Origin of the sequence: Gallibacterium trehalosifermentans (assembly GCF_042433055.1) — a bacterium.
Taxonomy (GTDB): Bacteria; Pseudomonadota; Gammaproteobacteria; order Enterobacterales; family Pasteurellaceae; genus Gallibacterium; species Gallibacterium trehalosifermentans.
The window spans coordinates 1-57,671 of record NZ_JBHLWB010000005.1; the positions used below are offsets into that span (position 1 = coordinate 1).

Genomic DNA, 57,671 nt, shown 5'->3' on the forward strand with positions numbered 1-57,671 from the left:
TTCCCATGTGAGAGTAGGACACTGCCAGGTTTTTGAATTAAAGAGAGCCTCCGTAGCGATACGGAGGTTTTTTTATTTTAGAAAGAACGCTACAAGAGGTTAGCGTTTTTTTGCATCAACTATATCAACTATCAACGCTAGACGTTATATTACTCAACTTTAGACCTACAGTGATTTGGTAGGGTTATTCCTCGTCGTCTCTCCCTCTTCTTCCTATACAATCAACCTAAAAAAAGCAAGCGAAAACCCACGAAAAAGCTGGAGAAACGTTCAAACGTCCTAAAGTGATAATGGAGCTATACCGATTTTTTATCATCATTGACAGGTAGAAGAGCGAGAAGCTGAGGACAGAAGAGCGGAAAGTAATGTTGTTTGAGATGGATTAGTCTATTCCTATATCCTTAAGCATGGTTATTAATTCGGATAGATGCTTAGATTTGAATAATTTACTCTAAAAAAAGAATTTTTTGTTTAGAAAAATAACAGTGAAATTAAGAAGATGGGTAAAAAAGAATAGGCAAAAAATAGACAGACAAGAAAAAACACTAGCTGAATGGTTAGCATTTTTTTATGTTTATTTTTTGAGTATAGTAGATAAAATAGTTGCTATAAACTTACTTAAATTCTTTTGTTATAAGGTTTTAAGTGAAAATTTGCCAAAAAACGATAAAGAATTTATTCTAAATGCACTTCTAGTTTAACTAAAAAGAATCCTGATTTAGTTTCACTTTGACATGATTATACGGTTGGTAAAACGACTACTAAATTAGTAGGTGAGCTTCTAATAGATTGTGGAAAAAATTTAAAACTTTTGCATGGTTTCTAATTAGAAGTTGGTATCTAGCAAGTAAAGTAATTGAGATTAATCAGTTAAAGTTAGCTAGTTTAGTTAATGATTGGATAATCTATAAGAAATATATTATTGGGAAAATATGTACCGAGTAATATAAAATGATTATTTTTTATAAAATATAAAACTTATATTCTCTAAAAGAAGGAAAGTATAGTGAATTTAACTAATTAAATGTTCTTTAATAAGGAGAGTAAAAAAAGTATATTCTAGATTAGATAATGCTATAGGTTTCTATTATGCTTTAAATTATGCCGATTTAGATATAGTAGAAAGAGATGAATTTTCTGTATTAGATTGATAATCTAAATATGGAAATTATTTCTAAATTAAGAACAGATAATCTAGTAGCAGTTTATAATGACGATAAATTATTTGAAAAAGATTTTATGAATTTTGATAACATAGGTGTAAGAGATGCGGTCAACTACGTTGGAGGAGATTATAGTTTAGTCGATTTAATTAAAGAAGTTGTTACTGATAGACCACGTGGTTGTTTTATCATTTTAGAGTATAACGATGAACTAGTATTACTTTGTTATAATAAAGCAGCCTATATGATTAATGCTATAGATATTTTTCATTTGAACTAGGAGAATAAAAAATGAGTATTGATTTTCAATATAGTCACTTAATGGAAGCTTTAATTGTAGAAGGGGCAATAGGGGAAGCCTATTTAGCAATCGATGAAGTAAATAATAACCTGGTAACTTTAAACGATTTAGATTTTGATATTATAAACAATTTAGAAACTAATGACTTAACGGCAATTTATAATGATGATCGAATATATAAAGACGGGTACAAAAAATTAACTGAAGTAAAATTTAATGATGACGCAGTTAATTATTTTAAAAATGATACTTCTTTATCTTCTATAATACAAGAAATAGTACTCGATAGACCTAAAGGGTGTTTTATTATATTAGAATATACTAGAGGTCTAACTGCATTAGTTTATAATAAAAATTGTTATTTCTTTGATGCTATTAAAATACATAAATAAAAAGAACGGATTTCCTGTTCTTTTTATTTTCTACATTTTTCTTCTTTAATAGTTTTAATAAAACCTTCATCGTAAGATTTCTTTGTCTTAACAAATCTAATAATTAACTTAGATTCTAAAATTATGTTTACTATAGATGATAGGAAAATTTTTATTATAGTCTAATGAAAAACGATGAGGTAGTGTTTATAAAAAATATTTTAAATGAAAAAGTTGATGGGAATTATAAAAAATGATAATTATCAACTTTTTTATCCTATCTATTTAAAAAGAGTTGCTCAATAATTTTAATATCACAACTCTTTTGTGTAACTATGCTAAATTAAATTATTTCTTTGTTACTTTTAATGCAGAAAAACTCTGAGCAACAGGCATTATTTCAATAGAATTGATATTAACGTGTGCTGGTTGTTGATAAATCCATAAAATGGTATTCGCTATATCTTCTGGTTGAATATAATCAATACCTTCATAGAGTTTAGCCGCACGTTCATCATCACCTTTGAAACGAACATTAGAAAACTCTGTTCCGCCACATAAGCCAGGTTCAATATTGGAAACGCGGATTGCTGTACCAGATAGATCGGCGCGTAAGTTTAAGCTAAATTGTTTAACAAAGGCTTTCGTTGCACCATAAATATTTCCACCTGGATAAGGGTAAGTGCCTGCGATAGAGCCAAGATTAATAATCGTACCTTTATTACGCTCAACCATTTGTGGCAACACTTGATGAGTCAAATAAGCTAAACCTAGTACATTAGTATCGATCATTGTTTTCCAATCAGTGAAGTTAGCTTGATGAGCAGGCTCTAGCCCTAATGCTAGCCCAGCATTATTTACTAAAAGATCGATATTTTTCCATTCTGCTGGTAATGATGATAACCCAGTGTCGATAGAGTTTTGATCTGAAATATCCATGATAAGTGGATAAAATTTATCACCCAATTCTTGTTGTAATTGTTGTAGTTTTTCTAAACGACGCGCTGCACCAATCACAGAATAACCTGCGTTCACAAACGCTCGACAAGTTGCTGCACCAAAGCCAGCTGATGCACCTGTAACTAAAATACTCATTATTTTCCTCCTGTAGATCATTTATTTAGTTTATTTAGATAGTTATTTCCGAGTAATTGCATTTGTTTTAAAATCCAGTTTTGTCGGGATTGAATATAAACTGATGGTTGATTTACTCGGTACAGTATCGGGTTGGGTAAAACTGCAGCAAGTAATGCAGCTTGATAGCGAGTTAATTTTACTGCACTTTTTTTAAAATAGTACTGACTTGCAGCTTCTACACCAAAAATTCCAGGACCAAATTCGGCAATATTTAAATAGACTTCAAGAATACGTTGTTTAGACCATAAAAGTTCTAAACTTAATGTAATAGGAATTTCTAGTCCTTTACGAATCCAACTGCGATCAGACCATAAGAATAAGTTTTTGGCAGTTTGTTGAGAAATAGTCGATGCTCCGCGAGTTCGCTTTGAGGATTGATTATGTTTCAACGCTTTTTCGATAGCATCAAGATCAAATCCCCAATGCTCAGGAAAACGTTGATCTTCTGCAGCAATCACGGCTAATTGCATTGCGGGAGCAATATTTTCTAGACTAACCCATTTATGTTGTGTGTGATAATGCTCATTAAAAAAGTTTTCCGCCGTTTTTTGCAGCATATAGCTTGAATAGGGAATAGGAAAAAAACGGAAAATAATGACACAACCAAAAAAGGCTACAATTAGCGAAATAATCATTTTCGCTAAACGTAATCGACAGCGTGGTGAAATTAGCGATTTAATCTTCAACATTCAGCTGTGTTTTAACCCATTGTAAAAATTCAGGTTCAATGCTTTTAATTAAATTGGAACCTCGAGTAATTGTGGCAACGCTCGTATTGAGATTTTGTTGAATTTCTCGTTGTGAGAGTTTTTTATCAAGCAGCTGTTTGACAATTTGTAATCGTAAGCCAAGAGAATCGCGCTCATCAGGTGTGAGTAACATCATTAATATTTCTTGTTCTTTGCCTGCTGCAAACCCATTTCTTAAAAAATCTAAGACTTGCTGCCATTGTTCTAAATCTCGACTAATATACATAGTTTGCTCCTTTCATCTACTATTAAACTAGTATAATCGATCGGTTTCTGCTTTGCTGAATTTTTTTGCGATCTGTTTATTCAAAAGTTGATAGTAATAGTCGTAACTGACAACATTTTGTACATAGTTTCGTGTTTCGTAAAATGGAATAGAAGCGATAAATTCTGCCATTGATAATTTGCCATTATTTTCTGTTAACCAACGATCGACATTTTTTGCACCAGCGTTATAAGCCGCAGCAATTAATAATCGATTATCACCATATTTTTCTGCTAATTGTGCTAAATGAGCCGTACCTAACAAAATATTTGTTAATGGATCGGTGAGTTTATTCGCTTGTTGAGTATTATATTGTGCCTGTTGAGCAGTGCTTTTTGCCGTACTTGGTAAGAGCTGCATTAAACCAATCGCATTGGCGGAAGATCGTACATTTGGACGCCAAGCACTCTCTTGTCGTGCTATTGCCATCGCAAATGAGGGAGATATGCCTTTATTGGTTACATTGATTGTGAACCATTGTTGATAAGCTAATGGCAAACGTAAACGAATATAATCCCATGCTTTTGCTTTGATTGTTGCTGCGACAGCGAGATCGAACCATTGTTGCTGTAAGGCATATTCACTTAGTAGTAATGCTTGCTGTGTAGAAATGTTTTTTAATAAAAAAGCCCATTCGGAATAAGCATCATCAAGATAGCGAAAATGGCGTAATTCTGTAATACGAGCGATAGCTTGTGCAATATTAGGGGATTGCCATAATGGATCGAAAGTAATCGGTTGCGGTAAGTCTTGCATTGTTGGTTGGTAGTCAATGCCTAAGGTTTCAGCGGCTAATAAAGCATAGAAACCACGTTGTTGGCTTAATTGTTGTAATGCTGTTTGTGCTTCTGTTTTTTTACCTTGTTGTTGCCATTGCCAAGCTTGCCAATAACGCCATTCATCTTTATTGGCGGTATTCGTTGAAAGTAAAGCTAACCATTCTGATAAAGGTTGTTGTTGACGAATAGCAACTCTTAAACGGCGTTCAGTTAGCGCATCATTTTTTAATTGACGAATTTGTTGATCTCGCCAAGTTAACCACTGTGGTTGCGTATTATCAAAGAAGCGTTGCAGTATCACTCGTTTAAGGAGCGCTAATTCATCATTCGAGAATTGCCATTTCTGTTGCCACTGTGTTAATTGCAGCTGTAATTTAATAAAGTCTAAATTTTGTTCAGGAATTGTTTTAAAATAACGCGGTAAATTGGTTAATAGAATTTGTTTATTTTGCTTCGTAATTGACCAATTTTCGCTAACTTTATCAATATGTTGTGGTTGATTTAATAAAGTTAGCCATTCTTGTAACTGTTGTTTTATTGCTTTATTTTGAGTTAGTCCTTGCAAATAATTAAGTAAACTGCGATTTTGTGCTGCCATCGCTAGTTCAGCACGTTGTTGAATTAAGTCCTCTGTTAAATTTCCTGCTTGTTGCCAAGCTTGAAATAAAGGAACACACTGTTTTGCTAAATTATCACCAGAGAGCCAAAGCTTTTTTGTTGCTTGCCAAATTTGATTTAGTTCAGCGGTATTGTTAGCAGAGAGTTGCTGTTTTGCAACTAATTGAATACATTGTTGGGCGCTATTTTGTGCCGTGATTGTCGTTTTGCTCTTTGCCAATAATGCCCAATCCTTCTGTTGAAAGCTTTTTTGATAAAACTGGTCAATTAAGGCATTGTTGAGCGGAAAGTCAGTATTTTTAGCGAGGAATTGTTGTAATTGTTCGGGGGTAATAATCGTTTGTTTGATTAATGTGCGATACCAAGCATACGGATATAACGGATAATCTTGTAAGCTAGGTAATAATTGAACAGCAAGGGCAACACTATTATCATTCACCTCACCACTAAGAAATTGCATGAATTCTTGATATTGTTGGCGTTGTAAAGCGTATTTATCGGTAAATAGATTTGCTGGAATAGTGGGGTGTGGTTGGGTATTTGTCGCATAAACCTGCCCACCAACAATCAAACTTAAAAAGAAGACTAATTTTTGCCAAGCGTTCATTTCATTCCCTTTGTTAATACTGATGTTTTATACAGTCTAGCACGCTTGATTGTTGGTGAAAAAGGTTAGAATAACATTTTTAAGCGACTTTTTTGGCTAACATCGTTACAAATTTCATTTTGATTCGATTGCCATGAATATCCGTTTTATGTAGCTCGCCCATTTCTTCTTGATATTTAATTAACTCCCAATCTTGATAGTATTGGCGTAATTCTCCTTCTTTAAAGGTAAAGGAAAATGGCATTGGACAAGGTACATCAACAGTATCCATTGCGGCAACAATTAAGTTATACCCTCCGATATTAGTATGTTGTTGCATATTATTAATAATGTTTGGCACGGCTTGAGCATTGAGAAACATAAAGACTACAGTAGAAACAATAAAGTCATAATGTTCTTGAATATTAGCGCTATTAATATCGTATATTGCAGTTTTTACGGGTAATTGTTCTTTTTCAGCCATCTCATTTAAAAATTGAATGCTATTTTGATTATGATCCCATGAAGTAACATCATAACCTAACATACTGAGATATAAGCTATTTCTTCCTTGCCCACACCCTAAATCAAGCACTTTGCAAGGCGTTAATAATTCGCTGGCTGCTTTAACTTCAGAATGGGTTGCCGTGAGATTGTATTTTTTACTGAAATAATCTGATTGGCGACATAGGAATGAAAGTTGACATTCTAAATCATCTGAACAGGCTTCTACTCGGTGCCAAACTTGCGGTTCAACTAAGGGAATTTCACTTTCTGGCGTAAATAAGTGTTCAGAAAGTACGTCTCCTTCTTCATTTAAATAATAGAATTTTAATTTTCCTTTTAATACTTTAAGTTGTCCCCAAGTGCCAACCTTAGTATTGTGCTTTTCTTGAAACATTGCAGGTAAGGTTTTTGTATTCCAAACAGGCATCGTTTTATAAGCAATGAGTTTTTCTTGCATAATTTTTCCCCTAAAAATGATAGTTAAGTATTCATTATATAGCGCTTTATCAGTGCTTTATGTAACCCCTTTTTATTAATTTTCGCAAACGTTTGCTTATCTTGGCAGACAAGCATATAATCGCACACCATTTTTATTAAAATAACTGTGATTAGGGAACATATGAATAATAAATTACTTTTTACTGTTGAGGATAAGCCGCCGTTTAGCCTAGGTTTACTGTTAGCGGCACAACATCTATTAGCCGCATTGGGTGGTATTATTGCGGTACCATTAGTTATCGGTAATGTATTGCATTTGCCAACATCAGATACGATTGTGTTGGTCAATGCTGCATTATTGATTTCTGGTGTAGTAACTATTGTACAGTGTCTTGGTGTTGGTCCGATTGGTATCCGTTTGCCAAGTGTAATGGGAACAAGTTTTACCTTTGTTGCTGCAGCATTAGCGATTGGCTTTAGCCAAGATGGCGTAGCTGGCATTTTAGGGGCATCACTGGTTGGCTCCTTAGTGATGATTATTGGTAGTTTCTTTATGCCATCTATTCGGAAATTATTCCCACCAGTAGTAACAGGAACAGTGGTAACGATGATTGGTTTAAGTCTCATTCCTGTTGCAGTAGATTGGTTTGCAGGCGGGCAGCGTGGCGAACCGCAGTATGCGACACCAGAAAACTTGACGATGGCGTTATTTGTTTTAGCGTTGGTGGTGATTTTAGTGCAATGGGGAAAAGGCATTTTTTCTGCAGCAGCGATTGTTATTGGAATGTTAGCGGGATATTGCGTAGCGTTAGCTTTAGGCTGGGTTAGCTTTGAGGGGGTAAAACAAGCTCAAGTTTTTGCGTTGCCACAACCACTACACTTTGGTTTAGCATTCCCTATTTCAGGGATTATTGGTATGAGTATTGCTTATTTAGTTACCATTGTTGAATCAAGTGGAAATTTTTTAGCATTAGGTAATGCAACAAAAACAGAAATTACAGGCGATCATTTACGCCGTGGCGTGTTATGTGATGGTGTTGGTTCTGCATTAGCGGCAATTATGTCAACAACGCCTTTTTCCTCTTTCTCACAAAATATTGGCGTGATCTCATTAACAGGCGTCGCGAGTCGTTATGTGGTTGCCTTGACGGGAGGATTATTAGTTCTCGCAGGATTATTCCCTGTATTTGGTGCATTGATTGTTTCGATTCCATTACCTGTATTAGGTGGAGCGGGATTAATGATGTTTGCCATGATTATTGCAGCTGGTATACAGATGTTAGATAAAGTAGAACGTACTAAACGTAATGGCTTAATTATCGCTATTTCTATTGGCTGTGGGTTAGCAGTTACTACTCGTCCAGAAATTTTAGATAAATTACCGAGCTTTTTTAAAGAAATCTTCGGTTCAGGTATTACCGTAGGTTCATTGTTGGCATTAATCTTAAATTTAGTGCTACCGCAAGAGAATGTAGATAAATAATATAAATAAAGCACATTTCCTATACAAATTGAAATGTGCTTTTTATTTTTAAGGTAACTCAGGTGAAAGTGAAGCATTGATTGCTGCTGGTGAGAAAATCCATAATAATTTTACTGAGGTATTTTTGTTTGGATCTTCTTGGCAAGGTGCAAGGCGGAAATCGCTATAACTATTTCCCGCACTTAAACACATTTCACTGCGTAAGGATTTTATTTGTACCCCACCTTTAACCGTAGGGATAATTTTCCATAAAGATCCACTATCAAAGGAGTCGCAATTAGCCGTAATAATTCTATTTTGAATTGTGTATAAACAACGTTCTAAATTAGGGACTTTAAATTGCGTTAATCCAGAGGAAGTATGAAACAAGGTAGATTTTGGCAATACTTCACGAATAATCCAAGTTAAGTTACGTTCATCTGGAAATTGTCCATTTGTTAATGGGGAACCTGTAGCAAGGCTTCTTAACGTAATAAGAGGATCTACTTGGATTGTATCATCAATTAAATCACTTTTAGATATATCTTCTTCTTCAGCAAAACTTGATTGACTTGCTAATATCAATATTAAACCAGTGAATATATATTTAATATTTTTCCATATGATAAATTTATTCATTTTACATATCCTTTATGTTAACGAGGAACAAAAAAGCCTACTGGACGGTGATCAGAAAGTAATTGGCTACGAATTTGTCCAAATAAAATAGAGGCAATTAAAGCAGTACCACTAAATGAAAGTGAATTACCTACAATTCCATAATCTAGGGTACCACCACTTTGTTGCGTTGGGGTTGTTGGTGCGATGATGTTTACATGGCGCGCAACACCTGGTTCAGAGGATTCTAATGAACTTTGTAAGTTTGCAGGGGTACGGTTGAAATCTCCAACGATCAGCCAATTTACACCTCTTTGCTCAGGACGATTATTAAAATAATCAAAAACAGCTCTTACGATTGCAGTTGAATCTACACCTCGATTCGCTAAAGCATGAACAGAGAAAAAGGCATCATTGCCAATTCTAATGCCAATAATCGGTCGAGAAACAACCGTTGGTGGTGGAATGATGATTACTTCATCGGCACGTTGGCGACTGACTATGGCTAAATTAACGCGATTGGCACCAACATCTACACGAGAATAATAAATAAACACATTATCTGGGCGAGATGTAGTACCTAAATTCCAAGTGTACTCATGAATTGGAATGCCGATTGTAGCAGGTTGAACCGTACGTTCGGTAATCATCGCCGTACTAGGTAATACACCCGCTTCTTGAACTGCTAATATATCTGCTGCACCAGGACCTGTAATTAATTGTCTCACACTTACATTCCATTTGTTTTCATTGGCAGCAGATGAGCCTTGTAAATTCCAAGTGGCGACTTTATAGTCTTCTAAGTTTGCCCAAGCAGTTGTAGCCATAAATATTGAGTAGCACAGTAAAATTTTTTTCCACATAGTTATACTCCTTGTGCTGGAATCGGTAGAGAATCCTCTACTGGAGGGGTAATAAACCATTGTTGGTCAATCGTATTTTGTTTTACTTTTACACAGTTTGCAAAAGTCAATGACATATATGTTGTTGAACGAAATGCGGGTGTTCTTAAGCAGAGTTGATTTGCTGCATTTTTAATTGCTACGGCACCATTAGTGAGTGATAGAAAATCAAACTGTTGTTCAAGGCTGTTTCGATTACAAGTTGTGTGGATAATGCCATTTTTATAAGCTGCAATACAGGTACCAATTTCTGCATTACGAAAAGAAACGGAACCATTGGCATTTTTTAAAATATACCAATGCCGTAAGTTTCCAAAACTCTGGCTATCAAATGGAGAGTATCCCCATAACCAGTTATTTGGCGCGACTGCCCAGATAGTAATTAATCCAGAAGAATAATTCATAATTCCAATTTTAGGTTCGTTAATGGCTCGACCTAATGCCACTGCATTAGACGCTGGTGATTTTCCTACTATTTTACCAATTTCACCTTTTGGTGGGGTTGGCGTATTGCCTAAATTATTAGAATGACCACAAGCGACTAAAGTGAAAAGAGAAAGGAGAAATAATATTGTTTTATAAATATTTTTTTGCATAAAAAACACTCTTTTTGTAACCTATAGTTACAAATAAAAATATAATTTATATTTATTTTTGTCAAATTTTATTTCATAAAAAATGAATATTTTTATTGTTCTTTATTATTTTTATAAAGAGTATTTTTAGATAAGGGGAGAAAATATCTTTATGATAAAAGAAAGTGTTATATTAATTCTGTTTTTGACTAATTCACTACGTTAAAGCATAACTAATTGTATAATAAAGAAAAACGGCATAAATAGACAATTTCTATTTATGCCGTTGAAGCGTTTGAAAGTGAGTAATTTAGCGTCTAAACATTCCGCCTAGACCACCTAAGCCACCCATTAATCCTTGCATACCGCGCATCATTTTTGCCATTCCACCTTTACGCATTTTTTTCATCATACGTTGCATTTCTTCAAATTGTTTCAACATACGATTAAGATCTTGCACTTGTGTACCAGAACCCGCTGCAATACGGCGTTTGCGGGAACCTTTAATAATTGCTGGATTTTGGCGTTCTTTGAACGTCATAGAATTGATCATAGCTTCCATACGGTGGAACATTTTATCATCGACTTGATTCTTTACATGATCAGGTAAATTTTGCACACCTGGTAATTTATCTAGCATGGACATCATGCCGCCCATTTTTTTCATTTCTAACAGCTGCTCATGGAAATCTTCTAAGGTAAAATCATCACCTTTCTTAAATTTCTGTGCCATGCGTTCCGCTTTTTCTTGGTCAACATTGCGTTGTAGATCTTCAATTAATGAGAGGACATCACCCATACCAAGAATACGAGAGGCAATACGATCTGGGTAGAATGGTTCTAGAGCATCTGTTTTTTCTCCCATTCCTAAAAATTTGATCGGTTTACCAGTAATTTGGCGAATAGATAGCGCAGCCCCACCACGAGCATCACCATCAACTTTGGTTAAGATCACCCCTGTAAGTGGTAAGGCTTCATTAAAGGCTTTTGCCGTATTTGCGGCATCTTGCCCTGTCATCGCATCAACAGTGAATAGTGTTTCGATTGGGTTTAATACTTGATGAATTTGTTTGATTTCATTCATCATTTCTTCGTCAACGTGTAAGCGACCAGCTGTATCAACAATTAATACATCAAAGAATTTTAATTTTGCTTCCGCTAAAGCGGCTTTCGCAATTTCAATCGGGCTTTGTGAAACATCTGATGGAAAGAATGTTGCATTCACGGTTTGCGCCAAAGTTTCTAGTTGTTTAATTGCTGCAGGACGATAAATGTCAGCAGAAACAACCATCACTTTTTTCTTATGGCGTTGTTGTAAGAATTTCGCGAGTTTTCCTACACTAGTAGTTTTACCTGCCCCTTGTAAACCAGCCATCAAAATGATTGCTGGGGGCTGAATCGCGAGGTTTAGCGTTTCATTTGCCTCTCCCATAGCCTTTTCTAATTCGGTTTGAACAATTTTGATAAATTCTTGTCCAGGGGTGAGGCTTTTGTTGACTTCTACACCTAATGCACGTTCTTTTACTTGATTAATAAATTCACGCACAACAGGTAAAGCAACATCAGCTTCTAGTAAAGCCATACGCACTTCGCGCAGGGTTTCTTTAATATTATCTTCGGTTAAACGACCTTTCCCGCTAATATTTCGTAATGTACGGGACAGGCGATCGGATAAATTTTCAAACATAGGGATTCCTGAATATTGATGATGATATAGTGTAATGAATTGATTAAATACCATCGCAAAAGATAAACAAAAAACAGAGGGCATTATACCGAAAAATTGTTTCTTTTCATCATTCCAGCATAATCCTATGGAAAATTTAATTAAAAACTGCTAACTTTCTTTTGCTGATAAGTTTATGAAGAGAGCAAAATAATGTTGTGGATTGGAGTATTAGCGATTGTTGCTTATTTAAGTAGTATTTTATTGATTACCCCAGTATTAATGAAAGTGCAGCAAGGTGGAACAACAACCATTACTCAGTCGGGCAAGCAATGGCTTTTTCATAGTGCGCTTTTGGCAATTATTTTACATATCGCCAGTTTAGCAAATGCTTTTTTTGTGGCAGGTGGGCAAAACTTTACCTTATTTAATGTTGCTTCTTTGATTTCTGTGTTAGTGAGTATTTTTGTTACTCTTGCAATTTTGCGGACTAATACCCTCTGGTTTGTTTTACCAATCGTGTATTGTTTTGCCGTGATTAACTTGGTAGGAACAACTTTTTTTCCAGGCAATTTTATTAAACATTTGAGCGAAAATGGTGGTTTATTATTCCATATTACATTGGCATTATTCAGTTATGCCGTCTTTTTAATTTGTACGCTCTATGCTATACAGTTAGGTTGGTTAGATCGTAATTTAAAACAGAAAAAAATGACTTTTTCTCCAATGATTCCGCCTCTAATGAAAGTAGAAAAGCAGCTTTTTCAATTACTTAGCTTAGGTGAAATGTTATTAAGTATCACGTTAATTAGTGGCAGTATTTATCTACCAAACTTTTTCTCTGCGGATCAAATTCAAAAAGCGATTTTTTCTTTTATTGCTTGGATTGTCTTTGGTATTTTGCTTTTTGGACATTACAAGCTGTATTGGCGTGGAAAAAGAGTGATAATTTACACAATTTCAGGTATGATTTTGCTCACTTTTGCCTATTTCGGTAGCCGTTTAGTTATCGTGTAGTGCAGGATTGGTGGTACAACAGCATAAATTAGGAACATTGTTGTATCTGATGATGAATTTTGTATAGGATTTTATTTTGGACAGTATCCCCATAAGTACACTCTTTCTGTTATTAGTGTTGTTACTTATTCTTTCTGCTTATTTCTCCAGTTCTGAAACAGGACTACTTTCACTCAACCGTTATCGTGTACGTTATTTAGCTGAAAAAGGCAATCGAGGTGCACAGAAAGCGGAAAAATTATTGAAAAAAACGGACATTCTGCTCAGCTTTATTCTTATCTTCAATAACTTAGTTAATATTATGGCATCGGCGATTGCAACGATGATTGGGTTGCGCCTAGGTGGTGATGCAGGTGTTGCAATAGCGACAGGAGCATTAACATTTGTGATGCTAGTGTTTTCTGAAATTTTCCCGAAAACTGCAGCAGCGGTTTATCCTGAAAAAGTGAGTTTTTTTAGTAGTCATATTCTTACTGTTTTAATTAAAATTTTTATTCCGTTAGTCTATTTTGTGAATTTCTTTACTAATGGATTGATGCGATCAGTTGGGTTAAAACCAGATATTAAATCACATTCGATCAGTGCTGAAGAGTTGCGCTCTATTGTGAATGAATCAGGTAAATTTATTCCACAAGATCACCAACAAATGCTGTTGTCGATTTTAGATATGGAAAAAGTTACTGTTGAAGATATTATGGTACCTCGTAATGAAATCGGTGGAATTGATATTGATGACGATTGGAAATCCATTATGCGCCAATTAAATCACGCCGCACATAGCCGAGTGGTATTATATAAAGAGAATATGGACGAAAACGCATTAGGGATTTTACGGGTGCGAGAGGCTTACCGCTTAATGTTAAATACAAATGAGTTTACTAAAGAAACATTAATGCGTGCTGCCGATGAAATCTACTTTATTCCTGAGGGGACAACATTAAACGCCCAATTACTGAATTTCCGCAATAATAAAGAACGGATTGGCTTAGTGGTAGATGAATATGGTGATATTAAAGGTTTGGTAACACTTGAAGATATTTTAGAAGAGATTGTTGGAGAATTTACAACCTCCAATATTCCATCAATTGAAGATGAAGTACAACAACAATCAGATGGCACTGTATTAATTGATGGTTCAGCAAATATCCGCGATTTAAACAAACTGTTTAACTGGAAATTAGATACTGATGAAGCGAGAACATTTAATGGTTTTATTCTGGAGCATTTAGAAGATATTCCAGAGGAAGGATCAGAATGGAAAATCGGTAATCTCAAAATTAAAATTCTTGAAGTTAGCGATAATATGATTAAACAAGCCAAAGTGAAGCGTTTGAGTTAATTTAGGAAGCCGCCATGTTGGAGATGATAATCTGACATGGCGTATTTTTATGCTTTAGGCGCATTGCATTTGCAATGATTATTTTATCAAATTGCCTTTCCAGCTAATAAGTTCTTTACTACTTCAACAACGCCTTGTGTGGCTTTTTGAGCGACAACGGTAACAGGACGTTGAATAAAGCCTGTATTGGGACGCGGATCAATCAGATAAATTTGGGTTGTTGGTTTGACCTGGTGTACTAAGCTATTAGCTGGATAAACCTGTAATGAAGTACCAATGACCATTACAATATCTGCCGTTTTGACTAATGCAATCGCCGTATCGAGCATTGGTACATTTTCACCGAAGAACACAATATGTGGACGCATTGGGTGCCCATTTGGATCACGATCAGTTAATTGTTGATCTTGATAACAAGGTATAATGTAATCAGGGTCAAAGCTGCTTCGGGCTTTATTTAATTCACCATGTAGATGTAATACTTCATGGCTACCAGCACGTTCGTGCAAATCATCAACATTTTGTGTGATAATTTTCACTTGATATGCTTTTTCAAGTTCTACTAAAGCAAGATGAGCTGCGTTAGGTTGGGCTTCTGCTGCATTACGTCTTCGCATATTATAAAAATCCAGCACTTTTTGTGGATTGCGTTGTAGTGCTTCAGGCGTACAAACCTCTTCAATTTTATGTCCCGCCCAAAGTCCATCTTCAGCACGGAAAGTAGGTAAACCACTCTCGGCACTAATCCCTGCTCCGCTAAGCACAACACAAATTGGTTTTTTCATATTATTGCTTTACTCTTGGTAAAGAATGAATTTTTCAATGACTTCTGCGACACCTGAATTCAGGTTATCGGCAGTAATATAATTAGCAATGGCTTTCACTTCATCAGTAGCATTGCCCATAGCAACACCCAAACCAGCGTATTCAATCATATGTAAATCATTACCAGCATCGCCAATACAGATAATTTCTTCAGGGCGCAGATTTAAATGTTGGGCTAATTTATCAATACCACTTCCTTTATTGGCTGCTGGTGGTAAAAATTCAAGGAAAAATGGTGTGCTACGTACAACGGTATATTGTTCTGTAATGTGTGTTGGGAGTTTTGCTAGTGCAGCATCTAATTTTTCAGGTTGATCAACCCACATTGTTTTAATCACTGGCTCATCATCTGCTAAGATGGAGAAATTAATGATGTTCAAATTAATACGATTAATATCGGCATCATGCTGGCTATATTGATTAGCATGTGGGGCAATCAATCCGCGAGTTTCTGAGAAAGCATGACTAAAAACGCCAAATTGTTCTGCATAGTCCACCAACATTTTACAATCTTTCCCTGTCATTTTTTGACGAGTAATGATAGTACCATCGCTACGTTGTACTAATGCACCATTAAAGCATAGGACATAATCATCTTCACCAAGGAGATCAAGTTGTTGCAGATAGGATTGTAATCCTTCTAATGGGCGACCAGAAGCTAAAACAATTTTTACACCTGCTTGTTTAGCAGCGTGGATTGCCTGTTGATTACGGATACTGATATTTTTTTGCTTATCAAGCAGCGTACCGTCCATATCCGTTGCTAATAATTTATATTTCAACATAAGGTTTTCCTTGATAATGAATCATTTATTTTAATTGATGAATTTTATTTATTCTGAAATGCCTTGGGCATAAAATCAATAGCCAATGAAAGATGTTGAACAAGATGATCAGGGTTTCTTGTTGTATCAGATTGAGCTACAAAAATAGTAAGCATTAAGTTGAATGAAAAATGGCATAGTTAATTAGCTATGCCATTGATTTTAATTGAAAAAGAATTATATAGTATGACAATTATTTATCTTTTTCTGCACAGTTTTTAATATCAGAACATTTACCATAGAGATAAAGACTATGGCTCGCAAGTTTAATCCCGTGTTGTTCGCTGATCTCTTTTTGACGGTTTTCAATCACATCATCATTAAATTCAAAAACTTTGCCACAATCTAAACAAATAATGTGATCATGATGTTCTAGAGGAGCAAGTTCAAAAATGGACTTATTGCCTTCAAAATTATGGCGTGTCAAGATATCTGCTTCATGAAATTGATTTAATACACGATAAACAGTGGCTAAGCCAATTTCTTCTCCCTCTTCGAGTAACCATTTATACACATCTTCTGCAGAAAAATGTTGCACGGCAGTACGCTGCATTAATGAAAGGATTTTTAAACGAGGCTCAGTAATTTTTAAGCCAACTTTTTTTAATAGTTTTACATTTTCATCGATAATGTTTGTCATACTAACCTCTAGTTAAATCAACATCATAATGATGTATGCTAATGCAAAAAATGATAAATAGATAACAGAAATTTTCTATTAAGAAGATAGAAATAATCCATCGCAAAGTATGGATTATTTTGTTTTTAAATGCAAATGATAATTAGAAAGTAAGCTATGCGAGTTGATCTAAACACATCTCAGTATAGATTTGCTTACACCATTTTTCTACACGTTCATTGGTTAATTCTGGTTGACGATCTTCGTCAATACATAAACCAACAAAGGTATTATCATCGATAAGTGCTTTTGATGATTCAAACTGATAACCTTCTGTTGCCCAGTAACCAACGATAGTTGCACCACGAGGTTCAATAATATCGCGTACTGTTCCCATTGCATCACAGAAGTAATCGGCATAATCTTCTTGATCCCCACAGCCAAAAATGGCAACTAATTTATTAGTAAAATCAATTTCTTCTAGCGTTGGGAAAAAGTCGTCCCAGTCGCATTGTGCTTCGCCATAGTACCAAGTCGGAATACCGATCATTAAGAAATCATAGGCTTCGATATCTTCTTTTGTGCTTTTTGCAATATCGTGAATATCGACTAATTCACTACCTAATTGCTTTTGGATCATTTTGGCAATGTTTTCTGTATTGCCTGTGTCGCTACCATAAAATAAGCCAATAAGTGCCATGTTAATTCCTATTTTTCTCTAAATATGTTTGTAGGATTTGCTCTATAAGTTGCTGTCGACTTACATTAGCCTCTTCTGCTAAGTCTTCAAGTTGTTCAACCATACTACTATGCAATTTTAACTCAACCCGACGAAGCCCCACCGCTTTATCACGGCGTAATTGATTGCATTTGTTTATTCGGATTTGTTGTTCTCTGCTTAGCGGATTGGTACGAGGTCTTCCGACTTTAGCAACGTGGGCAAATAAGTCGAGAGTTATACAATCTGCTTCTTGTTTTGCCATTACGATACTCACTGAAAGTCATCTTTCAGACTACTTGAGATTGATCAGCTGTTTTTGTGGCGTGCAATATATCATAGTTTCAAATAAACTGAAAATATCACAATTCAGCTATTTTGCTGTAAATGGCGCTGAATTGCACGAATCACGTAATGGGGTTTATCGGCGTGTACCCAATGGGCAGCGCCATTAATTGTGAAAGAGTGTGCATTGGGGAAACGCTGTAAAATTGCATTGGTGTGTTCAGGCAAAATATAGTGTGAGTTGCCACCACGAATAAACAACGTTGGCAAAGTGCATACACCTGAACAATCCCAATCCATTAATTGTTGATAATGTTGATATAGTGCTCGTGTATTAAAGCGAAAACGTTGTTCTTGTTTGGCGTCAAATGATTTTAAGACAAATTGTAAAATAGCTTCATTAGTAACGAATTGTTCCATAATGCTTTTTGCTTGTTGGCGAGTAGTTGGTTGTGCTTGTGCCACAGCAAATAAGGCTTGAAAGACGATGTTATGTTCATTATGGGTATAGGTAACAGGCGCAATATCTAAAATAATTAAACTCTTTACATATTGAGGGTAATTTAACGCAAATTGCATTGCTGTTTTTCCTCCCATTGAGTGTCCAATTAAGATCACATTTTTGAGTTGTAAGTGTTGCAAAAGATTGAAAAGATCTTCTGCCATAACAGCATAATTCATTTGATCGGCATGGAAACTGTGTCCATGATTGCGTAAATCGACTCGTAATAGAGAATATTCAGTTTGGAATGCTTTCGCAATGATGCCGAGATTATTCATATCGCCGAATAATCCGTGGATAAAAACTAAAGTATCTGCTTGTGCATTATCAGCGGGGAGATAATCAAAATTGAGTAATGACTGTGTCATGATAAAAATGTCTTTTTAGAAGAAATAGTAAAAAAAGATAAAATATTTTAGGGGAAGGATCAAGTTTTAAGCAGTTACAAAAATTTGGCATAGAAAATCAGCATAAATTGGATTTTGTTTTCGGCTTTGCAGAGATATAGCGTATAATGGTGAAATATTAGCAGAATGTGGAGGAAATTTATGAAGACTATTAATATTGATGATGAGCTTTACCAATATATTGCCAGTAATACTCAATCCATCGGTGAAGATGCTTCAACAATTTTGCGGAGATTATTAAATTTTCCTCAAATAAATGTGTCAAATGACACGACTTTTACCCATTCTAAAGCGACGGAAAGTGAAAAAAGTGTTTCTGTTGATAGTCATCAAGAAGCGAAGCCGCAAATTGAAGCATCAATAGCGCTACAGCCGAAGAAACCGAATGAAGACACCATTGCCCATATTAGTCGCCAGTTACAGAAATTGATTAGTTCTGCAGAGTTTATCGAAGAAGATAAACAGGTTAATCGCTTTTTATCAATTCTGAGCGTGTTATATCGTGCTAGTCCAGAGGGGTTTTCTAGTGCAACAGAAGTGAGCCAAGGGCGTTCCAGAGTTTATTTTTCATTAGAGGTGGCAGAAATAGAGGCGTCTGGCAGCAGTGTAAATCCAAAACAAATTCCTAAATCGCCATTTTGGGTTGCTACCAACAATAATACAGGACGAAAATGGAATATGCTGGAATCTGTGATGCGAGCGATGTATGTGCCTGATAGTTTAATTGAATTGGTGGCACAGCAATTTACATCATCACATTCAACTGAGGAAAATCATTAATGTTGTGGCAGCAGTATGCACAAACGAAGCCAGCAAATATCGCATTAATCACAACAGTAAAGCAAAATAAAAGCGGGGAAGAAACCCGCTTTTCTATTGAAGAAAAGTGTTGGTCGTGGCAACAAATAAATCAGATTATTCAACAACAAGCTATCTCGTGGCAGCAACAGGGCGTCAAGCGAGGAGATGGTGTTGCATTGATAGGGCGTTATCAGCCATTGTTGGTCATTGCATATTTGGTTGCCTTACAACTTGGTTGCCGCGTTCTGGTATTAAATCCAATGTTCCCAGAAGAAAAAAAACGGGAAATTTGCGAACAAAATGAAATGAATTATCTGCTTGATTGTCAGCAAACGCAGATAGATCTGGAGCAACCATTAAATATGCAACGTTTAACAGTTGTGGAAGCGTTTGCTGAACAGTCTTGGATCAAACATTGTCCATTAACATTAACACTAACTTCTGGTTCAACAGGATTACCGAAAGCTGTTGTGCATACAATAGAACAGCATCTTGCTAGTGCCAAAGGAATCTCACCTCTATTAGAGGTTGAAGCAAGTAGCGAATGGTTACTCTCATTACCATTATTTCATGTTTCTGGGCAAGGCATTGTTTGGCGTTGGTTGCTTAGTGGTTCAGCGCTTCGCTGTGTTGGGGAATCCATATATCAAGATTTATTACAGGTAACTCATGCTTCTTTAGTCCCTACGCAATTACAGCAATTTTTAGCCTTATTAGCTGAACAACCAGAAGCAAAATGTCGCTTAACGCATATTTTATTAGGGGGAGCGCATATTCCAACGGAATTACCGCTAATAGCAATGCAACAAGGGATTAAATGCTATTCAGGTTATGGCATGACGGAAATGGCATCAACGGTATTTGCCAAACAAAGCGATCATACTGATGGTGTAGGGTATTTATTAGCAGAACGAGAGTTCAAATTAGAACATGATGAGGTTTGGGTAAAAGGGACGACATTAGCGCTAGGTTATTGGCAAAAGCCGCACTCGATCCGTTCTTTATTAAATGCACAAGGGTGGTTTGCGACACGCGATAAAGCGTTTCAAGATCTTTCAACTGGAGAACTATTTATTGTTGGGCGATTGGATAATATGTTTATCTCGGGTGGTGAAAATATTCAGCCAGAAGAGATTGAGGCAGTAATTTTAACCTCATCTAAAGTCAGACAAGCTTTTGTTTTACCAATAGATGATTCTAAGTTTGGACAGCGCCCAGTTGCTGTAATTGAGTTTATTGAAGATTTTTCGCATGAACAGGTACAACAGATAGAACAGAAGATACAACAAAGTTTAGAAAAATTTAAATGGCCTATTGCTTATTATCCATTAGCGGCATTACAACCAGTAGAATCAGGAATTAAGTTATCTCGGCATCAGTTAAAAGAACAATTAGCAACATTTTTACAGAATGAGGCATAAGATGAGTAAGCGATTTTTTATTTTAGGTTTATTTTTAGTTACGTTATGTGCCACTTCTTTTGGTTACACTCAATTACCAACCGCAACAGATATTCAAACCCAAATTACTGCATTAAAAGCAAGTCCTAATGCAAGTGATGTAAATAATAAACAAGATGTAACTACATTAGAAGAAAGTTTGAGTCTTTTGAAGCAGTTAGAGGAACAGAAAAAACAAAATATTGAGCTGAGTAACCAAATAAAAACGGCAACAACAGCAATTCCTAAGTTACAAACAGAGTTAAATCGCCTTAAAAATGAGGATAAGAAAGGCGATGATGTAGAAACATTGACGAAATTATCAGAAGATGTATTGCAAAAACGTTTAACCTCTTCGTTTCAAGAAACGGAAAATATTCAAACTACATTGAATAGCATTGTTTCACAAATTGTTAATCAACAAACATTACCAGATAGAATCCAATCGATTTTAAGTACCAATTTATCCAAGACACAGGCTTTGAACCGTACATTAAGCGCTAATCAACTTAATCCTGTGTTAGTTGATCGTTATCAGATTGAATTAGCCTTAATTGATGCGCAAAATGATTATAACCAAACTTTATTGAAAGAGAGTGCAACCTTAAATTCATGGTATGAACTACAACGTGATCAGCAAAGTTTTTATTTGCAACAAGCAAAAATTGAACAACAGAATCTACAAGCAGCATTAAATGCGAAACAGTTAGCGGCGTCGAAGAAACAGTTAGCACAATTAGAAAAATCACAAGAGAATAATAATGAAAATATCAATCCGCTCATTCAAAGTGAACTGAATCGAAATACGCAATTAAGCCAACAATTATTAAATGAAATTCAATCTTCAAATCAACTTTCACAAGAGAGTTTGCGGATAAAAAATGTATTAGATAATTTGATACAAACGCAGCGCAGCATAGATGAGCAAATTAGTGCATTACAAGGAACATTAGTTCTTTCTCGGATTATCAACCAGCAAAAACAAAATCTACCTACCGATCAAACGATTGATGGTTTAGGTAAACGCATTACAGATTTACGTGTCCAGATTTTTGATCTTACTCAGGCTCGAGATGCTATTTATACGCCAGATAGTTATATTACAAATTTGCCACATTCAGCAGAATTAAATGATGAAGAGCGAAGTCGTTTAATGAGCATATTGAGCGAGAGAAAAAATATTTATTCAGATATTCTTAAATCGTTAAATGCTCAACTTAATTTAGCGATTACGATTGAATTAAATCAGCAGCAAGTTCGCTTAATTAGTGATGATTTACAACAAAAACTGCAACAGCAGAGTTTCTGGGTGAAAAGCAATAATGCGATTGATTGGGATTGGTTAACTCAATTTCCGAAAATAGCTGTCAATCAAATTACCAGTATTAGTAATAATATTGATATAACGCATTTTAGCCGTAACTTATTACCAATGTTGATTTTAATCAGCTTGTTATCGTTCATTGCTGGACTGATTTATTCACAAAAAAGCAAATTACAGGCGTGGTTAGCAAAAATTAACTCACAAGTAGGCACGCTCAATGCAGATAGCCAGTGGCATACTCCATTAGCGATATTGCTTACTGCAATTTTAGTGATTCCTTATCCATTATTATTCCTGATCTTTTTTGTCTTAGCAGGACATCTTATCATTGCGAATCCTATTTTAGCTTGGCCGTGGACACTAAAAATGGCTGGGTACTGGTGGTTATTTGCCTTTTTAATTGAATTGTTAAAATCAAATGGGCTTGCTTATCGCCATTTTGGTTTGGCTAAGGAAAGTGGAAAGCTTTTTTTAGCTGTTTTAAAACGTTCGATATGGGCAATTATTTTTTTAATTAATACCACGTTATTTAGTGATATGAGTGGTACACCACTAAATAATGATGTCATTGGGGAAATTATTACCATATCCGCATTGATTTTTTGTGTGTTGATTATTGCGCCACGCTTTGGCTATGCCGTTAAAAAATATCAAGATAGTAGAGATGAGATAAATCCTCATCAACCTATTGGTCCAGTTTTGCTGAAAGTGATTAGAGTGTTGTTATTATTGATTCCAATGGCATTAATTATCCTGATAGTGCTTGGCTATTATTACACAGCGCTTAACCTTATTTCCCATTTTATAGCGAGCTATTTGGTTACTGTGTTATGGGTATTAATTAAGCAAATTACTGATCGTACATTGGCGGTATCTGCCCGTCGTTTAGCGTATAAACGATTAAAAGAGCAGCGTGAAAAGCATCAATCAAAATTAGAAGCAGCAGGACATTCAGAAGAAATCGTGATTGATGCTCAAGATTCAGAATTAGCATTAAGTCAAGTAAAACAACAAGTTGCAAGGATTGCAGAGTGGTTGTTATGGGCAGTTTTATTCAGTTTTTACTATGTTGTTTGGTCTGATTTATTGACCGTTGCTTATCATTTGAAAAGCATTACATTATGGCAACAAACGATTACCACTGAAACAGGTACAGTGGTTGAGTCAATCACCTTGTTAAATATGTTGTTAGCGATTTTTATTTTAATCGTTACCTATGTATTAATTCGTAACCTTGCTGGAGTGTTGGAAGTATTAGTTTTTTCAAGGATAAAATTATCGCAAGGTGCGCCTTATACAATTACGACCTTACTAACATACTTTATTGTCGCGATTGGTGCAGCATGGGCATTTTCTACGTTAGGAATGTCATGGTCGAAGTTACAGTGGTTATTTGCCGCATTATCAGTTGGATTAGGGTTCGGTTTACAGGAAATTTTCGCAAATTTTGTATCAGGGATTATTATTCTATTTGAGCGCCCAGTAAGAATTGGCGATACCATTACGATTGGAGAATATTCTGGAACTGTCTCAAAAATTCGTATTCGTGCAACAACATTAGTTGACTATGATGGTAAAGAAGTCATTGTGCCAAATAAAGCATTTGTTACAGAGCGTTTGACAAACTGGGCGTTATCCAACACTATTACACGCTTAGTAATAAAAGTTGGTGTAGCTTATGGTAGTGATCTTGAATTGACGAAAAAACTTTTATTACAAGCTGCGGCTGATTGTAAATCAGTTTTAAAGGAACCTGAACCAAAAGCCTATTTTTTGGTGTTTGGTGCAAGTACATTAGATCATGAATTACGCGTTTATGTAGGTGAATTATCAGATCGCTTACCAACAACGGATTTTATTAATCGTCGTATTAATAGCTTATTTGCAGAACACAATATAGAAATTGCATTTAATCAATTAGATGTTTTTATCAAAAATCAAGATACAGGTGAAGAGATGAAAGTGTCTTCGTCAGAACCTCATACACAGATGAAACAATAAAAATGACAAGGATATAAACATGGCAGGCAATAGTATTGGACAACTATTTAAAGTAACAACGTTTGGTGAATCGCATGGGATAGCCTTAGGGGGTATCGTAGATGGTGTACCACCAGGGTTAGAATTAAGCGAAGCGGATTTACAACCAGATCTAGATCGCCGTAAACCTGGAACATCACGCTACACCACACCACGACGCGAAGATGATGAAGTGCAAATTTTATCAGGCGTATTTGAGGGGAAAACCACAGGAACCAGTATTGGTTTATTAATTAAGAATAGCGATCAACGTTCACAAGATTATAGTGAAATTAAGGATCGTTTCCGTCCAGGGCACGCGGATTATACTTATCAACAAAAATATGGATTGCGTGATTATCGTGGTGGCGGGCGTTCTTCTGCCCGTGAAACTGCGATTCGGGTAGCGGCAGGCGCCATAGCGAAGAAATATTTAGCCGAAAAATTTGGTATTAAGATTCATGGTTTTTTATCACAGATTGGCGATATACAAATTCCAGCGCAAAATCTAAGTCAGATTGATTGGGGCTTTGTGAATAGCAATCCGTTTTTCTGCCCAGATGCAGCAAGTATTGAAAAATTTGATCAACTGATTAGAGAGTTAAAAAAAGCAGGGGATTCAATCGGAGCAAAATTAACCGTGGTGGCGGAAAATGTACCTATTGGATTAGGTGAGCCCGTTTTTGATCGTCTAGATGCAGATTTAGCACATGCCTTAATGGGAATTAATGCGGTAAAAGGAGTGGAAATTGGCGATGGTTTTGCTGTGGTAAACCAACGTGGTAGCCAACATCGTGATGAAATGACGCCAGAGGGTTTCTGTTCAAATCATGCAGGTGGTATTTTAGGTGGGATCAGTTCGGGACAACCGATTATCGCTACCATTGCATTGAAACCAACATCAAGTATTACCATTCCTGGACGTAGTGTAAATTTAGAGAATCAACCTGTTGAAGTGGTTACCAAAGGTCGCCATGATCCTTGTGTAGGTATTCGTGCCGTACCTATTGCTGAAGCAATGGTTGCGATTGTATTAATGGATCATTTGCTGCGTTATCAAGGTCAATGTGGACAAAAATAAAAATGAAAATGCTTTGGAAATTCGTTCTGACGATTCTCTTGTTTAGCTGCTCGTCATTGATTTTAGCTGAAACAGAATGGCAAAAAATCAAACGCCCAATACCAGGCGAGCCATTACCGATTGGCAGTTACAGTAATGGTTGTCTCATTGGGGCAAAAGCATTGCCACTGCAAGGGGAAGGGTATCAAGTGATTCGTTCACAAAAATTACGTTATTTTGGACACCCTGAAATGCTTGCGTATTTAACAAGGCTAGGGCAACGTGTTAAAGCAGCGGGATTACCGACAATGTTAGTCGGCGATATTGCGATGCCTGCGGGTGGGCGGTTTGCGACTGGTCATGCTAGCCATCAAATGGGGTTAGATGCAGATATTTGGTTAAAAATGGGCGGAATGAGTCGCCAACAAGCCCAGAACCCAACGGCAATTTTAATGGTAAATCGTAAATTACAGCGTGTTGATGAGCGAGTTTGGAGTAATAATCAAACGACATTAATTCATTTAGCTGCAACGGATTCGCAAGTCGCGCGTATTTTTGTTAATCCAGCAATCAAATTAAAACTTTGTCAAACCGTGAAAGGTGATCGTAGTTGGTTACGCAAAATTCGTCCATGGTTTGGGCATGATGCTCATTTTCATGTTCGTTTACATTGTCCAAAAGGTGCGCAATATTGTGAGGAGCAAGCAGCGATACCAGCAGGAGAGGGGTGTGGTGCAGAATTAATGTCTTGGTTTGAACCGAAGCAGCCTAGCGCGTCAGTACCAGCAAAACAGCCACCAATGTTACCCATTTTGTGCCAGCAACTACTTGATTCACCAGAAAAACAGCAGTGGCTGACAGAATAATCTCAGAAGGAGAAGATATGGAGCTTGCATGGGATATTTATTTACTACTTTTTTTACTTGCAGCATTAGCTGGGTTTATTGATGCGATTGCTGGTGGTGGTGGATTAATTACGATTCCTGCTTTGTTAGCGGTTGGCTTACCGCCTGCGGCGGCATTAGCGACCAATAAATTACAAGCGAGTGGCGGATCCTTTTCCGCAAGTTTGTATTTTGTGCGACAAAAAGCAGTACATTTACGCCAAATATGGAAAATGATTTTAGGAACATTTATTGGCGCAATGATAGGAACGATCGCGGTACAATCTATTGATGCAGGTGTGGTGAAGTCATTGTTGCCAATTTTGGTATTAATTGTAGGGCTTTATTTCCTCTTTTCGCCAAAAATTGGTGATCAAGATCGGCAACAACGCTTAAGTTTTGTTGCGTTTGCGATAACAGCAGCGTTTCCTATTGGATTTTATGATGGTTTCTTTGGACCAGGGACTGGTTCTTTTCTTTGTGTCGCCTTTGTAACTTTGCTGGGATTTAATCTTGCTAAAGCAACGGCTCATGCCAAAATTCTCAATTTTACCTCTAATTTTACCTCATTAATTTTCTTTATCTTAGGTGGCGAGGTCTATTGGATCTTAGGATTAGTCATGATGTTAGGTGGCTTTATTGGCGCTAGACTTGGCGCGAAAATGGTTTTGACTAAAGGACAAAAATTAATTCGCCCGATGGTTGTCGTGATGGCATTTATCATGACGGCAAAAATGATGTATGACTACGGTTGGTTTAATTAAGAAAGAAAAAAATATAAAAATTATTATGTCTGATAATAAAAGAAGAATTACAGCAAGAGTGGGGTATGAACCACAATTTCGTTGGGAATATTTATTACCTAAATATTGGTGTGTTTGGCTAGGTGTTTTTTTGCTCGCGTTATTAGGTTTTTTGCCATTCCGTTTACGCGATAGTATTGCGGCTAAACTGGGATTATTGATAGGACGTATTGCGAAAAAACAACGCCGTCGTGCAGAGGTCAACTTGCAGTACTGTTTTCCAGAATGGCGCGAAGATCATCGTCAACAGGTGATTGATCAAATGTTTGTTACGGTTGCACAAACGATGCTTGGGATTGGGGAAATCGCCTTGCGCTCGGAGGAACATTTGCAAAAACGTAGTGTATTTATTGGTTTAGAGCATCTGCAACAAGCGAAAGCATCTGGACAAAATATTATCTTATTAGTACCGCATACTTGGGCGATTGATGCCTCTGGAATTATTCTGCATACGCATGGAATGCCAATGACCGCAATGTATAACCCGCATCGTAATCCATTGGTAGATTGGCTATGGAATAGTGTGCGTGAACGTTTTGGTGGCAAAATGCACGCTCGACAAAATGGGATTAAACCTTTCTTAAATGCAGTGCGTAAAGGTGAGATGGGGTATTACTTACCTGATGAAGATTATGGTGAAGAGTTAAGTGTTTATGCTGATTTTTTTGCCACTTATAAAGCAACTTTGCCTGGTTTAAATAAGATGTGCAAAATTGCGAAAGCAGTTGTGATTCCTATGTTTCCACGCTATAACGCCCAAGCAGGACGTTATGAGATAGAGATTACTGCACCAATGACATTAAGCGATGATGAACAATATTGTGCTAGATTGATGAATCAAGTCATTGAACAATTTGTAACGCCAACACCTGAACAATATGTTTGGATCTTGCGTCTACTAAGAACGCGTAAAGATGGTGTTGATATTTATCATTAGAATTTTTTGTTTTTTTGACATTAAAGAGTATTTTTTCCATATTGGCGCTGTTAGAATAGCAAACTTTGAGAATAGCATTCGCTATATAATTTTGTGTTAGGCAAATAATTATGAACCAACAACAAAAAGAGTTAATTAAATCATCTATTAAATCAATTCCAAATTATCCAGCAGAGGGTATTATCTTCCGTGATATTACTAGTCTAGTAGAAGTACCAGCAGCATTTAAAGCAACGATTGATTTGATTGTGGAGCATTTTAAAGGGAAAAATATTACTAAAGTCGCAGGGACAGAATCTCGGGGCTTTATTTTTGGTGCGCCAGTAGCACTGGCGTTGAACGTACCATTTATTTTAGTGAGAAAACCAGGCAAATTGCCACGTGAAGTGATTTCACAATCTTATGAATTAGAGTATGGTCAAGATACCCTAGAAATGCACGTTGATTCGATCAATGCAGAGGATAATGTGTTGATTATTGACGATTTATTAGCAACGGGTGGTACCGTTGAAGCGACCATTAAATTGATTCAACGCTTAGGTGGAAAAGTAGAACATTCTGCCTTTGTCATTAGTTTACCAGAGCTTGGTGGTGAAGATCGTTTGCGTAAACTAGGCGTTGAGCCATTCACATTAGTCGATTTTGCTGGACATTAATTAAACAGTAAAAGGATAGGCATGAGTTATCAGGTATTAGCACGCAAATGGCGACCAAATCGATTTTCTGAAGTGGTCGGACAAGACCATGTGATAACAGCATTAAGTAATGGATTAACTAATCAACGTTTACACCATGCTTATCTTTTTTCTGGAACACGAGGTGTTGGCAAAACCTCTATAGCACGTTTATTTGCGAAAGGATTAAATTGCGAACAAGGGATTACGGCTGAGCCTTGTGGCGAATGTGAAAATTGTCGTGCAATTAAAGAAGGCAATTTTATTGATTTAATCGAAATTGATGCGGCTTCTCGCACTAAAGTTGAGGATACACGAGAGTTACTCGATAATGTGCAATATAAACCTGTACGTGGGCGCTTTAAAATTTACTTAATCGATGAAGTGCATATGCTTTCTCGCCATAGTTTTAATGCACTGTTAAAAACCTTAGAAGAACCTCCTGAATATGTTAAGTTTCTTTTAGCAACAACCGATCCACAAAAATTACCGATTACGGTACTTTCTCGTTGTATTCAATTTCACCTCAAAGTCTTAGATACGGAAACGATAGCTGAACATCTCGGTAAATTATTGGCACAAGAAAATATCAGTTACCAAATTCCTGCCTTGAATAAATTAGCGCAAGCGGCACAAGGGAGTGTCCGAGATGCCCTAAGTCTTACTGATCAGGCGATTGCATTAAGTAATGGTAATATTACGACAACATCAGTTAATGCAATGTTGGGGCTATTGGATAGTGATAAATCAATCTCATTATTGAATGCCATAGCGCAAGCTGATGGTGAAGCTGCAATGCAAGTATTGGCGGATATTGCACAGCAAGGTGTGGATTGGGAGCGGGTATTACAAGCGCTGGCAGAGACATTACATCAGATTGCCATGTTGCAGTTATTGCCACCAAAAAATCAGAATATAGACTCTTCATTATCACTATTAGCACAAACGATTGCCGCAGAAGATGTACAATTTTATTACCAACTCATGTTAAATGGGCGTAAAGAGCTAGCCTTTTCTCCCGAAGCAAAAACAGGGGTAGAAATGACGATCTTACGTGCATTAGCATTTCACCCAAAACGCTTTTCACCTGCAATCGATTCGGCTATAGTGCAGCCAGTAAAAGCGACTGAGGCAGGGCAAATAGCCTCTTTACAATCCACACAAGTTGCTGTGAACAGAGAAAATGTTAGTGCAACGACACAACCATCAGTAGCACAACCTGAAAAAACGCATACGCCAACCTTTGAAACGACAGAAACGGTTTCGTTAGCAGCTAAAGAGGTGGCAGTTTCAGTTACTCACCCTGATACACCTGAAATACGTTCTTCTGCATTATTATCGAGCGATATTTTGCAACAAGTTGCGAATTTAGAGCAGGAAAAATCGGAACATATTGTTGTTCAAGATCAACAATTAGCGATGGCGGACGAAAAAAAAAAGGCGTCAGCTAAAGTAACTGAACCATCAACTTTGAGTTCGTCTCTTGCGCAGCCAGCCACGACAACAGAGGTAGTAGTACAAGTTAAACAAGAAACTTCTCCAACATTCTCTCTACAAGAAAATAAGCCGCCAAGTTTACATTCCGTGTTGCAGGGGGGAATTGAATCGACGTCGGAAATGGCAACTGTTAATGATACAGAAGAGAGTGATGTCTTAACCGATGATTATCATTGGTCTTGGAGTGATCCCTCAATAGATGCACAAAATCAAGCAATGCGCCCTTCTGAGATAAAAAAAGCTTTATTAGAAAAATATACACCAGCAGTTATCCAAAAAGTAGTCGAATTAGCTGCAGAAAAAAGCCAATGGAGTGCAGATATTGAAAAATTGACGTTAGCTGGTGGCAGTAAACGAATTTTGCTCAACTCAGTGATTTTGGCACAAGATGAAAACAGTATGCGTTTAGGGGTTCGCCCAGATTCTTTTTTATTAGCAAAATATTTAGATCTTAATTTTATTCACCAAGCTTTTCAGGAATTTTATGGGCGTAAGATCAAGGTAGAATTGGAGGAATATACTGGAACGGAAGTAACGCCTTATGAGATCCGTGGTGAAATTTATCAACAATTAGTAGCAGAAGCGCAGCAGAATTTACAGCAAGATAAAATGTTAAATGAGTTTATGCAGCAATTTGCAGCGAAAATTGATATGGATTCAGTACGTCCATAAATGAAATTGCCGTTGTGCATTGCACAATGGCGGTTTTCAGTTAAAATACAGCCTTTATTTTATTACTAGAGAGAGAAAGTTATGTTTGGAAAAGGTGGCTTAGGTGGCTTAATGAAGCAAGCTCAACAAATGCAGGAGCGTATGCAAAAAATGCAAGAAGAGATTGCTCAATTAGAAGTAACTGGTGAATCTGGTGCAGGTTTAGTCAAAGTAACGATTAATGGTGCGCACAGTTGCCGTCGTGTAGAAATTGATCCATCTTTGGTGGAAGATGATAAAGAGATGCTAGAAGATCTTATTGCAGCAGCATTTAACGATGCAGTGCGTCGTGCAGATGAAATGCAAAAAGAAAAAATGGCATCTGTTACAGCAGGTATGCAATTACCCCCTGGTTTTAAAATGCCATTCTAATCCTATTTATTTTGGGGAGTTATAGTTACTCCCTTATTTATCTCAAAATTTACTACAATAAACCTTTCTTAATTATGCAAATTAGTCCTTTATTAGACGAATTAATGAATGCTTTGCGTTGCTTGCCAGGTGTTGGACCTAAGTCAGCACAACGTATGGCATATTATTTATTACAGCGTGATCGTAGCGGGGCAATGAATTTAGCGCGCACATTAACCGATGCAATGGCACATATTGGGCATTGCAGCCAATGCCGCACATTTACCGAAGAAGAAACTTGTAATATTTGTAATAATTATCGTCGCCAAGAGAGTGGGCAGCTTTGTGTGGTTGAAATGCCATCAGATATTCAAGCTATTGAACAAACAGGGCAATTTTCAGGTCGTTATTTTGTGTTGATGGGACATTTATCGCCATTGGACGGTATTGGACCTAAAGAAATTGGGCTAGATCTATTACAAAAAAGATTACAAACTGAATCATTCACCGAGATCATTTTAGCGACTAATCCAACGATTGAAGGAGATGCAACAGCAAATTATATTGCGGAAATGTGTCAACAATATGGGATAAAAGTGAGTCGTATTGCACACGGTATCCCTGTTGGTGGTGAATTAGAAATGGTTGATGGCACGACACTTTCACACTCTTTTATTGGCAGACGTGAATTAAAATAAGCCTATTTACAAACGGGATTTATTTACTAATCAGCGTGTACAATTCTTTATCCAACCCTGCTTTTACGCTAGAATAGCCGACTGGTTTAACAGGGTAGATAAATTATGGCAAAACAAGCACTTTTTTACGTTTTTTCTGCAACACCAATGCAGCCACTCTCATTAGAAAATAAAGCGTGTGATTTGGCTGCAGATGCGTGGCGTTTAGGGAAAAAAGTGCTAATCGCTTGCCAAACAAAAGAGCAGGCGCTGTTAATTGATGAAATGTTATGGCAACGAGATCCAGAACAATTTGTCCCGCATAATTTATCAGGTGAGGCGGGTGGCTATATGACGCCAGTGGAAATTTGTTGGCCAGAGAAACGCAACTCACAACGACGAGATTTATTAATTTCATTATCGCTACAAGTGCCTGAATTTGCTTTACTTTTCCCCCAAGTGATTGAGTTTGTTCCAACAGATGAGAAACTAAAAATATTAGCTAGAGAACGTTATAAATATTATCGACAGCTAGGTTGGCAGTTGGGGACGGAGCAGGCTTGATGTGGCAAAAATAAAATTTTTTCATGGTAGAGCATGACAGAAACTATATTCTTGCTAAATGCTATATATTTTTGTGAACAAATTACGAAAAACAGACCTCTTATTGTCAGTTTATTCTGAAAATGACAGCATCATATTTGGATATGCGACTAGATTGATAAAATATCAGAAAAGAAAGGTGAATAAACGCAATGAACAAACCGCTCACCCAAGATAAATTGATTAGCACCATTGCTCAGATTATTGAGCAAGCACGTTCGCACGTCCGTCAAACAGTGAATAGTGCGATGGTGCAAAGTTATTGGGAAATTGGGCGTTTGTTAGTTGAAGATGAGCAAAAAGGACAATACCGTGCGGAGTATGGCAAGGCGGTGTTAAAAAATGTCTCAGAACGACTAACCGCAATGTATGGTAAAGGGTTTGATGTGCGTAATTTACGCAATATGCGAGCATTTTATCTCACCTTCCCAATTCGGAACGCACTGCGTACCGAATTAAGTTGGACGCATTATCGTAGTTTAATTCGCATTGAAAATCCACAAGCTCGTGAGTGGTATTTAAAAGAAACGATTGAAAATAATTGGTCATCTCGAGCGTTAGATCGCCAAATTTCTGTGTTATATTATGAGCGTTTGCTTGCCAGCCAAAATAAGGTATTAGTAGCACAAGAAGCAGTAGAAAAAACCGAAAAGTTACAAGAAACTATCGAAGATTATTTGCGAGATCCTTATATTTTAGATTTCTTAAATCTTCAAGATAAAAGCTATCAAGAAAGTGATTTGGAACAAACCATTATCAGCAATTTACAACAATTTTTGCTGGAATTAGGCAAAGGCTTCGCCTTTGTTGATCGTCAAAAACGGATTCGTTTTGACGATGAAGATTTTTATATTGATCTGGTTTTCTACCATTTCAAACTAAAATGTTTTTTATTAATTGATTTAAAAATTGGCAAGTTAAAACATCAAGATATTGGGCAAATGGATACCTATGTCCGCCTTTATGATGAACAATTTAAAGGCGAAGACGATAACCCTACAATTGGTTTAGTACTATGCAGTGAACAGAGCGAAGCGGTGGCAAAATATTCTATATTAGCCGATAGAAAACAGATTTTTAGTGCGAAATATTTGCCTTATTTACCAACAGAACTAGAACTTAAAGCACAGCTCGAAAAAGTGCGGGCAAGATTGGAGAACAAGCGGTAAAGTTTTAGAGCAATTTTGTAAAAATAGAGAAATAAATGACAAAAGCGGAAATTCTAGAACAACAACGCCAACTGCATATTCAGTTTAAAGCGTGGATGGAAGATAAGAAAACGCGTGAAGTGCTGACATTTCAACGCCCGAATGGGAATATTGTTCGGCATTATCCTGACGGAACAGAAGTTGTTATTGAATATGCAAAAGCAAAATAATTTAGCGATCTTTTACTGCGGCACGAATGGGGCAGGCAAGACAACTTTGCGTGAATTTAATAAAGATGCCGTGCAAATTGTGATTGATTCCGATCATATCGCAATGCAACTCAGTCCTGAAAACCCACGTTTAGTCGATAGCCAAGCAGGTAGAAAAGCAATTGAATTATTTAAATTTGCTATTCAACAGCAAGTGTCTTTTTCAATGGAATCTACCTTATCAGGTAATTCTATTTTGCAACGAATAAAAAAAGCGAAAGAAAAAGGGTTTTATGTACGATTAAATTATATTGGTGTGAATAGTGTTTCAATAAATATTGATCGAGTGAATGCAAGAGTAGCCAATGGTGGGCATTTTATTGATGAAACTGCAATTCGTCATCGCTATGATATTAGTTTGCAAAATTTAACCAAAATCTTGCCGTTTTGTGATGAAGCCCTTATTTATGATAATTCAGGTGAAATGCCAGAAATGATGCTATATATTGAAAATAATAAAATTATCTTAATTAAAGATAAGTTGATTAACTGGTGTCAGGAATTAGTGAATAAGCTTATTGGGTTGGATTTTTTAAGTAATGATGAGATATAACTATGAGTGAATTTATTCGAAATTATCAAGGGTTATTATTATCTTGTTGTGTATTAATTGTAATCTTAATTTTATATAAAGCATTAAATATTACGGCTAAAACCCTATTTAAGGGAATTTTATATCGAGATCGATTTTGGTTTATTACATCTTTTGTTTTAATTTTTTGTCAATTAGTCTTTTTAGAAAGTGAAACTAATAGCGTTATATATATTATATGTACTATGTATTCGGGTCTGATATCTACAGGATCATTAATATATCTTTTTTCTAAAAAAATAGATAATATAGATTTTACCGTTGTAGTAGGTATATTTATATTAATGCAATCAGCATTATCAATGTTAATTAGCAGTAAGTTTAATGATAATGATTATAATGTTAGTCTTATTCACGCGATGATTTATATTGGTTTACCTTCATTTTTACTTTTTGAAATAGATAAAAAAAGAAAGCAAGCTTCAAAAAATAATAATTCCAAAGAAATAAGTGAATCAAATATTGATTCAGTAAAATTTATTTTTAAATTAGTAGAGACATTTAATCATAGAGAAAAAAAATGACAAAACAATTCCAAATGCCTGATCGCTTTGAGGCGACAGCAGTCGAACAAGCGCTTTATAAACACTGGGAAGAACAGGGCTATTTTAAGCCGTCTGAGAATGAGAATGCACCGAGTTATTGCATTGCGATTCCGCCGCCGAATGTAACGGGGTCGTTGCATATGGGGCACGCTTTCCAGCAAACATTGATGGACACCTTGATCCGTTTTCACCGTATGGAGGGGGATAATACCCTTTGGCAGACGGGGACGGATCACGCGGGGATTGCGACCCAAATGGTGGTGGAGCGTAAAATTGCCGCTGAAGAGGGCAAAACTCGCCACGATTATGGGCGTGAAGCCTTTATCAATAAGATTTGGGAGTGGAAAAACTACTCAGGCGGTACAATCAGCCAGCAGATGAGACGTTTGGGTAACTCGATTGATTGGGATCGTGAGCGTTTTACGATGGACGAAGGCTTGTCAAATGCGGTGAAAGAAGTGTTTGTTCGCCTGCACGAAGAGGGCTTGATTTATCGTGGCAAACGCCTTGTGAACTGGGATCCGAAGTTGCACACGGCAATTTCCGATTTGGAAGTGGAAAACAAAGAGAGCAAGGGCTCGCTCTGGCATTTCCGCTATCCGCTGGCAAATGGAGCAAAAACCGCTGATGGCAAAGATTATCTCGTGGTGGCGACCACACGTCCTGAAACTGTGTTGGGCGATACTGCCGTTGCCGTTCACCCTGAAGATGAACGCTATCAATCGCTGATTGGTAAAACGGTGGTGCTACCGTTGGCGAACCGTGAAATCCCGATTATTGCAGATGATTATGTGGATCGTGAATTTGGGACAGGCGTAGTGAAAATTACCCCAGCTCACGATTTCAACGACTACGAAGTCGGCAAACGTCATCAATTACCGATGGTTAATGTGATGACCTTAAATGCCGATATTCGTGAGCAAGCAGAGATTATCGGTTCAGACGGTAAAATTTTAGAAAATTACACCGCCCTTATTCCGCAAGATTATCAAGGCTTAGAACGTTTTGCCGCTCGTAAAAAAGTGGTGGCAGACTTTGAAGCCTTAGGGTTGCTCGATGAAATCAAACCGCACGATCTCAAAGTGCCTTATGGCGACCGTGGCGGTGTGCCGATTGAGCCGATGCTGACCGATCAATGGTATGTGAGCGTTAAACCGTTGGCAGAAGTGGCAGTGAAAGCGGTGGAAGACGGCGAAATTCAATTTGTGCCGAAGCAGTACGAAAACCTCTATTTCTCGTGGATGCGTGATATTCAAGATTGGTGTATTTCTCGCCAACTTTGGTGGGGACATCGCATTCCTGCGTGGTATGATGAGGCGGGTAACGTCTATGTGGCACGAGATGAAGCGGAAGTGCGGTCAAAATATCAACTTTCCCCAGACCTTGTGTTACGCCAAGATGAAGACGTGCTAGACACTTGGTTCTCATCAGGTTTATGGACATTCTCTACCCTCGGCTGGCCTGAGCAGACGAAAGATCTGAAAATGTTCCACCCAACCGATGTGTTGATCACAGGCTTTGACATCATTTTCTTCTGGGTCGCACGAATGATTATGTTCACAATGCACTTTATCAAAGATGACAATGGCAAACCGCAAGTGCCGTTTAAAACCGTGTATGTAACAGGGCTGATCCGTGATGAAAATGGGGCGAAAATGTCGAAATCGAAGGGCAACGTACTTGATCCTATCGATATGATTGATGGCATCAGCCTTGACGATCTGCTTGAAAAACGCACAGGCAATATGATGCAGCCACAACTGGCAGAGAAGATCGCCAAAGCCACTCGCAAAGAGTTTGCCGAAGGCATCGCTGCACACGGCACAGACGCACTGCGTTTCACCCTTGCTGCCCTTGCCAGCAACGGACGCGACATCAACTGGGATATGAAACGCCTTGAGGGCTACCGCAATTTCTGTAACAAACTCTGGAATGCCAGCCGCTATGTGTTGATGAACCTGAATAACCTTGAGTTAGCAGAGGGCGAAATGCAGTTCAGTGTAGCAGACCGCTGGATTCAAGCGGAATTTAATCAGGCAGTGAAAACCTTCCGTGAAGCCTTGGCACAATACCGCTTCGACTTGGCAGCCAACACCATTTACGAGTTCACTTGGAATCAGTTCTGCGACTGGTACGTTGAGCTCACCAAGCCTGTCTTTGCCAACGGTAGCGATGCCGAAAAACGTGCGGCACGCCACACCTTGATTAACGTATTGGAAAAATTGTTGCGTCTTGCTCACCCAATTATTCCGTTTATCACCGAGGAGATTTGGCAACAAGTGAAAGGTTTTGCAGGCGTGAATGGCGACACCATTATGTTGCAACCATTCCCACGTTATGACGAGAGCCTTGACGACCCACAAGCGATCAGCGAAATCAATTTTGTCAAAGAAGTGATTGTTGCAGTGCGTAACGTGCGTGCGGAAAATAACATTCCACCAAGCAAAACGCTAGAATTGCTGGTGCGTAACGCCAATGCTACAGAGCAAAAAACGCTCGAAAATAACCGCACTTTAATTCAAGTGATGGCAAAACTCGAGCAAATTGCGTTGCAAAAAAATGACGAAAACGCACCGCTTGCGGTAACAAAATTGGTCGGCAATGCCGAAATTCTCGTGCCAATGGCAGGCTTTATTGACAAAGAAAAAGAGTTAGCACGCCTTGCAAAAGAGATCGACAAACTCAACGCAGAAGTGCAACGGATTGAGAACAAACTCAACAACGAAGCCTTTGTCGCCAAAGCCCCAGAGCAAGTCATCGCCAAAGAGCGAGAGAAAATGAAGGGGTATTTAGATGGACTTGATAAATTACGTCAACAATATGCGAGTATTGAAGCACTGTAGTTTATTGTAAGCAAAATAAAGGGTAACTTAGTTACCCTTTATTTTTTATCTAATTAAAAAACTATTCTTTTACTCCAGCAATATGGTAATTAATCTGCCAATATAATAATTGTTGATAGGCTTTAATTTGTGCAATTTCATCATTGCTAATTTCAACTATTCCTGTTGTAAGACCAGTTTCTCTATCCCATTGATATTTTATGATATTTTCAGTGTGAATATCATAAACTGCGTCTGGGGTAGCAATAACAGTTTCATTAAAGGCAAAATTAAAGGTATTGTCTGCTTGTGTAGATAACAAATTTCTCCCACCTAAATGCCAATATTCACAATCCGATAAACTAAGTGCATAGAGGGTTGGCATAATATCTTTGTGTGAACCTAAACGATAAGGCTGAAAATCAATATTAATTTGTTGTTTAAGTTGTGGTGGAAGATGAATAAAAAATGGCACGGTTTTATCGAGAAAAAGATCTCGTGGAAAATGATTTTCCATTGCTCGCATATGGTGATCGCCAGAGGCGGCAATAATTGTACGTTCAGCACAAGGAGTTTGTTCAATAGATTGAATAAATTCACCTAGCGCATTAGCCGCATATTGGAATGCTTGCAAAATATTTTTTTGTTCATTGAGATCTTTTGCCAAAATTTTGCCATTTAATACAGTTGGATCAACGGGGTAAGGTTGATAATGATTTGGTGCTTTAAATGGCGGGTGATTGGTCATCGTAAGAATATTTATAAATAGTGGTTGCGTTGCTTGTTGTAGTAGTTTTTCGGCTAATTTAAAGGCATATTCATCTGCAACACCCCAATAAGAAAGTGATTCTTTCGCTTCAGGAAAATTATCAATAATTGTATTTTGATCATATAGCTGATCTACTCCTTGTAGTGGGAGATAATTCGCTAAATTACGCCACATAATATTGCCAGCGGTAATAAAAATGGTTTTATACCCTTTTGCTTTATAGGTGAAAAATGGTGTCTGTTTTAATGTTAAATTTTGTGCCACAGATTGGCTAATATTTTGAATTGGACTATGAAAATAGAGTGAGGCAAGTGATGGCGCCGTACCATTATAATCAGCAGTAACATGCTTAAATAAGAAGTCTTGTTGAAAATAAGGGCGTAATTTTCCTAATAAATCATTCGTTTGAGGCTGATCAAATTGTAGAAAATTATTACCAAAGCTTTCCATTAATGCCATTACAACGTGAGGTGGTTGTTGTTCTAAAAAGATATTTTTTTCTGTTTTTGCTGTAAAAAAGGTAGGAATGAGATTCTGTTGTATCGGCTGTTGGGTAAATTGTTGGAAAGTGGTAATCAGTTGTTCACCTTCAGTTATGTTCACTGGTGCAAATTTAATATCTCGTTTTCTATCTTCGAATGCCCATTTCATTGCGATAACCCCGTTCGGCACCATTTGATTGATGATACTTAATGCTGAAACCTGAGCGTGCATTTTGGCGAGTGGGTGAGTGAAAAAATAACCGCGAGCAGCATAAGCTAAATAAATGAGTGAGGCGGTAGCATAAAGATAAATCGCTAATGGATTAAGTGGTGCTAAAGGTTGAGCAGTAAGAAAATAATAAAAAATGAATGCTGGTATTAATGCTGCTATGAGGGTGAATAAAAATAATTTTATGATTGGATAATCTTCATAAATATTATTAAGTACCGCTTTCGTATCATCTTCTACTAAACCAAATATAAAAATATTGTAGTAGCTTTTATAGGTTTTAAAGTAAAAGTAGTTACCAATATTAATACCTATAAAGAATAAGGAAATAATAAATAGATAGAAGCAAAATCCTACTAGGATAATTTTTTCAAGAGAAAAGAGCGCAAAAATTGAACCAATTATAAAGGGAATAGCAATAATAATCGCGCTGATTTTAGCGTCATAGCGATAGCCCATTCGCCACATACGGGAAATAGATTGCTGATTTTCTGTTTGTTGATAGATTTTGGGATCAACAAAATGTTTAATCATATAGTGGCGAATAAGTGTGGTTTGTAAAATGTAATAAACAAATAATAGTGTGAGAGAAAATAAAAAATTGCTATAAAAAATCATAACGTATAATCCATTTTATTTTTCACTAAACCAAATCAAGGTTGCCATTCTGCCCGTTTGTTGATCTCGGCGATAAGAGTAAAATTTCTCAGGATCAGAGAAAGTGCAATATTCTCCACCGCTAATATTATCTGCTAATACGCCCGCTTGCTGTAAACGTAATCGAGCCAGTTGATAGAGATCGGCAAAATATTTATCGGTATGTTCTGGATCTGGGCGAAAAGCTTGTGCAGCTAATGAATATTGTTCACAAAAGGTGTGTTTTACTTCTGCGCCCACTTGGAATGCGGTTGGACCAATCGCGGGAGCTAACCAAACCTTGATTTGATCTGCTGCAGTTTTAAATTGTGCCAAAGTGTTTTCTAAGATGCCTGCTGCTAATCCTCGCCAACCAGCGTGCGCAGCTGCTACCTCTGTTCCATTTTCCGCCGCAAATAAAACAGGCAAACAGTCAGCAGTCATAATTAAACAAACTTGGTTTGCTTGGTTGGTGTAACAGGCATCTGCGGTGAGATTATCATCTGTCAGAGGTAACTGTTTTACTGTTGTTCCATGCACTTGCGTGAGAAATTGTGGAAATTGTGGTAGTTGAAATTGTTCCACTAACTGTTGGCGATTTTTTTGCACTGCGTCAGGATCATCGCCAACGTGATCACCTAAATTTAGCCCAGCAAATACACCACAACTCTGACCACCGAGACGTAATGTACTGAAAGCGTGGATATTTTGTGGGACTTGCCAAGTTGGATAGATCGCATTCATTTAATAGTCTAGCTCATCTTTGTGTAATTCATAGTCTGCTTTTAGTGCATCAACTAAAGCAACAAAATCATCAGGTAAAGGTGCATACCACTCCATTAATTCACCAGTAATGGGGTGTTCTAAACGTAGCATAATTGCGTGCAGTGCTTGACGCTGAAATTGGCGTAGTACAGTGAGTAATTCCTCGCTTGCTCCTTTCGGTGGTTTTGGACGACCACCGTAGGTTTGATCGCCTAATAATGGGTGAGCAATATGTGCCATGTGCACCCGAATTTGGTGGGTTCTTCCTGTTTCAAGGCGTAAGCGTAAACGGGTATAGTTACGGAATCGCTCCATAATACGATAGTGTGTTACTGCAGGCTTACCCATTGGGTGAACTGCCATATGGGTACGCTTAGTTGGGTGGCGAGCCATAGGTTGATCTACTGTTCCGCCTTTCGTCATAATCCCGCTGGCTATCGCTTCATATTCACGGGTAATTTGACGTTTTTGTAATGCACGCACGAGTTTCGTTTGGGTTTCAACGGTTTTGGCAACAACCATTAGCCCAGTGGTATCTTTATCTAGTCGATGTACAATGCCTGCACGAGGAACTTCTGCAATCGCTGGATAATGATAGAGTAAACCATTTAATACGGTATTATCTGGGTTGCCTGCACCAGGGTGTACCACTAAATCTTTTCTTTTATTAATCACTAATAAATGTTCATCTTCATAAATGATATCGAGTGGAACGGCTTGGGGTGTAAAGCGAGTATCCTCTTCTATTTCAGCTTGCATGATAATTTTTTCTGTACCGAATACTTTTTCTTTTGGGATTGTGATCACTTTGTCATTTACTTGAACTAATCCAGCTTCGATCCAAATTTTTATCCGAGAACGGGAATATTCTGGAAACAATTCCGCTAAAGTTTGGTCTAAACGTTGACCTAATTGATGAGGTTGAACCTCAGCTGTTAATTTAAGGTGTTTCATAGTGATTATAATTCCAGTAACATAAACATTTAATTATTTGTTGATACGCTATACAATAGCGACGAAAGATGAAATTAAAGTTATGATTGTACCTTAACTATTAACGAGTTTACAGACTGAAAATAAAGCGAACGATGAATTGTTCGAGACGTTTTCTCAATAACATCGAGGATCTATGATGAGTATGAATAAGATAAAAGTAATTGCTGTAACAACCTTATCGGCATTGGTATTGGCTGGTTGTTCTGGAACACCTGAGCAAGTAGAACAAGCGCCTGTTCAGGCGTTATATCAACAAGCGCAAGAGTATTTGCAAAATGAAAATTATCGTGAGGCAATTCGTTATCTCGAAGCGACAGATAGCCGTTTCCCATATGGTGAATATGCGCAGCAAGCTGATTTAAATTTAATTTATGCTTATTATCGTAATGAAGATTACGTGAACACACTTTCTACCGCAGATCGTTATTTACAAAAATATCCGCAAGGACCCTATTTAGATTATGTGTTATATCTTGCAGGGTTAACGAATATGGCGTTAGGGGATAACCTTTTCCAAGATTTCTTTGGGGTCGATCGTGCTTCACGTGAAACCAAGCCGAGAGAAGATGCGTACCATAATTTTGAAACTTTAGCGCGTTACTTCCCAAATAGTGAATATACAAAAGATGCTGTACAACGAATGCAGTATATTCGTGAGAGTTTAGCGAAACATCAATATGAAATTGCAGAATTTTATCAAAAGCGTAATGCGTATGTAGCTGTGGTAAATCGTATTCAGGATAATTTATTACGTTTATATCCAGAAACCAGTTATGCTTATAAAGCATTGCCACTGTTGCAACAAGCTTATGCTGAATTACATTTGGATAAACAAGCTGATGAAATTGGTAAGGTATTAGCCAATAGCAAGGAAAAGACATTTCCAGCGTTAGTAAAACCTGAATCCGCTCCAGATGTCAAACCACCATTAAAATAACTATCGAAAAGGAGTGTGGTCAAGTACCACACTTTTTTTATTCCTATTACTTCACCAACCGATATAAATCTTTGCTATAAAAGATCTGTGTTGGATTATTTAAATCATAGCCCGCTAAATTTGGAGCAATATAAACAGGTAAATAATACTGGAATAATGGTAAAACAATAGCCTCTTGAACTAAGGTATCTATGATTTTTTGGTAAAGTTGCTGACGCAACTCAGGATTAATTTCTATCATGGCTTGTTCTAACCATTGATCCACTTGTGGATTATGATAATGAAGTAAGTTATCAGGGCTTTTTGAGTGAAAATTGTTTAAAAAGGCAGAGGGATCATTATAATCGGCACACCAACCACTACGAATCAGTTGAAATTCCTGTTGTGTATGTTGAGTAGCCCATTCTTGCTGTGTTTTAGCTTGTAATGACACTCGGATAAGATCGGATTGCGAAAATTGGCGCGACAGGTTTTGGGCGATTTGTTGATTTATTGTAGTGTCATCATAAGTTAAAGTGATATGCAGTGGTTGCTGATTAGTAATCTTAGCCTGCATCAGTAACTGTTCTGCTGGTGCTAAATTTAAATAGCTATTAAATCGCATTGATTGTGGTAGTAAATTAACGCTTGCTTTACCATTGATAGCAACATTATTAATCGCTGATTGACTAGAAATTAGACTGATCAGTGCTTGTCGAATCAGTGGGTTTTGTAATGTTGGGTGATGAGGATTTAACTCATAGTAATAGCTACATAGTTTTGGCACTTGCTGAATTTTGGTATTGGATTTAGGCGGTAAAAATTGCCAGTCAATGCTGATTGATGAGAGATTTGTGCGCCAATATTCTACTTGTTGAAAAGAAACATGTATTTTATTCCAATAATAAGGATTAGCCATTAATAGGATTTTCTGCTCATCTATTTTGGTTAAGTGATAACCACCATTATATTTCCCATTTTTGACAGGCACTAAAGCAATATGAGCCAACATCATTGGCAAGTGAGCATTGGCTTTATCTAATTGAATTTCTAATGTATGAGGATCAATGGCTTTAATACCGAGTGCGGTAGCAGGTAATCTATTTTGTAGAATTTCTCGTGCATTCTGAATAGCAATAAACCCTAAATATGGCGATAATGCAGTTTTATTGGTCAATAGGTTTTGCCAACTATGAACAAAATCTTCTGCAGTAACCTCACTGCCATCAGACCATTTTGCCTCTTGACGCAAATGAAATATCCAGTTTTTGTGATCCTTACTTTCCCAAGATTGCGCCACTGCTGGCATAATATTTCCGTGGATATCATAGCTAACTAATCCTTCATAAAGATCATAGAGCAGCGCTGTATTTTGCAGATCGTTGACTTGATGAGGATCGAAAGTGAGTTGTGCAAAACTACCAGCTCGTACTAATGTTGTCGTAGATCCTGATACTGCAGATGATGTATTGCTAGTGGTAGGTATATTCTGTTTTTGCTGATCGCAAGCAATCGCAAAAAACAAGCAACAACAAATAATAATCGCAAATTTGCTTTTTGATAATGGCTTCATTAGTGCAATAACCCTGGAAATAAGTTAGAAATACCTGCAACACAAATTTCAATACCTAGTGCCATTAGAATCAATCCCATGATACGCGTAACCACGTTGCTGCCTGTTTTTCCAAGATATTTCATAATTATCGGTCCAGAGCGGAAAATGGCATAACACAAGAAAGAAAAAATAATAATTGCTAAGGCAAAACCAAGCCAATCAAGCCAATTATTGTAACGAGATGCCCAAACAATAGTTGAACTGATTGCACCAGGACCAGCAATTAATGGCATCGCTAACGGCACAACAGCAATACTTTCATTATCAGAAAAATTGGTCGCTCGCTCTTCTTTATTTTGTTTTTCTTCCCCTAATTTACCGCTGATCATCGTCATCGCGATTGAGATCACTAAGATACCACCAGCAATACGGAATGAATTAATTGAGATACTAAAAAAATTAAGCAGAAGTTGACCAATCAATAGACTTGTTAGTAACACAATGCCGATAGCAGTTGAAGTAACGATCATTGTTTTTTGGCGTTCTGCTTCATATTGGGTGCTGGTCATACTCATAAAAATGGGGAGCGATCCTACTGGATTGGTAACCGCAATTAGACCAATAAAAAACTGCATATAAATAGAAAAATTCTCAATAAATAACATAATTTTGCGTAATTAGAGGAATGATTAACAACTTATTCTGGTATCAGAAAAGGATTATTGGCATGCAGCCGTAATCACAATTTCAACTTTCCAATCTGGATTAGCCAGTTTAGCTTCAACAGTTGCACGAGCGGGCGCTGAACCTGCAATAACCCATTCGTCCCATGCCTGATTCATTGCTGCATAATCTTGCATATCTGCTAGGAAAATTTCCGCACGTAAAATACGCGATTTATCAGATTGGCTTTGCGCTAATAAATTATCAATGAGTTGTAAAACTTGTTTTGTTTGCCCATAGGCATCTAATGAAGTATCTTCTGGAACTTGCCCAGCTAAGTAAATGATACCACTATGAATCGTGGCTTCCGATAGGCGATCGCCTGCATCAATCCGTTTAATTTCGCGCATAAAGCACTCCTTAAAAGTTATATCTCATTAGCGAGATTCAAGTTAAAATTGTTTGCTATTATCAACTGTTAGGTCGAAAAATGAAACTATTAATTTCTAATCAACATGGGGCGATTGTGATGGCATTATTGCCTTTTTGTTATGGGGTATTACTATCAACACCGATCGTATTACATTTGAGTTTACTTTTGGCGTGGTTTTCGTTGTATTTAATGACTTATCCGTTTTTAGCTTTATTTAAAGGGCGTAATTTAGCAATGTATTGGCGTTGGACATTGGTTTACGGAGGGATAAGTTTATTATTTGCGTTACCTGCAATTTGGTATAACCCGACTATTCTCTATTTTTTAGTCGCCATGTTGCCATTTGTCCTTATCAATATTTATTACTCCAAAACAAAAAATGAGCGTGCGTTTCTCAATGATTTTGCTGCGATTATTATTTTTGCGCTCGCAGGTATGTGTGCTTATTATTTCCCGCAATCGCAATGGGATTACCATATAATTGAAGTTGCCTTGTATCCAAGTCTCTTTTTTATCGGCACAACGCTCTATGTTAAAAGTGCCATGCGTGAGCGCAAGAATCCTAAATACTATTATGTGTCTTGTATTTTTCATTTTCTTTGCGTGTTATTCCCCTTAGGGCTATCAAATATTTTATTGAGTATTGCTTTTTTGCTACCGTTGATAAGAGCAGTAGTGTTACCACAGCAGAAATTATCAGTGAAACAGATTGGTTTAATCGAGTTTGCTGTTTCATTCTATTTTTTAGTAATGTTGTATTGTGCAACAGGAATGAACTGATTTGGCTTTTTGCCTATCTTTGTTCACTAACAAAAAAATGCTAGAATCTAGCCCTTTGTGATTTAAAGTAGCTTAGAACAATGAGTCAAGAGATTTATAACGCTAACGATATTACCGTTCTAAAAGATCTCGAGCCAGTACAGTTGCGCCCGGGAATGTATACAGACACCGCTAGACCAAACCATTTAGGTCAAGAAGTCATTGATAATAGTGTAGATGAGGCTTTAGCTGGGCACGCAAGCAAAATAGAGGTTATTCTCTATCCTGATCAATCCTTAGAAGTTATTGATAATGGGCGTGGTATGCCTGTTGATATTCACCCTGTGGAAAACATCTCGGGGGTAGAGCTCATCTTAACGAAACTGCACGCAGGTGGGAAATTTTCTAATAAAAATTATCAGTTTTCTGGTGGGTTGCACGGTGTAGGAATTTCAGTAGTAAACGCGCTGTCTGCACGCGTTGATGTAACTGTTAAGCGTAATGGAGAGGTTTATCATATCGCGTTTGCCGATGGTAAAAAAATTGAAGATCTAACTGTTATTGGTAGCTGTGGTAGAAGAACCACTGGTACAACCGTGAAGTTTTTACCTAATCCTAAATATTTTGATTCAGCAAAATTTTCTGCCTCCCGTTTGCGTCATTTATTGCGAGCTAAAGCCGTTCTCTGTCCTGGTTTAGAAATCAAATTTGTTGATAAAGTTAATCAAACCGAAGATATCTGGTGTTACCAAGATGGCTTATCAGATTATTTATTGGAAGCGATTGATGGTGTAGAAACTGTTCCAGAAAAACCATTTATTGGTGAATTTAAAGCCTCCACTGAAGCGGTAAGTTGGGCATTATTTTGGTTACCTGAGGGAGGGAATATTGTTGGTGAAAGTTATGTCAATTTAATCCCAACGTCATTGGGTGGAACACACGTGAATGGATTGCGTCAAGGTTTATTAGACGCGATGCGAGAGTTTTGTGAATTCCGCAATTTATTACCTCGAGGTGTGAAACTAACTGCCGATGACCTTTGGGAGCGTTGTGCTTATATCCTTTCATTAAAAATGCAAGATCCACAATTTGCAGGGCAAACCAAAGAACGTTTATCTTCACGACAAAGTGCGGTGTTTGTGAGTGGTGTTGTCAAAGATAGTTTTAGCCTTTGGTTAAACCAAAATGTGCAACAAGCTGAACAATTAGCCGAAATGGCGATTGCCTCTGCACAACGTCGTTTACGCAGTGCCAAAAAAGTGGTGCGTAAAAAATTAGTTAGTGGTCCCGCACTTCCGGGCAAATTAGCCGATTGTACCCAACAAGATCTCTCACGCACAGAATTGTTCTTGGTGGAGGGGGATTCTGCTGGTGGCTCAGCAAAACAAGCACGAGATCGAGAATATCAAGCGATTTTGCCATTGCGCGGTAAGATTTTAAATACTTGGGAAGTGGCGGCTGATCAAGTGTTGGGTTCGCAAGAGATTCACGATATTGCCGTGGCATTAGGGATTGATCCTGATTCAGATGACCTTTCACAATTACGTTATGGTAAGGTGTGTATTCTTGCAGATGCGGACTCAGACGGCTTGCATATTGCGACATTATTGTGTGCATTATTTTTACGTCATTTCCCGAAATTGGTGGAAGAGGGACACGTTTATGTGGCAATGCCACCACTTTATCGTATTGATTTAGGCAAAGAAGTTTATTATGCCCTTGATGAGGGAGAAAAAGAGGCGATTTTAGAACGCTTACAAAGTAAACGCGGTAAAGCTAATGTACAACGTTTCAAAGGGCTAGGGGAAATGAACCCATTACAATTACGTGAAACAACAATGGATCCGAATACTCGCCGTTTGGTACAACTGGTCTATCAACCCACTGCTGTAGAGGGAGAGCAACAAGATCACACCTTTGAAATTTTAGATATGTTATTAGCGAAAAAACGAGCAGATGATCGTAAAAATTGGTTACAAGAAAAAGGTGATCATGCTCAACTGAGTGTATAGAGTCGAATAATAGAGAGAAAATAATGACCACAATTAATTATGAAGGGGTTGAGCAGATGCCAATCGGGCATTTTACGGAGAATGCTTACCTCAATTATTCAATGTATGTGATTATGGATCGTGCTTTGCCATTTATTGGTGATGGCTTAAAACCTGTACAGCGCCGTATTATTTATGCGATGTCAGAATTAGGATTGAATGCAACAGCGAAATATAAAAAATCTGCACGTACGGTTGGTGATGTATTGGGTAAATTTCACCCACATGGTGATACCGCTTGTTATGAAGCAATGGTATTGATGGCACAACCTTTTTCTTACCGTTATCCATTAGTTGATGGACAAGGAAACTGGGGCGCACCAGACGATCCAAAATCCTTTGCGGCAATGCGTTATACCGAATCACGTTTATCGAAAATTTCTGAATTACTATTATCTGAATTGGGGCAAGGAACGGTGGATTATCAACCAAATTTTGATGGTACGATCGATGAACCGCAATATTTACCTGCACGTTTGCCTCATATTTTACTTAATGGAACAACGGGGATTGCCGTAGGAATGGCAACAGATATTCCACCGCATAATATTAATGAAATTGCGAAGGCATTGATTCTGTTATTAGATAAACCTGACGCAACGATTCATGAGCTGTTAAATATTGTCAAAGCCCCTGATTTTCCAACGGAAGCAGAAATTATTTCCCCAGCAGATGATTTGAAAAAAATCTATACCCAAGGCAAAGGTTCGTTAAAAATGCGGGCGGTTTGGAAAAAAGAAGAGGGGGAAATTGTTATTACTGCCATTCCTTATCAAGCCTCTGGGGCGAAAATTATTGAGCAAATTGCCACGCAAATGCGTAACAAAAAATTGCCAATGGTAGATGATATCAAAGATGAATCTGATCATGAAAATCCAACTCGGATTGTGATTGTGCCACGTTCTAATCGAGTAAATGAAGATGAATTAATGGCACATTTATTTGCTACCACAGATTTAGAGAAAAGCTATCGTGTCAATATGAATATGATTGGCTTAGATCGTAAACCAGCTGTGAAAGATCTTTATACGATTTTAACAGAATGGCTCACGTTCCGCCGTCAAACGGTAACTCGCCGCTTGCAATATCGTTTAGACAAGGTGCTAGCTCGTTTACATATTTTAGATGGCTTATTAATTGCTTTTTTAAATATTGATGAGGTCATTGAGATAATTCGCCATGAAGACGAACCAAAACAGGTCTTAATGGCACGTTTTGCCTTATCAGAGGAGCAAGCGGAAGCCATTCTGAATTTACGTTTGCGTCATTTGGCAAAATTAGAAGAAACAGAATTAAAAGCAGAGCAGCAACAATTAGCTGAAGAGCGGCAACAGTTAGAAAATATTCTTTCTTCTGCTGAGAATTTGAATCAATTAATTAAGCAAGAAATTGAGCAAGATGCGAAAACCTTTGCTAGCCCTCGCCGTTCAAAAATTGTGGAACGTGAAGAAGCCAAAGCGCTAGCAGAAAGTGCGTTAACGCCAGTAGAGCCTGTTACCGTTATTCTTTCTGAAATGGGGTGGATACGTTGTGCAAAAGGGCATGATATTGATCCAGTTTCATTGAGTTATAAAGCAGGTGATAAATATTTAGCGCACGTTTATGGACGTTCAAACCAACCAGTGATTTTCTTTGATAGTACAGGACGTAGCTATAGCTTAGATGCATTATCTCTACCATCTGCTCGTTCCCAAGGTGAACCTATCACAGGAAAATTAACCTTACCAGCTGGGGCAACGATTGAACAATTACTGATGAGTAAAGCCGATCAGGCTATTTTGCTTGCGTCTGATGCGGGATATGGGTTTGTATGCCAAGTGGAAGATTTGGTTTCTCGCAATAAAGCAGGGAAAGCAAGTATTTCGTTACCTGAAAATGCGAAAGTATTGCCACCAGTGGTGGTGGAAAATAAAGCCTCTTTGTTAGTGGCGATAACCACCGCCAATAGAATGTTAGTGTTCCAATTAAGTGAATTACCTGAATTGGCAAAAGGAAAAGGGAACAAAATTATTAATATTCCTGCGGCGAAAGCAAAATCCCGAGAAGAGTTATTAGCGAGAGTTTTCTTAATTGATGCGGGTAGCAGTTTGATTTTCCGTGCAGGAAAACGAAAAGTAACCTTAACAGCAGAAGAGTTAGAAAACTATCGTGGCGAACGTGGTCGCCGTGGAGCAGCTTTGCCACGAGGTGTGCAATTTAATACAGAAGTAGAGATTGTTGCTCCTAAAGTGCAACAGTCTGCTATCACAGTAGAGGAGTTCACGTTAACCAGTGAATAATGAATGAAAATATTTTGCCATTCTGTAGCAGAACAGGTAAAATGCTCAGCTCTTGTCATAGCTGGATTAGAGATCGGCTATTGATGTATTGTTAACTTAACTTTTTAGGAGTTTATTATGTCTCTAAGTACTGAAGCAAAAACAAAAATCGTTGCTGAATTTGGTCGTGATGCAAAAGATACTGGTTCATCAGAAGTACAAATTGCATTATTAACTGCACAAATTAACCACTTACAAGGACACTTTTCAGTGCATAAAAAAGACCATCACGGTCGTCGTGGTTTATTAGGTATGGTTTCACGCCGTCGTAAATTATTAGATTATTTAAGACGTACTAATTTAGAAAGCTATTCTAACTTAATTAGCCGTTTAGGTTTACGTCGCTAATTTTTACACTATTCTTAGATAGCCCTAAAGCAAATTTGTTTTAGGGCTATTTTTTTAGTTGAAGAACAAGGTGTTAATTTTGCCTCAAAATAGATATATGAATATGCTTATATAGAAAGGAAAATATACTTTGTACCCATTTTAAGCGTTCAAAACGGATACGTTATATAAAAAGAAGGATAACTAAATTATTCATCTTTGCTTTTTAATGTATTTAGAGCAATTAAGCCTTTATCACAACTTTTGATTTGATATTCAATACTCATTTGTAGAATTTTTTGCTTACTCTCAGAAAGAGTATTTTTGATATTGGCTAATTGAGGGTGAGTGCCTGGTTGTTTTTCTGCTTCAGCGATTAAGTCATCAGTTTGTTTAAAGAGCTGTTGACATTGAGTAGGAAGATTAGTAGAGGCGGAAAACGTATTAAATGAGAAAAATAAGAGAGTAACAGCTGCTAAAAAAACGGTTTTAAACATATAAAAGCCAACTAGAAAAGTTTGTATTAATTGTTGAAAAAATGGACTGAAAAAATAACAAAAAAAGATCTTTTTGTCTAGCTGAAACAAAATTTCCGCCTAAAAATGTGTTGAGTAGATGAGAAATTACAAAAAATATTGTTAATAAAATGTTTCAAAATAATGAAATTTGATTTTCATCAAATAGGCATAGAACTTTTAAATTTATTTTTTTGATTTTAATAGCTATTTTGTGATCAATTTAAAATTTTTAAGGTTCCATATACCTCCTTTTTAGGAGTAAAATAAAAGATGTATTGAACGGTTAGAGTTATCCTTTATTTCTGATGAGAAATAAATCATATCTTTGTCTGAGTTTGATATCAAAAAGCTAATTAATTTTTGAAATTAATTGATAGCTATGTGGGGTGATTACAAATTTGTAATCTTTATTTGGAACTTGTATTAGGTACAAGAGGTTAATTGAGATGTTAGACGTCGTTGAACTCTCGAGATTGCAGTTTGCATTAACTGCTTTATACCACTTTATTTTCGTACCGCTTACATTAGGTCTTTCATTTATTCTTGTAATAATGGAAACCATTTATGTAACGACGGGGAAAGAGGTATATAAAGATATGACTAAGTTCTGGGGTAAGTTATTTGGTATTAACTTTGCTCTAGGGGTAACCACAGGAATTACAATGGAATTCCAATTTGGTACTAACTGGTCTTATTATTCACACTATGTAGGTGATATTTTCGGAGCTCCATTAGCTATCGAAGCGTTGCTTGCATTCTTCTTAGAATCTACATTTGTTGGTTTATTCTTCTTTGGTTGGGATCGACTCACAAAAGCAAAACACTTGTTAACAACTTACTGTGTTGCTTTCGGTTCAAATCTTTCTGCAATGTGGATTCTCGTGGCTAATGGTTGGATGCAAGATCCACGAGGTGCAGAGTTTAATTTTGAAACCATGCGAATGGAAATGACAAGTTTCCTTGACCTTTGGTTAAACCCTGCAGCACAAACTAAATTCTTACATACTTTATCTGCTGGCTATGTTTGCGGAGCGGTATTTGTATTAGGTGTTAGTTCATACTATCTCTTAAAAGGACGTGATTTAGGATTTGCTAAACGTTCATTCTCAGTGGGTGCGACTTTTGGTTTCATTGCAGTTTTATCTGTGTTAATTATGGGAGATGAATCTGGTTATGAAATTGGTCAAGCTCAGCCAACAAAATTAGCGGCAATGGAAGGAGAGTGGGACACTGAGCCTGCACCTGCAGCTTGGAATATTGCGATTGTGCCAAATTCAAAAGAGGGGCGTAATGAATTTGCATTACAAATTCCTTATGCAGCAGGTATTATTGCAACTCGTTCATTAGATAAAGAAATTACTGGTTTAAATGAATTGCGTATTCAAAATGAAGAGCGAGTGCGTAATGGTATGACCGCATATGGTTTACTAGAAAAACTCCGTTCAGGTCAGAAAGATCCTGATACGATTGCCCAATTTAAAGCAGTAGAAAAAGATCTTGGTTATGGTTTATTGCTTAAACGTTATACCGACAATGTTGTTGATGCAACTGAGGCTCAAATAAAACAGGCTGCTGCGGATACCATTCCTGATGTAGGTCCTACATTCTGGTCATTCCGTATTATGATGTTAGCAGGAGGCTTATTGCTGATTCTTCTTGTTTGGGCAATGATTGCTAATGTAAGAAAAACAGTGGGATCAAATAAATTCTTACTTAAAGCATTACTGTATGGTATTCCTCTTCCATGGGTTGGGATCGAAGCTGGCTGGTTCTTAGCTGAATACGGAAGACAACCGTGGGCAATTTATGAAGTGTTACCTGTAGGCGTTGCAAATTCTGCGTTAACAACAGGAGATCTTTGGTTCTCCATTGGGTTAATCTGCTTACTCTATACCATTTTCTTAATTGCTGAAATGTATCTCATGTTTAAATATAGCCGCCTTGGCCCAAGTTCATTAAAAACTGGCCGTTACTATTTTGAACAATCAACTAAATAATAAGCAGGAGCCTAAATCATGATTGATTATGAATTTCTACGATTTGTGTGGTGGATCCTCTTAGGTGTGTTGCTTATTGGATTTGCAGTTACTGATGGATTTGACATGGGCGTATTAACACTTCTACCTTTCGCAGGTAAACGAGAAGTGGAAAAACGCATTATGATTAACTCTATTGCGCCTCACTGGGACGGTAACCAAGTTTGGTTATTAACTGCGGGTGGTGCAATGTTTGCTGCATTCCCGCTTATTTATGCGACATCATTCTCAGGTTTTTATATTGCTATGATTTTAGTTTTAGCAGCGTTATTCTTCCGTCCAGTAGGTTTGGAATATCGTGCGAAAATTAATAATCCAACTTGGCGTAAAGCTTGGGATTGGGGATTATTTGTAGGTGGATTTGTCCCTTCACTTGTATTCGGTGTAGCATTTGGTAATTTATTACAAGGTGTGCCTTTTGAATTTACTTCAATCGTTCAAGTAAAATATACTGGTACTTTCTTTGAATTATTAAATCCATTTGCCCTTCTCTGTGGTGTGTTAAGTTTAGCTATGTTGACTACACAAGGTGCAGCGTGGTTACAAATGAAAACGACTGCAGATTTACGTAATCGTGCACGTGTAATTTCTCAAGTTGGTGCGATAGTAACTTTAGTAACTTTCGTATTAGCGGGTGTTTGGTTGCTTTTCAAAGATGGTTTTGTCGTAACGAGTGTTGTTGATCACAATGCACCAACTTCGCCATTTGGTAAAGAAGTAGCGGTACAAACAGGTGCCTGGTTCAATAACTATAAAGAAATGCCAATACTTTGGGTTTTACCAGTATTAGCTGTCGTTTCTGCGTTATTAAATATTGTATTTTCTAAAGCTGATCGTTCTGGATTTGCCTTCTTCTTTTCATCATTGACAATGGCAGGCATTATTTTAACTTGTGGCGTTTCAATGTTCCCATTCTTAATGCCATCAATTACACACCCAGAAATGAGCTTATTAGTGTGGGATTCAAGTTCAAGTAAATTAACGTTAACATTAATGTTAGGTTTTGCACTTGTATTTGTTGTGATCTTATTAAGCTACACTATTTGGTCATACATCAAGATGTTTGGTCGTATCGATGAAAGCTTTATCGAAAATAACAAACACTCATTATACTAAGGAGAAAAAATATGTTTTATGTAACTTGGGTTTTGGGCGTATTGTTAGCAGTTTGTCTTACTGCAATTATTAATATCAGTATTGAAAAAACTGGAAAATTTGATGAGTAATCAAGCAATATGATTCGATCACTTTATCAATTAACAAATAAGGGCTCGTTGCGGGCCCTTTCATTCATACTCGCTATTGTATTAACCGTTTCTATTTTTACCCACACAGAAGTTTTTGCCTTAAATTTAGGAGGCATTTCACCAATTTATACTTTACTTATTTTTTGGAGTGTAGCGACATTGTGGATTCACGGTATTGGGTTAGAAATTTATAGTGCGATCTGGAAATTACTGTTTTTACCTCTACTAGCTTATTTCATGGCAGTGATAGCGTTAGGCATAATTTATTTTTAGTGTAAAAAGAAAAAAATTATTGATGTCCTATTGCAGTTAATATTGACGTTCATTAGAATAGCGAAACTTTTTTGTTATAGAGAAAACAGATAGCAAAGTAATGAATAACCGCTCTATTTTCCCAATTCGCATCTATTATGAAGATACAGATGCGGGTGGTGTTGTGTATCATGCTCGCTATCTTCATTTTTTTGAACGAGCTAGAACAGAATTCTTGAGAGAAAAAGGTGCCTCTCAAAATGAACTTATTCAACAGCAGGATATTGCTTTTGTTGTTAAAAAGATGGAACTTGATTTCCGCTACCCAGCTCGCTTAGACGATTTATTGACCGTCGAAACGACCTTAGTTGAAGTTAAAAATGCCAGTTTGATTTTTACACAAAAGTTGACTAAAGGCGACCAACTTTATTGTTCGGCAAATGTTAGCATTGCTTGCGTAAAAATAACTCACATGAAACCCACCGCTATCCCTCAAGGAATAAAAACTTTACTCAAATATGAAAAGCCGTAATTGGCAGTTATGGAGTGTTAAATGTCTGAATTGAATTTTTTCGATTTATTTATCAAGGCAAGTATTGTTGTTCAGATAGTGATCTCAATTTTGATCCTATTCTCAATTATCTCTTGGGCAATTATTCTGCAAAGAAGCAAAATTTTATCTCATGCGTTGAAACAATCAGTAAAATTTGAAGAGCGCTTCTGGTCCGGTGAAGATTTAACCAAAATTTATGAGGGGTTATCTAATCGTCGTGATGGCTTATCTGGTAGTGAACAAATTTTCTTCGTTGGTTATAAAGAGTTTTCTCGCTTAAAACAGGCTAATCCAAATGCTTCAGAATCTATTTTACAAGGTAGTTCAAGAGCAATGCACTTAGCAATGAACCGTGAAATTGAAGATGTAGAAAATACTGTGCCATTCTTAGCGACAGTTGCATCAGTGAGTCCATATATTGGGTTATTTGGTACAGTATGGGGAATTATGCACGCATTTATGGCATTAAGTAGTGTAAAACAAGCAACATTACAGATGGTTGCGCCTGGGATTGCAGAAGCGCTAATTGCAACTGCAATAGGGCTTTTTGCAGCGATTCCAGCAGTAATGGCATATAACCGTTTAAGTTTAAGAGTTAATAAACTTGAACAAAATTATGCAAATTTTATTGATGAATTTACGACAATTCTGCACCGCAAAGTATTTGGTCAAAATAATTTGCATAACTAACTGATGAAGTCATAAAACAAAGAGGACACTATGCAATACCGTCGTCGTCAAAATCATTCAATTAAATCAGAGATCAATATTGTTCCATTTCTTGATGTATTGTTGGTTTTGTTATTAATTTTTATGGCTACTGCACCGATTATTAGTCAGAGTGTACAGGTTGATTTACCTGATTCTACTGATAGTCAAACGGTTTCAAATGAAGATAAAACACCTGTTATTTTAGAAGTCAATGGAACTAGTCAATATACACTTTCTATTGATGGTGTGCGAAATGAAAATTTAACTGAAGAAATGGTTGTTCAAATGGCAAAAGAGGCTTTTGACAAAGATAATACTACATTATTTTTAGTTGGAGGGGCAAAGAATGCGCCATATGAAGAAATTATTAAAGGGCTAAATTTATTGCATACAGCAGGGATAAAAAGTGTTGGTTTGATGACTAATCCATTATAAGAGAATTAGGACAAAATTGTGCAATATAATCAGCAACAGAAATTCAAAAAAGCCGTTTTGATTTCAATTTTCCTGCATATTTTGCTTTTTATGTTGTTATTTGTTGGTTCTAGACTGGAAGAAGTTAGACCAATGGGTGGCGGCGAAGGAAATGGTGAGGTATTAGGTGCAATAATGGTTGATACAGGTGTTGCAGCTCAAGAATGGGGTAGATTACAACAAGAGAAAAAAGGTAATCCACCATCTAAACAAGCCATTGCAGAGCAAGAAAGAGAGCAACAAAGTAAGGAACTAGCAGAGAAAGAGCGTCAAGAAGCACAAAAAGCTGCTGAGGAAGCGAAAGAAAAAGCAGAAAAAGCCGCCGCAGAGGCAAAAGCGAAAGCAGAAAAAGAGGCGAAAGTAAAGGCTGAAAAGGCAGCTGTAGAAGCAAAAGCGAAGGCAGAAAAAGAGGCGAAAGAAAAAGCGGAAAAAGCCGCCGCAGAGGCAAAAGCGAAGGCAGAAAAAGAGGCGAAAGAAAAAGCTGAAAAGGCCACCGCAGAGGCAAAAGCGAAAGCAGAAAAAGAGGCGAAAGAAAAAGCTGAAAAGGCCGCCGCAGAGGCAAAAGCGAAAGCAGAAAAAGAGGCGAAAGAAAAAGCGGAAAAGGCAGCCGCAGAAGCAAAAGCGAAGGCTAAAGCAGCGGCAGAGGCGAAAGCGGCAGCCAAAGCAAAAGCAGATGCGGAAGCAAAAGCACAACGTTTAGCGCAACAAAATGCGTTAGATGATTTCCTTAATAGCGGTGATATTGGTGGTGGAAGCAGTAGTAAAGGTAGCAATCAAAGTCGTAAAGGATCTGAGGGATCAAGTGGCGGTGGAGGTGCTGGTGAAGGTGATGTCGTAGGCGATCAATATACAGCAGTTATTAAACGCGAAATTCAACGTCGTTGGTTGAAAGATACGAGTTTTTCGAATAAAGTTTGTACAGTGCAGATAGAGTTAGCACGTGATGGAACAATTTTGAACTATCATAAAGTTTCTGGATCAGATGATATTTGTACTTCGGCATTAAGTGCGGTAGCTCGAACAAAGAAAGTACCTGCACCGCCATCTGATGCAGTATATAGAAAATATCAAAAGCCAATAATTGACTTTAAATTAAAATAGTTATGCATAGGAAGAGAATCCTTATGATGAAAAAAATTATTTATACATGGA

At 37.2% G+C, this 57,671-nt stretch carries 57 protein-coding genes; 35 read left to right on the forward strand and 22 right to left on the reverse strand.

Annotation, left to right across the window (positions count from 1 at the left end; translation table 11 throughout):
* Window positions 1–1,161: 1,161 nt before the first annotated feature.
* Both ACFFHK_RS05615 and ACFFHK_RS05620 read left to right on the forward strand, forming a co-directional pair.
* Window positions 1,162–1,443: a hypothetical protein gene (locus ACFFHK_RS05615; protein WP_382370409.1), complete on the forward strand. Its 282-nt coding sequence runs from the start codon at window positions 1,162–1,164 to the stop codon at window positions 1,441–1,443.
* A gap of 11 nt (window positions 1,444–1,454) precedes the next feature.
* Complete coding sequence (locus ACFFHK_RS05620; protein ID WP_382370411.1) at window positions 1,455–1,856, forward strand: hypothetical protein; 402 nt, start codon at window positions 1,455–1,457, stop codon at window positions 1,854–1,856.
* 327 nt (window positions 1,857–2,183) lie between these two features.
* Here the strand turns inward: ACFFHK_RS05620 and ACFFHK_RS05625 are convergent, their stop codons facing one another.
* The 5 genes from ACFFHK_RS05625 to tehB all read right to left on the reverse strand — a co-directional run bounded on the left by ACFFHK_RS05625 (window position 2,184) and on the right by tehB (window position 6,933).
* Entirely contained in the window at window positions 2,184–2,930 is a 747-nt protein-coding gene (locus ACFFHK_RS05625) for an SDR family oxidoreductase (protein ID WP_382370413.1), read from the reverse strand.
* A gap of 17 nt (window positions 2,931–2,947) precedes the next feature.
* The gene (mtgA, locus tag ACFFHK_RS05630) at window positions 2,948–3,661 is read right to left on the reverse strand and encodes a monofunctional biosynthetic peptidoglycan transglycosylase (RefSeq protein WP_382370415.1); all 714 of its coding nucleotides are present in this window, start codon (window positions 3,659–3,661) and stop codon (window positions 2,948–2,950) included.
* A complete protein-coding gene (gene trpR / locus ACFFHK_RS05635) occupies window positions 3,648–3,947 on the reverse strand; it encodes a trp operon repressor (protein WP_382370417.1) in 300 nt (99 codons plus the stop codon). Before trpR ends, mtgA begins: the two co-directional genes overlap by 14 nt.
* Window positions 3,948–3,974: 27 nt before the next feature.
* Window positions 3,975–5,990: a transglycosylase SLT domain-containing protein gene (locus ACFFHK_RS05640; protein WP_382370419.1), complete on the reverse strand. Its 2,016-nt coding sequence runs from the start codon at window positions 5,988–5,990 to the stop codon at window positions 3,975–3,977.
* Between the two features lie 79 nt (window positions 5,991–6,069).
* Window positions 6,070–6,933 carry an SAM-dependent methyltransferase TehB gene (gene tehB, locus ACFFHK_RS05645; protein WP_382370421.1) on the reverse strand — a complete coding sequence of 288 codons (864 nt, stop codon included), beginning with the start codon at window positions 6,931–6,933 and terminating at the stop codon, window positions 6,070–6,072.
* A 162-nt stretch (window positions 6,934–7,095) separates the two neighbouring features.
* Between tehB and ACFFHK_RS05650 the strand changes: the two genes are divergently transcribed.
* On the forward strand, window positions 7,096–8,397 hold the full coding sequence (locus ACFFHK_RS05650) for a nucleobase:cation symporter-2 family protein (RefSeq protein ID WP_382370423.1): 1,302 nt from the start codon (window positions 7,096–7,098) through the stop codon (window positions 8,395–8,397).
* Between the two features lie 48 nt (window positions 8,398–8,445).
* On the opposite strand, the gene ACFFHK_RS05655 is transcribed toward ACFFHK_RS05650, so the two are convergent.
* The 4 genes from ACFFHK_RS05655 to ffh form a co-directional block, all read right to left on the reverse strand.
* Window positions 8,446–9,015 (reverse strand): hypothetical protein, encoded by a 570-nt coding sequence (locus ACFFHK_RS05655; protein ID WP_382370425.1) that lies wholly within the window; start codon window positions 9,013–9,015, stop codon window positions 8,446–8,448.
* 17 nt (window positions 9,016–9,032) lie between these two features.
* Window positions 9,033–9,857, reverse strand: coding sequence for a cytolethal distending toxin subunit B family protein (locus ACFFHK_RS05660; RefSeq protein WP_382370427.1), 825 nt, complete (start codon window positions 9,855–9,857; stop codon window positions 9,033–9,035).
* Window positions 9,858–9,859: 2 nt separating this feature from the next.
* On the reverse strand, window positions 9,860–10,492 hold the full coding sequence (locus ACFFHK_RS05665; protein ID WP_382370429.1) for a hypothetical protein: 633 nt from the start codon (window positions 10,490–10,492) through the stop codon (window positions 9,860–9,862).
* A gap of 289 nt (window positions 10,493–10,781) precedes the next feature.
* Entirely contained in the window at window positions 10,782–12,158 is a 1,377-nt protein-coding gene (ffh, locus tag ACFFHK_RS05670) for a signal recognition particle protein (RefSeq protein WP_382370430.1), read from the reverse strand.
* A gap of 195 nt (window positions 12,159–12,353) precedes the next feature.
* Between ffh and ACFFHK_RS05675 the strand changes: the two genes are divergently transcribed.
* Together ACFFHK_RS05675 and ACFFHK_RS05680 are read left to right on the forward strand one after the other, a co-directional pair.
* On the forward strand, window positions 12,354–13,154 hold the full coding sequence (locus tag ACFFHK_RS05675; RefSeq protein WP_382370603.1) for a cytochrome C assembly family protein: 801 nt from the start codon (window positions 12,354–12,356) through the stop codon (window positions 13,152–13,154).
* 76 nt (window positions 13,155–13,230) lie between these two features.
* Complete coding sequence (locus ACFFHK_RS05680; RefSeq protein WP_382370432.1) at window positions 13,231–14,493, forward strand: HlyC/CorC family transporter; 1,263 nt, start codon at window positions 13,231–13,233, stop codon at window positions 14,491–14,493.
* Window positions 14,494–14,579: 86 nt separating this feature from the next.
* Here ACFFHK_RS05680 and ACFFHK_RS05685 read toward each other — a convergent pair whose 3' ends face one another.
* From ACFFHK_RS05685 to ACFFHK_RS05710, 6 genes are all read right to left on the reverse strand, one after another.
* The gene (locus ACFFHK_RS05685) at window positions 14,580–15,278 is read right to left on the reverse strand and encodes an SIR2 family NAD-dependent protein deacylase (protein ID WP_382370434.1); all 699 of its coding nucleotides are present in this window, start codon (window positions 15,276–15,278) and stop codon (window positions 14,580–14,582) included.
* Window positions 15,279–15,287: 9 nt separating this feature from the next.
* Window positions 15,288–16,103 carry a Cof-type HAD-IIB family hydrolase gene (locus ACFFHK_RS05690; RefSeq protein WP_382370436.1) on the reverse strand — a complete coding sequence of 272 codons (816 nt, stop codon included), beginning with the start codon at window positions 16,101–16,103 and terminating at the stop codon, window positions 15,288–15,290.
* A 232-nt stretch (window positions 16,104–16,335) separates the two neighbouring features.
* Window positions 16,336–16,773 carry a ferric iron uptake transcriptional regulator gene (gene fur / locus ACFFHK_RS05695; RefSeq protein ID WP_382370605.1) on the reverse strand — a complete coding sequence of 146 codons (438 nt, stop codon included), beginning with the start codon at window positions 16,771–16,773 and terminating at the stop codon, window positions 16,336–16,338.
* Between the two features lie 163 nt (window positions 16,774–16,936).
* Window positions 16,937–17,461, reverse strand: a complete 525-nt coding sequence (gene fldA, locus ACFFHK_RS05700; RefSeq protein ID WP_382370438.1) for a flavodoxin FldA — start codon at window positions 17,459–17,461, stop codon at window positions 16,937–16,939.
* Window position 17,462: 1 nt separating this feature from the next.
* Window positions 17,463–17,744 carry a LexA regulated protein gene (gene ybfE, locus ACFFHK_RS05705; RefSeq protein WP_382370440.1) on the reverse strand — a complete coding sequence of 94 codons (282 nt, stop codon included), beginning with the start codon at window positions 17,742–17,744 and terminating at the stop codon, window positions 17,463–17,465.
* A 104-nt stretch (window positions 17,745–17,848) separates the two neighbouring features.
* The gene (locus ACFFHK_RS05710; protein ID WP_382370442.1) at window positions 17,849–18,634 is read right to left on the reverse strand and encodes an alpha/beta fold hydrolase; all 786 of its coding nucleotides are present in this window, start codon (window positions 18,632–18,634) and stop codon (window positions 17,849–17,851) included.
* 180 nt (window positions 18,635–18,814) lie between these two features.
* Between ACFFHK_RS05710 and seqA the strand changes: the two genes are divergently transcribed.
* The 17 genes from seqA to ACFFHK_RS05795 all read left to right on the forward strand — a co-directional run bounded on the left by seqA (window position 18,815) and on the right by ACFFHK_RS05795 (window position 37,850).
* A complete protein-coding gene (gene seqA / locus ACFFHK_RS05715; protein WP_382370444.1) occupies window positions 18,815–19,453 on the forward strand; it encodes a replication initiation negative regulator SeqA in 639 nt (212 codons plus the stop codon).
* Window positions 19,453–20,895: an o-succinylbenzoate--CoA ligase gene (menE, locus tag ACFFHK_RS05720; RefSeq protein WP_382370446.1), complete on the forward strand. Its 1,443-nt coding sequence runs from the start codon at window positions 19,453–19,455 to the stop codon at window positions 20,893–20,895. Before seqA ends, menE begins: the two co-directional genes overlap by 1 nt.
* Window position 20,896: 1 nt before the next feature.
* Window positions 20,897–24,238, forward strand: a complete 3,342-nt coding sequence (gene mscK, locus ACFFHK_RS05725; RefSeq protein ID WP_382370448.1) for a mechanosensitive channel MscK — start codon at window positions 20,897–20,899, stop codon at window positions 24,236–24,238.
* Between the two features lie 19 nt (window positions 24,239–24,257).
* Window positions 24,258–25,337: a chorismate synthase gene (gene aroC, locus ACFFHK_RS05730; protein ID WP_382370450.1), complete on the forward strand. Its 1,080-nt coding sequence runs from the start codon at window positions 24,258–24,260 to the stop codon at window positions 25,335–25,337.
* An 8-nt stretch (window positions 25,338–25,345) separates the two neighbouring features.
* The gene (gene mepA, locus ACFFHK_RS05735) at window positions 25,346–26,182 is read left to right on the forward strand and encodes a penicillin-insensitive murein endopeptidase (protein ID WP_382370607.1); all 837 of its coding nucleotides are present in this window, start codon (window positions 25,346–25,348) and stop codon (window positions 26,180–26,182) included.
* A gap of 17 nt (window positions 26,183–26,199) precedes the next feature.
* Window positions 26,200–26,964 carry a TSUP family transporter gene (locus tag ACFFHK_RS05740; protein ID WP_382370452.1) on the forward strand — a complete coding sequence of 255 codons (765 nt, stop codon included), beginning with the start codon at window positions 26,200–26,202 and terminating at the stop codon, window positions 26,962–26,964.
* A 25-nt stretch (window positions 26,965–26,989) separates the two neighbouring features.
* Entirely contained in the window at window positions 26,990–27,940 is a 951-nt protein-coding gene (gene lpxM, locus ACFFHK_RS05745; RefSeq protein WP_382370454.1) for a lauroyl-Kdo(2)-lipid IV(A) myristoyltransferase, read from the forward strand.
* A 110-nt stretch (window positions 27,941–28,050) separates the two neighbouring features.
* A complete protein-coding gene (gene apt / locus ACFFHK_RS05750; protein WP_382370456.1) occupies window positions 28,051–28,596 on the forward strand; it encodes an adenine phosphoribosyltransferase in 546 nt (181 codons plus the stop codon).
* A 21-nt stretch (window positions 28,597–28,617) separates the two neighbouring features.
* Window positions 28,618–30,783 carry a DNA polymerase III subunit gamma/tau gene (dnaX, locus tag ACFFHK_RS05755; RefSeq protein WP_382370458.1) on the forward strand — a complete coding sequence of 722 codons (2,166 nt, stop codon included), beginning with the start codon at window positions 28,618–28,620 and terminating at the stop codon, window positions 30,781–30,783.
* A gap of 81 nt (window positions 30,784–30,864) precedes the next feature.
* On the forward strand, window positions 30,865–31,194 hold the full coding sequence (locus tag ACFFHK_RS05760; RefSeq protein WP_065233649.1) for a YbaB/EbfC family nucleoid-associated protein: 330 nt from the start codon (window positions 30,865–30,867) through the stop codon (window positions 31,192–31,194).
* Between the two features lie 74 nt (window positions 31,195–31,268).
* The gene (gene recR, locus ACFFHK_RS05765; protein WP_382370461.1) at window positions 31,269–31,871 is read left to right on the forward strand and encodes a recombination mediator RecR; all 603 of its coding nucleotides are present in this window, start codon (window positions 31,269–31,271) and stop codon (window positions 31,869–31,871) included.
* 105 nt (window positions 31,872–31,976) lie between these two features.
* Window positions 31,977–32,414 carry a DNA polymerase III subunit chi gene (locus ACFFHK_RS05770; protein ID WP_382370463.1) on the forward strand — a complete coding sequence of 146 codons (438 nt, stop codon included), beginning with the start codon at window positions 31,977–31,979 and terminating at the stop codon, window positions 32,412–32,414.
* A 191-nt stretch (window positions 32,415–32,605) separates the two neighbouring features.
* A complete protein-coding gene (locus ACFFHK_RS05775; protein ID WP_382370465.1) occupies window positions 32,606–33,622 on the forward strand; it encodes a PDDEXK nuclease domain-containing protein in 1,017 nt (338 codons plus the stop codon).
* 35 nt (window positions 33,623–33,657) lie between these two features.
* Complete coding sequence (locus ACFFHK_RS05780) at window positions 33,658–33,831, forward strand: hypothetical protein (protein ID WP_382370467.1); 174 nt, start codon at window positions 33,658–33,660, stop codon at window positions 33,829–33,831.
* Window positions 33,815–34,423, forward strand: coding sequence for an ATPase (locus tag ACFFHK_RS05785; RefSeq protein WP_382370469.1), 609 nt, complete (start codon window positions 33,815–33,817; stop codon window positions 34,421–34,423). Before ACFFHK_RS05780 ends, ACFFHK_RS05785 begins: the two co-directional genes overlap by 17 nt.
* 2 nt (window positions 34,424–34,425) lie before the next feature.
* On the forward strand, window positions 34,426–34,986 hold the full coding sequence (locus tag ACFFHK_RS05790) for a hypothetical protein (RefSeq protein ID WP_382370471.1): 561 nt from the start codon (window positions 34,426–34,428) through the stop codon (window positions 34,984–34,986).
* Window positions 34,983–37,850: a valine--tRNA ligase gene (locus tag ACFFHK_RS05795; RefSeq protein ID WP_382370473.1), complete on the forward strand. Its 2,868-nt coding sequence runs from the start codon at window positions 34,983–34,985 to the stop codon at window positions 37,848–37,850. The genes ACFFHK_RS05790 and ACFFHK_RS05795 overlap by 4 nt, the downstream gene beginning before the upstream one ends.
* 61 nt (window positions 37,851–37,911) lie before the next feature.
* Here the strand turns inward: ACFFHK_RS05795 and ACFFHK_RS05800 are convergent, their stop codons facing one another.
* From ACFFHK_RS05800 to rluD, 3 genes are read right to left on the reverse strand one after another with little or no spacing between them, the layout of a single operon-like run.
* The gene (locus tag ACFFHK_RS05800) at window positions 37,912–39,927 is read right to left on the reverse strand and encodes an LTA synthase family protein (RefSeq protein WP_382370474.1); all 2,016 of its coding nucleotides are present in this window, start codon (window positions 39,925–39,927) and stop codon (window positions 37,912–37,914) included.
* 15 nt (window positions 39,928–39,942) lie between these two features.
* Complete coding sequence (gene pgeF / locus ACFFHK_RS05805) at window positions 39,943–40,689, reverse strand: peptidoglycan editing factor PgeF (RefSeq protein ID WP_382370476.1); 747 nt, start codon at window positions 40,687–40,689, stop codon at window positions 39,943–39,945.
* A complete protein-coding gene (gene rluD / locus ACFFHK_RS05810) occupies window positions 40,690–41,664 on the reverse strand; it encodes a 23S rRNA pseudouridine(1911/1915/1917) synthase RluD (RefSeq protein ID WP_382370478.1) in 975 nt (324 codons plus the stop codon). It abuts the gene before it with no gap.
* Window positions 41,665–41,848: 184 nt separating this feature from the next.
* Here rluD and bamD point away from each other — a divergent pair, with 184 nt between their 5' ends.
* Complete coding sequence (gene bamD / locus ACFFHK_RS05815) at window positions 41,849–42,643, forward strand: outer membrane protein assembly factor BamD (RefSeq protein ID WP_382370480.1); 795 nt, start codon at window positions 41,849–41,851, stop codon at window positions 42,641–42,643.
* A gap of 46 nt (window positions 42,644–42,689) precedes the next feature.
* Here bamD and ACFFHK_RS05820 read toward each other — a convergent pair whose 3' ends face one another.
* Genes ACFFHK_RS05820 through ACFFHK_RS05830 form a run of 3 tightly spaced genes read right to left on the reverse strand, consistent with a single transcriptional unit; the run spans window position 42,690 to window position 45,250 of the window.
* Window positions 42,690–44,195 (reverse strand): peptide ABC transporter substrate-binding protein, encoded by a 1,506-nt coding sequence (locus ACFFHK_RS05820; protein ID WP_382370482.1) that lies wholly within the window; start codon window positions 44,193–44,195, stop codon window positions 42,690–42,692.
* Complete coding sequence (locus ACFFHK_RS05825; RefSeq protein ID WP_382370484.1) at window positions 44,195–44,842, reverse strand: YchE family NAAT transporter; 648 nt, start codon at window positions 44,840–44,842, stop codon at window positions 44,195–44,197. Before ACFFHK_RS05825 ends, ACFFHK_RS05820 begins: the two co-directional genes overlap by 1 nt.
* Before the next feature lie 54 nt (window positions 44,843–44,896).
* The gene (locus ACFFHK_RS05830) at window positions 44,897–45,250 is read right to left on the reverse strand and encodes a RidA family protein (protein ID WP_382370486.1); all 354 of its coding nucleotides are present in this window, start codon (window positions 45,248–45,250) and stop codon (window positions 44,897–44,899) included.
* Between the two features lie 80 nt (window positions 45,251–45,330).
* On the opposite strand from ACFFHK_RS05830, the gene ACFFHK_RS05835 reads away from it, so the two are divergent.
* The 4 genes from ACFFHK_RS05835 (at window position 45,331) to rpsO (ending at window position 50,749) form a co-directional block, all read left to right on the forward strand.
* The gene (locus ACFFHK_RS05835; RefSeq protein ID WP_382370488.1) at window positions 45,331–46,053 is read left to right on the forward strand and encodes a YwiC-like family protein; all 723 of its coding nucleotides are present in this window, start codon (window positions 45,331–45,333) and stop codon (window positions 46,051–46,053) included.
* An 80-nt stretch (window positions 46,054–46,133) separates the two neighbouring features.
* Window positions 46,134–48,044, forward strand: coding sequence for a DNA topoisomerase IV subunit B (gene parE / locus ACFFHK_RS05840; RefSeq protein WP_382370490.1), 1,911 nt, complete (start codon window positions 46,134–46,136; stop codon window positions 48,042–48,044).
* A gap of 23 nt (window positions 48,045–48,067) precedes the next feature.
* Complete coding sequence (gene parC / locus ACFFHK_RS05845; RefSeq protein WP_382370492.1) at window positions 48,068–50,362, forward strand: DNA topoisomerase IV subunit A; 2,295 nt, start codon at window positions 48,068–48,070, stop codon at window positions 50,360–50,362.
* A gap of 117 nt (window positions 50,363–50,479) precedes the next feature.
* On the forward strand, window positions 50,480–50,749 hold the full coding sequence (gene rpsO / locus ACFFHK_RS05850) for a 30S ribosomal protein S15 (protein ID WP_382370494.1): 270 nt from the start codon (window positions 50,480–50,482) through the stop codon (window positions 50,747–50,749).
* A gap of 188 nt (window positions 50,750–50,937) precedes the next feature.
* Here rpsO and ACFFHK_RS05855 read toward each other — a convergent pair whose 3' ends face one another.
* Complete coding sequence (locus tag ACFFHK_RS05855; RefSeq protein WP_382370496.1) at window positions 50,938–51,225, reverse strand: DUF5339 domain-containing protein; 288 nt, start codon at window positions 51,223–51,225, stop codon at window positions 50,938–50,940.
* Window positions 51,226–51,692: 467 nt separating this feature from the next.
* Here ACFFHK_RS05855 and ACFFHK_RS05860 point away from each other — a divergent pair, with 467 nt between their 5' ends.
* From ACFFHK_RS05860 to tolA, 8 genes are all read left to right on the forward strand, one after another.
* Complete coding sequence (locus ACFFHK_RS05860; RefSeq protein ID WP_382370498.1) at window positions 51,693–53,243, forward strand: cytochrome ubiquinol oxidase subunit I; 1,551 nt, start codon at window positions 51,693–51,695, stop codon at window positions 53,241–53,243.
* An 18-nt stretch (window positions 53,244–53,261) separates the two neighbouring features.
* Window positions 53,262–54,398: a cytochrome d ubiquinol oxidase subunit II gene (cydB, locus tag ACFFHK_RS05865; protein WP_382370500.1), complete on the forward strand. Its 1,137-nt coding sequence runs from the start codon at window positions 53,262–53,264 to the stop codon at window positions 54,396–54,398.
* Between the two features lie 11 nt (window positions 54,399–54,409).
* The gene (locus ACFFHK_RS05870) at window positions 54,410–54,508 is read left to right on the forward strand and encodes a cytochrome bd oxidase small subunit, CydX/CbdX family (protein ID WP_156536708.1); all 99 of its coding nucleotides are present in this window, start codon (window positions 54,410–54,412) and stop codon (window positions 54,506–54,508) included.
* Window positions 54,509–54,517: 9 nt separating this feature from the next.
* Window positions 54,518–54,802: a cyd operon protein YbgE gene (ybgE, locus tag ACFFHK_RS05875; RefSeq protein WP_382370502.1), complete on the forward strand. Its 285-nt coding sequence runs from the start codon at window positions 54,518–54,520 to the stop codon at window positions 54,800–54,802.
* Between the two features lie 100 nt (window positions 54,803–54,902).
* Window positions 54,903–55,313 (forward strand): tol-pal system-associated acyl-CoA thioesterase, encoded by a 411-nt coding sequence (gene ybgC / locus ACFFHK_RS05880; RefSeq protein ID WP_382370504.1) that lies wholly within the window; start codon window positions 54,903–54,905, stop codon window positions 55,311–55,313.
* Window positions 55,314–55,334: 21 nt separating this feature from the next.
* Window positions 55,335–56,024, forward strand: coding sequence for a protein TolQ (gene tolQ, locus ACFFHK_RS05885; protein ID WP_382370506.1), 690 nt, complete (start codon window positions 55,335–55,337; stop codon window positions 56,022–56,024).
* Between the two features lie 30 nt (window positions 56,025–56,054).
* Window positions 56,055–56,480, forward strand: a complete 426-nt coding sequence (tolR, locus tag ACFFHK_RS05890; RefSeq protein WP_382370508.1) for a colicin uptake protein TolR — start codon at window positions 56,055–56,057, stop codon at window positions 56,478–56,480.
* Between the two features lie 18 nt (window positions 56,481–56,498).
* Window positions 56,499–57,620 carry a cell envelope integrity protein TolA gene (tolA, locus tag ACFFHK_RS05895; RefSeq protein WP_382370510.1) on the forward strand — a complete coding sequence of 374 codons (1,122 nt, stop codon included), beginning with the start codon at window positions 56,499–56,501 and terminating at the stop codon, window positions 57,618–57,620.
* Window positions 57,621–57,671: the final 51 nt, after the last annotated feature.

What these genes read in the sequence shown, in the direction of transcription:
- ACFFHK_RS05615 (WP_382370409.1), top strand. Translation starts at nt 1,162, where the DNA reads ATGGAAATTATTTCTAAATTAAGAACAGATAATCTAGTAGCAGTTTAT.
- ACFFHK_RS05620 (WP_382370411.1), top strand. Translation starts at nt 1,455, where the DNA reads ATGAGTATTGATTTTCAATATAGTCACTTAATGGAAGCTTTAATTGTA.
- ACFFHK_RS05625 (WP_382370413.1), bottom strand. Translation starts at nt 2,930, where the DNA reads ATGAGTATTTTAGTTACAGGTGCATCAGCTGGCTTTGGTGCAGCAACT.
- mtgA (WP_382370415.1), bottom strand. Translation starts at nt 3,661, where the DNA reads ATGTTGAAGATTAAATCGCTAATTTCACCACGCTGTCGATTACGTTTA.
- trpR (WP_382370417.1), bottom strand. Translation starts at nt 3,947, where the DNA reads ATGTATATTAGTCGAGATTTAGAACAATGGCAGCAAGTCTTAGATTTT.
- ACFFHK_RS05640 (WP_382370419.1), bottom strand. Translation starts at nt 5,990, where the DNA reads ATGAACGCTTGGCAAAAATTAGTCTTCTTTTTAAGTTTGATTGTTGGT.
- tehB (WP_382370421.1), bottom strand. Translation starts at nt 6,933, where the DNA reads ATGCAAGAAAAACTCATTGCTTATAAAACGATGCCTGTTTGGAATACA.
- ACFFHK_RS05650 (WP_382370423.1), top strand. Translation starts at nt 7,096, where the DNA reads ATGAATAATAAATTACTTTTTACTGTTGAGGATAAGCCGCCGTTTAGC.
- ACFFHK_RS05655 (WP_382370425.1), bottom strand. Translation starts at nt 9,015, where the DNA reads ATGAATAAATTTATCATATGGAAAAATATTAAATATATATTCACTGGT.
- ACFFHK_RS05660 (WP_382370427.1), bottom strand. Translation starts at nt 9,857, where the DNA reads ATGTGGAAAAAAATTTTACTGTGCTACTCAATATTTATGGCTACAACT.
- ACFFHK_RS05665 (WP_382370429.1), bottom strand. Translation starts at nt 10,492, where the DNA reads ATGCAAAAAAATATTTATAAAACAATATTATTTCTCCTTTCTCTTTTC.
- ffh (WP_382370430.1), bottom strand. Translation starts at nt 12,158, where the DNA reads ATGTTTGAAAATTTATCCGATCGCCTGTCCCGTACATTACGAAATATT.
- ACFFHK_RS05685 (WP_382370434.1), bottom strand. Translation starts at nt 15,278, where the DNA reads ATGAAAAAACCAATTTGTGTTGTGCTTAGCGGAGCAGGGATTAGTGCC.
- ACFFHK_RS05690 (WP_382370436.1), bottom strand. Translation starts at nt 16,103, where the DNA reads ATGTTGAAATATAAATTATTAGCAACGGATATGGACGGTACGCTGCTT.
- fldA (WP_382370438.1), bottom strand. Translation starts at nt 17,461, where the DNA reads ATGGCACTTATTGGCTTATTTTATGGTAGCGACACAGGCAATACAGAA.
- ybfE (WP_382370440.1), bottom strand. Translation starts at nt 17,744, where the DNA reads ATGGCAAAACAAGAAGCAGATTGTATAACTCTCGACTTATTTGCCCAC.
- ACFFHK_RS05710 (WP_382370442.1), bottom strand. Translation starts at nt 18,634, where the DNA reads ATGACACAGTCATTACTCAATTTTGATTATCTCCCCGCTGATAATGCA.
- seqA (WP_382370444.1), top strand. Translation starts at nt 18,815, where the DNA reads ATGAAGACTATTAATATTGATGATGAGCTTTACCAATATATTGCCAGT.
- menE (WP_382370446.1), top strand. Translation starts at nt 19,453, where the DNA reads ATGTTGTGGCAGCAGTATGCACAAACGAAGCCAGCAAATATCGCATTA.
- mscK (WP_382370448.1), top strand. Translation starts at nt 20,897, where the DNA reads ATGAGTAAGCGATTTTTTATTTTAGGTTTATTTTTAGTTACGTTATGT.
- aroC (WP_382370450.1), top strand. Translation starts at nt 24,258, where the DNA reads ATGGCAGGCAATAGTATTGGACAACTATTTAAAGTAACAACGTTTGGT.
- mepA (WP_382370607.1), top strand. Translation starts at nt 25,346, where the DNA reads ATGCTTTGGAAATTCGTTCTGACGATTCTCTTGTTTAGCTGCTCGTCA.
- ACFFHK_RS05740 (WP_382370452.1), top strand. Translation starts at nt 26,200, where the DNA reads ATGGAGCTTGCATGGGATATTTATTTACTACTTTTTTTACTTGCAGCA.
- lpxM (WP_382370454.1), top strand. Translation starts at nt 26,990, where the DNA reads ATGTCTGATAATAAAAGAAGAATTACAGCAAGAGTGGGGTATGAACCA.
- apt (WP_382370456.1), top strand. Translation starts at nt 28,051, where the DNA reads ATGAACCAACAACAAAAAGAGTTAATTAAATCATCTATTAAATCAATT.
- dnaX (WP_382370458.1), top strand. Translation starts at nt 28,618, where the DNA reads ATGAGTTATCAGGTATTAGCACGCAAATGGCGACCAAATCGATTTTCT.
- ACFFHK_RS05760 (WP_065233649.1), top strand. Translation starts at nt 30,865, where the DNA reads ATGTTTGGAAAAGGTGGCTTAGGTGGCTTAATGAAGCAAGCTCAACAA.
- recR (WP_382370461.1), top strand. Translation starts at nt 31,269, where the DNA reads ATGCAAATTAGTCCTTTATTAGACGAATTAATGAATGCTTTGCGTTGC.
- ACFFHK_RS05770 (WP_382370463.1), top strand. Translation starts at nt 31,977, where the DNA reads ATGGCAAAACAAGCACTTTTTTACGTTTTTTCTGCAACACCAATGCAG.
- ACFFHK_RS05775 (WP_382370465.1), top strand. Translation starts at nt 32,606, where the DNA reads ATGAACAAACCGCTCACCCAAGATAAATTGATTAGCACCATTGCTCAG.
- ACFFHK_RS05780 (WP_382370467.1), top strand. Translation starts at nt 33,658, where the DNA reads ATGACAAAAGCGGAAATTCTAGAACAACAACGCCAACTGCATATTCAG.
- ACFFHK_RS05785 (WP_382370469.1), top strand. Translation starts at nt 33,815, where the DNA reads ATGCAAAAGCAAAATAATTTAGCGATCTTTTACTGCGGCACGAATGGG.
- ACFFHK_RS05790 (WP_382370471.1), top strand. Translation starts at nt 34,426, where the DNA reads ATGAGTGAATTTATTCGAAATTATCAAGGGTTATTATTATCTTGTTGT.
- ACFFHK_RS05795 (WP_382370473.1), top strand. Translation starts at nt 34,983, where the DNA reads ATGACAAAACAATTCCAAATGCCTGATCGCTTTGAGGCGACAGCAGTC.
- ACFFHK_RS05800 (WP_382370474.1), bottom strand. Translation starts at nt 39,927, where the DNA reads ATGATTTTTTATAGCAATTTTTTATTTTCTCTCACACTATTATTTGTT.
- pgeF (WP_382370476.1), bottom strand. Translation starts at nt 40,689, where the DNA reads ATGAATGCGATCTATCCAACTTGGCAAGTCCCACAAAATATCCACGCT.
- rluD (WP_382370478.1), bottom strand. Translation starts at nt 41,664, where the DNA reads ATGAAACACCTTAAATTAACAGCTGAGGTTCAACCTCATCAATTAGGT.
- bamD (WP_382370480.1), top strand. Translation starts at nt 41,849, where the DNA reads ATGAATAAGATAAAAGTAATTGCTGTAACAACCTTATCGGCATTGGTA.
- ACFFHK_RS05820 (WP_382370482.1), bottom strand. Translation starts at nt 44,195, where the DNA reads ATGAAGCCATTATCAAAAAGCAAATTTGCGATTATTATTTGTTGTTGC.
- ACFFHK_RS05825 (WP_382370484.1), bottom strand. Translation starts at nt 44,842, where the DNA reads ATGTTATTTATTGAGAATTTTTCTATTTATATGCAGTTTTTTATTGGT.
- ACFFHK_RS05830 (WP_382370486.1), bottom strand. Translation starts at nt 45,250, where the DNA reads ATGCGCGAAATTAAACGGATTGATGCAGGCGATCGCCTATCGGAAGCC.
- ACFFHK_RS05835 (WP_382370488.1), top strand. Translation starts at nt 45,331, where the DNA reads ATGAAACTATTAATTTCTAATCAACATGGGGCGATTGTGATGGCATTA.
- parE (WP_382370490.1), top strand. Translation starts at nt 46,134, where the DNA reads ATGAGTCAAGAGATTTATAACGCTAACGATATTACCGTTCTAAAAGAT.
- parC (WP_382370492.1), top strand. Translation starts at nt 48,068, where the DNA reads ATGACCACAATTAATTATGAAGGGGTTGAGCAGATGCCAATCGGGCAT.
- rpsO (WP_382370494.1), top strand. Translation starts at nt 50,480, where the DNA reads ATGTCTCTAAGTACTGAAGCAAAAACAAAAATCGTTGCTGAATTTGGT.
- ACFFHK_RS05855 (WP_382370496.1), bottom strand. Translation starts at nt 51,225, where the DNA reads ATGTTTAAAACCGTTTTTTTAGCAGCTGTTACTCTCTTATTTTTCTCA.
- ACFFHK_RS05860 (WP_382370498.1), top strand. Translation starts at nt 51,693, where the DNA reads ATGTTAGACGTCGTTGAACTCTCGAGATTGCAGTTTGCATTAACTGCT.
- cydB (WP_382370500.1), top strand. Translation starts at nt 53,262, where the DNA reads ATGATTGATTATGAATTTCTACGATTTGTGTGGTGGATCCTCTTAGGT.
- ACFFHK_RS05870 (WP_156536708.1), top strand. Translation starts at nt 54,410, where the DNA reads ATGTTTTATGTAACTTGGGTTTTGGGCGTATTGTTAGCAGTTTGTCTT.
- ybgE (WP_382370502.1), top strand. Translation starts at nt 54,518, where the DNA reads ATGATTCGATCACTTTATCAATTAACAAATAAGGGCTCGTTGCGGGCC.
- ybgC (WP_382370504.1), top strand. Translation starts at nt 54,903, where the DNA reads ATGAATAACCGCTCTATTTTCCCAATTCGCATCTATTATGAAGATACA.
- tolQ (WP_382370506.1), top strand. Translation starts at nt 55,335, where the DNA reads ATGTCTGAATTGAATTTTTTCGATTTATTTATCAAGGCAAGTATTGTT.
- tolR (WP_382370508.1), top strand. Translation starts at nt 56,055, where the DNA reads ATGCAATACCGTCGTCGTCAAAATCATTCAATTAAATCAGAGATCAAT.